This window comes from Pseudomonas sp. S44, assembly GCF_016624805.1.
GTDB classification, from domain to species: Bacteria; Pseudomonadota; Gammaproteobacteria; order Pseudomonadales; family Pseudomonadaceae; genus Aquipseudomonas; species Aquipseudomonas machongensis.
Map to the genome: position 1 here is coordinate 1 of NZ_JACVTY010000020.1, position 56,629 is coordinate 56,629.

Consider the following 56,629-nt stretch of genomic DNA (forward strand, 5'->3'; position numbering starts at 1 on the left):
CGTACTCACAAGCACCCACACGAATTGCTTGATTCGATTTGTTAAAGAGCGTTTGGTTAAGAGCTTTTCGTCTCAACCGAGGCGCGCATTCTACGCCTTCCTCACTTGCTGTCAAGCGTTTATTTTGAAGTTTTTTCAAACTGCTTTCTTTCAAAAGCCTTCAACGTCAACGACTTACCGACTGCCCCGCTGCGTTCATCGCTGCGAGGAGGCGAATAATACGTGGTTTGAAATCAGAGTCAACACTTTGATCCAAAAAAACTTTTATCCGCCTCCATGAGCTCACCGGCAACTAATTCGAGCGCAATCGATCTGTAGAGAAACATCCCAGGAGCGCGACACGATGAGCCAAGCGCAGAACGAGAAAACCCCGGGCCTGTCGGCAGATGAAGAGCAGGAAGTCAGTCATAACCAGCCACCCCGCGCAGCAGTACTGCACGAGATCATCCGCGCCCAGGGCGATCAGGAACTGGAACGCACCCTGGCAGCCCTGTGGTGGTCGGCACTGGCCGCCGGCCTGACCATGGGCCTGTCGCTGATGGCGATGGGACTGTTCTATGCACGCCTGCCAGACAACGACAGCAGCCAGGTGATTGCCAGCCTCGGCTACGCCGCCGGTTTTCTTGCCGTGATCCTCGCTCGCCAACAGTTGTTCACCGAAAACACCCTGACTGCCGTGCTGCCGGTAATGACCGCCCCTACCCTCGCCAACCTCGGCCGCCTTATACGCCTGTGGACAGTGGTGCTGATGGGCAATCTTGCCGGCACCTTGCTGGTGGCCTGGGTGATGCTCGAGCTGCCGATCTTCGACAGCAAGACCGATGTGGCCTTTCTCGAAATCGGGCGCAAGGTGATGCACAACGATCCGAGCCAGATGTTTGCCAAGGGCATCATCTCGGGCTGGATGATCGCGACCATGGTCTGGATGATCCCATCCATGGAGAACGCCAAGATCTGGATCATCCTGATGATCACCTACCTGATGGCCCTGGGCGACTTCACCCATATCGTCGTCGGCTCGGTAGAAGTGTCTTATCTGGTCTGGGCCGGAGAGCAGACCTGGCCCAGCTTCTGGCTGGAGTTCGCCCTGCCGACCCTGGCCGGCAACATCATCGGTGGCAGCTTCATCTTCGCCCTCATCAGCCACGCCCAGGTACGCAGCGACAGCGGCAAGCCGCCGTCGAAGCTGCTGGATGATGAACAAGAGTCGCCAATAAAGAAGGGCCGTGAAAGCTGATACTCAGCGCACCGCCACTGCACGCTCGGTGCTGTCGCCTCGCTGACGCAAAGGCCTGGGCTGCCACCAGTTCTGCCCTGCATGGGGCGAATCCAGACTGACGCGCTCGCCCATCTGTGGCGTGCTCAACGGTACCTGGGCCTGCGCCGCCAGCGCGACGATGCGCTCGAAAGGCTCCTGCCAGCTGTGCAGGGAGAGATCGAACGTTCCGTTGTGGATCGGCAGCATCCAGCGTCCGCGCAGATCCAGGTGCGCTTGCAGGCTCTGCTCAGGCTGCATATGCACATTGGGCCAGGCCAGGTTGTAGGCACCGGTCTCCATCAATGTCAGATCGAAGGGTCCGAAGCGCTCGCCGATTTCGCGAAAGCCTTCGAAATATCCGGTATCACCACTGAAGAACAGGCGCAGCCCTTCATCGATCACCACCCACGACGCCCACAAGGTGCTGTTACTGTCGAACAGGCCGCGCCCAGAAAAGTGCTGCGCCGGTGTGGCGACGAAACGCACGCCTGCGACTTCGGTTTCCTGCCACCAGTCCAGTTGACGCACCTTGTCGCTCGGCACACCCCACTCGACCAAACGATCGCCCACGCCCAGCGGTGCAAGAAACTGGCCGGTGCTTGGCGCCAGCTGGCGTATGGCCGACTCATCGAGATGATCGAAATGGTCGTGGGACAGAATCACCGCTGCCAGCGGCGGAAGCTGGTCGATTGCCAGCGGCGAAGCGTGGAAGCGCAGCGGGCCGGCCCATTGCACGGGCGAGGCGCGTTCGGCAAATACCGGGTCTGTAATGAAGAAGTGCCCACGCAGTTTTAGCAGTACCGTGGAATGGCCCAGACGCCAGAGGCTGTGGTCCGGGGCATCGAGTACCTGCTGGCGGGTCATCGGCTGCAGGCTCGGGGGAGTGGCAGGACGTGTCTCGGGAGGTTTGCGCAGCAGCAGATACTTGAGGCCGATACGCAATTTCTTGAGCACGCCATCCTTGGGCAGCTCGGCCTGGTTGTAAAAACGCCCATCCCTGTAAGGTGCCGGCTCGCCGGCGGGGGAAGCCATGGGGGCCATGAGCAGGAGCACTCCGAGGAGAAACAAAGGCTTCATGCTACCTCACAATGATCGGATCAACCGTGAATTGGCTTGTAAGGTCATTTTTCCGCCATGAATCATTGTTCAACAATATTCATGCAACTTATGCGATAAACGGCTTCTGCAGAAAAAGAACGATAGACATGATCGACAACAGAAGCGGCAAGGGGCTCTCCTTCGTCAGGCGCATCTATCTGCCGCGGACCATCGGCATGGGCATCGGCCTGTTCAGCGTCATGGCGGCACTTGCCCCGCTGCAACCACCCACCTGGGTGTGGCTGCTGATGCTATTCAACGGCCTGGCCTGGCCGCACCTGGCTTATCAATGGGCGATCCGCTCCCCTGCCCCCTACCGCGCCGAACAGCGCAACCTGTTGCTCGATTCGCTGAGCGGCGGTTTCTGGGCTGCAGCCATTCATTTCAATCCGTTGCCGACCGTGACCATCCTGTCGATGATGACCATGAACAACGTCGCTGCAGGCGGCAAGCGCATGGTACTGCGCGGGTTGGTCGCGCAACTGACAGGCATGCTGCTGGCCATGGCGCTGTTCGGCCCCGGGCTGCAACTGCAAGCCACGGCATTGCAGGTCTATGCCTGCCTGCCAATGCTGACGCTCTACCCGCTGGCGCTCGGTTGGGTCTGCTATCAATTGGCGATCAAGCTGGCCGACCACAAGCGTCGGCTGAGCGCCCTGAGCCGCACCGACAGCCTCACCGGACTGCTCAACCATGGCTCATGGAAAGACTTGCTGCTGCTGAGGTTCCAGATCTGCCACCAGCAGCAGGCCACGGCAGTCATCGCCCTGATCGACATCGATCATTTCAAGACCATCAACGACACCTTCGGCCACGTGGTCGGCGATTGCGTGCTGCGCCAGCTGAGCCACGAGCTCAAGCGCGTCCTGCGCGACGATGACCTGGCCGGGCGCTACGGCGGTGACGAGTTCTGTCTGATCCTGCCTGCCACCGATCAAGACCAGGCCGGCGTTGCGATGGAGCGCCTGCGTGAGCAGGTCAGCGCCTATCGCAACCCGCAACTGCCGGAATTGCGCATCAGCCTGAGCATAGGCCTCTCGGCCTATCACCCTGGGCTGAAAACGCCCGAGCAGTGGCTTGAAGACGCCGACAAGGCCCTCTACACCGCCAAGCATCAAGGCCGCAACCAGGTCAACGTCGCCCGCAGCGAGGCTGGCCCTCTCAAGCTGGCCTACCCCGACTGAACCTGCTGGCTCAGCGCAGGCTACGCTCGGCGACGATCTCCGGCAGGTCGGTGCGGCGCAGATAGATCCGCAGCGGCTCACCAATGTTCAGGCGATCGTCCACATGCTGTCGCAGCAACAGTGCCAGACGCTCACGGCAGAGCGCCATACGCCGCCCCGACTCGGGACGCCAGACGAACTCGCTGCAGGGCGTGATGCTCGCATCCGCGACATCCATACCGAATGCGTCCTCGGAAAAGCGCACGATATGCGTGCCACGCTTGCCGTGAAAACCGACGAAGCCGTTGAGCTGCTCGGCAGCTGTGCAGATATCCTGGGATGTAATGGCCATGACGTTACCTCGCAAAGAAATCGGAAGGAACGCACGCCAGGCGGGAACGGTTGCCTCTGTCGGGCAACGCGCAGATCGTTTGTTGCGCAGACTAACGCAACCTGCGCCGCCTTCGCCAAGGTTTTTCAGCGAGCGCCGGACACCGCCGGATCGAGCTGATCGGTCAACAGCGCCTCCATCCATCCCATGAACGCCTGTACCCGGCGCGGAACATGCCGCTGGCGCAGGTACAGCATCGTCACCGGCATGGCCCGGGCCTGCCAAGATTCGAGCACCCGTACCAGATCACCGCGCCGCACGTCCTCGGCAACCCCCGCCGCTGGAACCTGGATCAGCCCCAGGCCGGCCAGGCCCGCGGCCGAATACGCCACGGCATTGTTCACCGTGAGCACACCCCTCATGGGCAGAAAACGCGATTGCCCGTCGACTTCGTACTCGAACCCCGGACTCTGCGCACCGAGCCTGGAGACGTAGTGCACGAGCTGATGCGTCGCCAGATCGTCCAGCGTGTGCGGCACGCCATGCCGGGCAAGGTATTCGGGGCTGGCGCAGTTGCACATGGTCATGCGCCCCAGTGGCCGGGCGGCCACATCCGGGTCACCCAGTTCGCCCACCCGCAGTACGCAGTCAAAGCCACCTTGCAGCAGGTCGACACGCTGGTCGGTGCAACTGAGCTCCACTTCCAGGCGCGGATAGCGCAACAGAAAGCCTGAAAGGGCCGGCATCACCACCTTGCGCGCCATCATGGTCGGCATGTCGATACGCAGACGCCCGGCCAGCTCGGCCTCGTCGCTGCGAAACAGGCTCTCGATCTCGTCCATGCCTGACAGCAAATCCTTGCTGCGCTCGTAGAGCAGCAGGCCGTCCTGCGTCGCCTGCACGCGGCGCGTGGTGCGGTTGAGCAGGCGCGTGCCAAGCAAGCGCTCCAGTGCCCGGACCTGCTCCGAGACAGTCGAACGTGGCAAGCCAAGACTCTCACCCGCCAGGGTGAAACTGGACAGTTCACTGACCCTGACAAAGGTACGCAACAATTCCAGCTTGTTCATCGAGCCGCCTTGATAGTTCGAATATGGCGAACAGTATTTCCAAAACAGCAGGATTTAACAGCCTTTTGTCGACCAATAACCTGTGAGCACAGACTCCATCGACGAGGTAATCCACATGACCCGTAAAATCGCTCTGCTCACTGGCGCCAGCCGCGGCCTTGGCCGCAACACCGCCGAACATCTCGCGGCCCGCGGCATCGATGTCATCGGCACCTATCACAGCCGGGCCGACGAAGCCCAGGCCCTGGTCGAGCGCCTGGAACAGGCTGGGGTGCGTGCCGCCATGCTGCAACTGGATGTCGGCGACAGCCAAAGCTTCGCCGACTTCGCCGAACGCCTGGCGCACACCCTTGATCAACGCTTTGCCCGCCGACAGTTCGACTTTTTGGTGAACAACGCCGGTGTCGGCATACATGCACTGTTCAGCCAAACCACCGAGGCGCAGTTCGAGCAATTGCTGAACATCCACCTCAAGGGCCCGTTCTTCCTCACCCAACGCCTGCTTCCGCTACTGGCCGACGGGGGGCGCATCGTCAACATTTCAAGTGGCCTGGCACGCTTCTCGCTGCCCGGTTACTCCGCCTACGCGGCAATGAAGGGCGCCATGGAGGTGCTCACCCGCTACCAGGCCAAGGAGTTGGGTGAGCGCGGCATCCGGGTGAACATCCTGGCGCCGGGCGCCATCGAGACCGATTTCGGGGGTGGCACCGTGCGTGACAATCAGCAGGTCAACGCCTTCGTGGCCAGCAATACTGCCCTGGGCCGCGCCGGCCTGCCCGACGATATCGGCGCAGCCATCTCCCTGTTGCTTGAGGACGGTAATGGCTGGATTACCGGGCAGCGTCTGGAAGTCTCCGGCGGCATGTTCCTCTAACCCAGGCTGCTGCCGCTCAGCGCCTGCTGCAAGCTCGCCAAGGCAGGAATGTCCAGCGCCTGGGCGGCGTAGCACAACCCGACCCGACGCCTCAGCGCCGGGCCGGGCCCTGGTTGCCAGTAGACCCCTGGGTGGCGCTCGGCCAGCGACTGCGGCAACCAGGCCGCGCCCAGTCCGGCGGCGACCAGCGCCAACGCCAGTTGCAATGATCCGGCCTGTGCCACCTGCTCACCCTCGCCATATAGCCCCATCAGGCGCTGGTGCGAAGGATGCTGCGGGCAGGTGATCCAGCGACCGTCGGCCTGGCTGCCGGTGGCCATGACCAGGACAAACGACTCTTCCCACAGCGCCAGGAAGAGCTCATCCTCACAGCGCTCAGCTTCATCGGCCAACCGCGCATCGCCCTCGCAACCGTCCAGCAACGTCAATTGCAACCCAGGCACGGCCTGAGCCGCAAGACACACGCATGCTTCGACCTGGGCCGGGGCGATATCGGCCTCGATACCCAGCACGAGCGGGACACGCTCCTGCTCCTGGCGAAAGCGCAGGCGCAGCGCCTCGGCTTCAGCAACCATGCGGCACGCCTGCGGATACAGCGCCCGCGCCTGCTCGCTGACGTCCACACCGCGGGCCTGGCGCAGGAACAGGATGACGCCGAGGTCCTCCTCGAGTTGCCGGATGGTCACTGACAATGTCGGCTGAGCCACGCACAGGCGCTGCGCGGCCAAGGTGATGTTGCGCTCTTCGAACACGGCGATGAACGCCTTGAGATGACGAATATCCATAGATAAAACCGATGCCAGCCAGAGGAATAAGCCGTTTTTCATGGCCTGGATCGATGCTTACAATTCTGGCCATCGAAAACGATTATGCCTTGGAGGCGCTCATGAACAAACCTCTGATCATCATCACCGGCGCCAGCTCCGGTATCGGGGCCGCCACGGCCCAGCAATTCTCGGCCGCAGGTCACCCGCTGCTGCTGATCGCTCGTCGCCTGGAACGTCTCGAAGCATTGGCCCTGCCCAATTGCTTGTGCCGCGCCGTGGACATTCGCGACCGTGCCGCGCTGGTGGCGGCGGTGAACGAAGCCGAAGCCGTGTACGGCCCGGCCGATGCACTGGTGAACAATGCCGGCGTGATGCTGCTGGGCCAGGTGCACGAGCAGGATCCTGAGCAGTGGGACCGGATGATCGACATCAACGTCAAAGGCCTGCTCAACGGTGTGCATGTACTGGCCAGCGGCATGGTCGCACGACGCGCCGGCACCCTGATCAACGTCAGCTCCGTCGCCGGGCGCAAGACCTTCCCCAATCATGTCGCCTACGTCGGCACCAAATTCGCCGTGCATGGCCTGTCGGAAAACCTGCGCGAAGAGCTGGCGCCACACAACGTGCGTGTCGTCACCATCGCGCCGGGCGCGGTCGAGACCGAGCTGCTCGGCCACACCACCGACGAGGGCATCAAGCGCGACTACGAGTCGTGGAAAGCCAATGACATGGGCGGCGTAGTGCTCAAGGCCGAGGATGTGGCCGGGGCGATCGTCTGGGCGTACCAGCAGCCGCAACATGTGTGCATCCGCGAGATCGTACTGGCAGCCACTGCCCAGCAACCCTGATGGCAAGCGCTCCCACGGGCACGCCGGGCGTCCGTGGGAGCTGGCTCAGCGCTGCACCTCATCCTCCCGCACCTGCACACTCGCGGTCATCCCGGCGCTGAGATTCACCCCAGCGGGGATATCGTCCAGCCTGATCCTCACCGGTATCCGCTGCGCCAACCTGACCCAGTTGAAGGTCGGCTCCACCTCCGGCAACAACTGTCCGTCCGGGGTCGAGTTGCGGTCAGTGATGCCCCGGCTGATGCTCTCCACATGCCCATGCATGGCCTCCCCCGCCCCCATCAGCCAGACCTTTACCGGATCCCCGACACGAATGCGCGGCAGCTTGGTTTCCTCGAAATAGGCCTGGATATAGAAGGTCGAGTCGTCCACCAGCGCCATCATCGATTGCCCGGTATTGACGTAGTTGCCTTGGGCCAGTCGCAGGTTGGTGATGTGACCGTCGCGCGGTGCGCGCACTTCGCTACGGGCCAGGTTGATCTTGGCCACCTGCAGTTGCGCTTGCGCCTCGTGCAGTTCACCACGGGCGATGGCAGCGTTGATCTGGGCGTTCTCGCGCAGCTCGGCGCTGATCGCCTCCGGCCCAAGGGCCGTGCGCCGAGCCGCTTCGCGCTCACGCAGGCGCAACTGCTGGGTGCGGGTTTCAGCCACGGCACTGGCCTGGTCGAAAGCCGCCTGGAAGCGCTCGTGATCGATGATCATCAATACATCGCCGGCCTTCACCGGCTGGTTGTCGTGGACCCGCAGTTCGCGCACCCAGCCGGACACGTCCGGGGCGATCACCACCACATCGGCCCGCACCCGCGCATCGCGCGTCCAGGGGGTAAGCATGTAGTACTGCCAGAGGTGATATCCGGCAAACACGGCAATGGCCACCACGCACAGGGTGACCAGGGTACGTACCGCTGTACGCATGGACTGACTCCTTACAAAGGTCCCAACAGATGTACCACCAACGACAGCACACAGACGAACAACGCCGCATCGAACAGCGCTTCATGCCAGATCCAGCGACCGAGTGGCGTCGCCTGCACCACCCAGCGCAACAGCCCAGTAAGCACCAACGCCATCAACACGTAGATCAGAAACGGGCTGAGCAATACGCCGCCCAGCGCCCACTCACGCAACCCCATGGACTTCCTCCTGCCAACGGCACCACTTGCCCCAGCTCTTCTGCAATTGCAGGACCGCGCCGATAGCCAGGCGCAGCGGGTCGCTCGACGGCTGGCGGCGCAGGGCCTCGATGAACTGCTCGCTGGCGGCATCCAGACGCTGGCCGCGCCCAGGCGCAGGGCCACTGGCCAGAACCGCCTCCAGTTGCTGCAGGTACTGGCGCTCGGCACCGGCCAACGGTACCTGGGCCACCGCCAGGCACATGCGCAGGTGCACCAGTTCGTCACCGATGTCCAAGCCATGCAGGCCATCGTCCCAACGCTTGCGCTCGGCCTCGGGCAACTCGCTGGCATGACGGGCCAACTGCATCAGGCGATCGGCCATGCGTCCACCGAACCAACTGTCGGCGCCCCGCAGGTCGCGATGGGTCAGGCGAACCAGGTCGCTCTGGGTGGCGGCCCTCAGGCGCCGACCCAGCCACTTCGGATGACGCAGCACGACCAACCGAAACGCCAGTACCGCCGCCCCCACACCGATGAGCATGGCCTGGGCGCTGTTGAGCATGCTGGCCACGTCGAAGTGCATGGCGTTCAGAGGCGCCACCAGCACGATGAAATGCAGGCAGTACGAAGTCGCCGTCGGCCCCGTGCGCGGATGAGCCATGCCCAGCGCACCGAAGAACAGCGGTACGCCCATGCCAAGACACAGCAAGGCGAAACTGCTCCATTGTGGCAACAGGATCTGCCCAACGAAAAACGCCACCGGAATCGCCAGCAAGATGCCACGCAGAAAGCTCAAGCCGATCTGCGCGCCGTTCTCGCGGCTGGCGAACAGGCTGCAGACCACGCAGGTCAGCACCAGGCCTCCGGGGGCCGAGGGCCAGGCCGTGGCCAGCCAGAAACTGCTCATGACCAGAAACGCCAACGCACTGCGCGAACCGAACAGCAGCGCCAGCGGCAGGTCGCGATGCGCCGCCAGGCCCAGCGATACGTCCTTGGGCGTTCGCCCTTCCTCCACATCGAGCAGCGCCTGGGTGGCGGCCATGGCGAAGTCCAGCAGCAGGGTCAGGCGCGCCAGGCAGAAATGCTCGGCGGGGCTGATCTGTTCGTCGTGGGCTGCGTCCCAGATACGTTGGCGCAATAACAGAAGGCTGGGCTGATCGGGATTGGCCAACTGGGTCCGGACCTCCTCCAGCCAGGGCGCCAGGTGCGCCGCTTGCTGTTCGTCGAGCTGACGCCACTGACGACGCACCGAACGCGAAATGCGCAGCAGCACCATCAGCTTCTGGCTCAGGCCACGGATTGCGCGGGCCCGCTGGCGGCCACGACTGCCTTCGAACCAGGCATGTTCACGCTGAACGTCGATGGCGACGATGCGCCCAAGGATGTCCAGCAGCCCCTGGCGCGCCTCGTCTTCACCGCCGAGCATGGCGCTGGCGGTCTGCATGCCGTTCTGCCAGGCCTGCCGCGCCTGGCCGCCGAGTTGCTGCTCGACGCGCATCGGCCAGATCAGCGCGCTGGTGGCTGTGGCGCAGACGATGCCCAGGCAGATTTCGGTGCAGCGCGCCACCGCCTGGTCGAACACCTGCAAAGGGTGGTCGATCGCTGGCAATGCGATGATCGCTGCGGTATAGCCAGCCAGCACAAAGGCGTACGCCCAGGCACTGCGCAACTGGGTTGAAGCAGCGGTACAGAGCGCCAGCCACAAGGCAAGGGTCAGCAGGAACAACCACGGGGTCTGGGCGAACAGGCCGATGAACACCACCGACATGAACGTACCGACCAGGGTGCCGGCCAGTCGCGCCAGCCCCTTCTGCACCACCATGCCCGACAGCGGCTGGGCCACGATGAACGCCGTCATCAAGGCCCAGGCCGGTTGTTCCAACCCCCAGCGCAGCGCCAGCCACAGCGCCAGTCCACCGCCCAGCAGGGTCTTGATGGCGAACTTCAGAGCAGGGCTGGTGGGTGCGAACAGGGCCTGGAGGGTGATGGGCACGAAGCGGACCTTGCGGGGGGATATTGAATAGAACGATAGACAACGAACGGGAGAATAAAATGCAATCAACTAATTAGCTAGCTAATCATCTTTTAAAAAGATAAAAAAATAGGCGACCGAAGTCGCCCTAAATGCCTTGCGTGCTCGTATACCCGGAAGGATCAGCGCGATTTGCGCTTGTTCGCATCCTTCCAGATGAAAAGTCCCAGACCGGCAAAGAACGTCAACATCAACCCGACTGTCACCACACCGGCGATCACCACGTTGTCGAAGAACATGTCGGCCTCCCGATTCGTTGCCGTTGTCCGATGTGTGCAAGGTAACGAATGTGCGGGGAGGAGAAATTGACCAGGGTCAATAGGGCCCGGGACCGGGCACAAGAGGGGGCGCAGGTTTGACCTGCATCAGTTTTCAGCGCTTCTTGGGCTTGCTTTTGCCTTTCTTCTTCTTGCTTTTGCTCAACGGCATGGCCTGTTCGAAGGCCTGGCGCATTTCATCCAGGCGCTTGTCCTTGATGTCGTGGATGCGTTTGGCGCGCTCGGCGCCGAAGTCGATCAGGTTGTCTTGGCTCATGGGCGGGCTCGACTGACAGCGGATGCGCCCATGATGAAGCCTGATGGCGACGCTGAACAGCCCCGCCTCAGACTTCGATGTCCACCAGCAACCCCTGGCGTGGCCGCTCACCGAGCGGCGCAACCGGCACGGTATTGTCGGCATTGAGTTCATCGCCGGGCATTGCGCTGTAGAGCTCTTCCTGCTCGTCCTGGCGGCGTTGCTGACGGCGCTGCTGCTGGCGGCGTTGTTCCTCGCGCAGCCGATAGGCTTCATCCTGCGGGTCGCGCTGCTGCTTGAGGTCGATGGTGCCATCGCTGGAGGCAGGCTGGGCCGGAACCACCGGAGGAATATTGGGGCTCTGCTTGACGGGATCTTGTTGCGAGGTCACGGGCACGGCACTGAGCGGAATGATCGGCGGCAGCATGAGTCGGTTCTCCTGTAGCCACTGTGTCGGCCAGCCACGGTACGCCTTGAGCACATGGGCAAGGGATTGTGCGGCCGGTCACAATACCGTTTGCAAAGTATAGACCGCGATCATTCGCCTTCGTCGTCGGGATCGTCGTCAGCGGGCTGGCTGGTTTCGCTCCAGGGCCGCTTGTAGACCTGTTGCCAGACCGCGTCCATGTGTTCGCGCAACACCTGCGGCGCACTCTTGAGCGACGCACTGTCCTCGCGCTCGCCACCGATGGGCTCCTCGCCCGCCGGGCTGATCTGCGACTGACCACTGATGCTGTAGATCGCCTGGCCTTCGCGCATTTCGATGCTGATGTCGTGCGGGTCGATGCCGCCGCCACAGAAGGCGTGGCTGGCCACGGTGACTTCGGCGACACCATCCTTGTTCAGGTCGGTAACGTCGCTGACATCGGTATAGAAGTCGACATCCAGGTCCAGCCCCGGGCACGTTGTCTCCTGATCGATCTGCCAGCGTGGCTTGAACGCCTCGCTTTCGCTCGCACGCCCATAGAGCGTGGCCTTGAGCACGACCTTGTCGACTTCCTGTTCGCTGTCGGCATCGGTCGCCTGGCCGTCCACACGGCTGAGCACCAGCAGGCCTTCGCCTTCGCGGTCGTGGAAATGCACGCTCTTGAGCGGCGTCTGAACGCCCAGCACTTCCAGTTGCTCGACCGGAATCGGCGCGAGGATCTCGAACTTCTTCTGGTCACAGGCTGCGAGCAGCGCCAGGCTGCCCACGGCCAGGGAGAGGTTCAACCAGCGGTGCGTGACAGGCATGTTGGCGCGAGGCCCTCGTTGACTAAAGGGTATTCGTCGATGAAGTGGCTGAACGCTTTGGTCCGCCGGGCCTATCCGTTAAGATAGTGCGCTTTTTCATCGCGGGAGTTCAGGCAGTATGGCGCAGCAGTATCAACCGGGGCAACGCTGGATCAGCGACAGCGAAGCCGAGCTCGGCCTGGGAACCATCCTGGCGCAGGATGGCCGCCTGCTGACCGTGCTCTATCCGGCCACTGGCGATACCCGCCAGTACTCGCTACGCAACGCGCCGCTGACCCGCGTGCGCTTCTCGCCGGGTGACCAGATCACTCACTTCGATGGCTGGAAGCTGACCGTGCGCGAGGTCGAGGATGTCGATGGCCTGCTGGTCTACCATGGCCTGGACGGGCAGAACCAGGCGCGTACCCTGCCTGAGACGCAACTGTCGAACTTCATCCAGTTCCGCCTGGCCAGCGACCGTCTGTTCGCCGGGCAGATCGACCCGCTGTCGTGGTTCTCGCTGCGCTACAACACCCTGCAGCACAGCAGCAAGCAGATGCTCTCCTCGCTCTGGGGCCTGGGTGGCTGCCGCGCCCAGCCGATCGCCCACCAGTTGCACATTGCCCGTGAAGTCGCTGACCGTATCGCCCCGCGGGTATTGCTGGCCGACGAAGTAGGCTTGGGCAAGACCATCGAGGCGGGCCTGGTCATCCACCGCCAATTGCTGACGGGCCGTGCCAGCCGCGTGCTGATCCTGGTTCCGGAAAACCTTCAGCACCAGTGGCTGGTCGAAATGCGCCGGCGCTTCAACCTGCAGGTGGCACTGTTCGACGCCGAGCGTTTCATCGAGAGCGATGCCAGCAACCCGTTCGAAGATGCCCAACTGGCGCTGGTGGCGCTGGAGTGGCTGGTCGACGATGAAAAGGCCCAGGACGCCCTGTTCGCCGCCGGCTGGGACCTGATGGTGGTCGACGAAGCCCACCACCTGGTATGGCACGAGGAGCAGGCCAGTGCCGAATACGCGCTGGTCGAGCAGTTGGCCCAGGTCATTGCTGGCGTGCTGCTGCTCACTGCCACCCCCGAACAGCTTGGCCAGGACAGCCATTTCGCCCGCCTGCGCCTGCTCGACCCCAACCGTTTCCACGACCTGGCCGCCTTCCGCGCCGAGAGCGAGCACTATCGCCCAGTAGCCGAAGCCGTCCAGGAGTTGCTCGACGAAGGCCGCCTGTCGCCCAAGGCCCACGCCACCATTCACAATTTCCTTGGCGCCGAAGGCGAGGCCCTGCTGGCCGCAGTCAGCGATGGCGACAGCCAGGCCAGCGCACGCCTGATTCGCGAATTGCTAGACCGCCATGGCACCGGCCGCGTGCTGTTCCGCAACACCCGCGCCGCGATCCAGGGCTTCCCCGAGCGTCAACTGCACCCCTACCCGCTCGCCAACCCCGAACCGTACAGCGCGCTGCCCGCCGGTGAGCGTGCCGAGCTGTACCCGGAAGTGGCCTTCCAGGCCCAGGGCGAAGGCAGCGACGACGAACGCTGGTGGCGCTTCGACCCACGGGTCGATTGGCTGATCGACACCCTGAAGATGCTCAAGCGCACCAAGGTTCTGGTGATCTGCGCCCATGCCGAGACCGCCATGGACCTGGAAGACGCCCTGCGTGTGCGCTCCGGCATCCCCGCGACGGTATTCCATGAAGGCATGAGCATCCTTGAGCGTGACCGCGCCGCCGCGTACTTTGCCGACGAAGAATTTGGCGCGCAGGTGCTGATCTGCTCGGAAATCGGCAGTGAAGGCCGCAACTTCCAGTTCGCCCACCACCTGGTGATGTTCGACCTGCCGGCGCACCCGGACCTGCTCGAGCAACGCATCGGTCGCCTCGACCGGATCGGTCAGAAACACACCATCCAGCTGCACATCCCGTACCTGCAGGACAGCCCGCAAGAGCGCCTGTTCCAGTGGTACCACGAAGGCCTGAATGCCTTCCTCAACACCTGCCCGACCGGCAGCGCCCTGCAGCACCAGTTCGGCACGCGCCTGCTGGCGCAACTGGTCGGCGGCGACAATGCCGCCTGGAGCGCCTTGGTCGCTGAAGCCCGCGGCGAGCGCGAGCGCCTGGAGGCCGAGCTGCACAGCGGCCGCGACCGCCTGCTGGAGCTCAACTCCGGCGGCGCTGGCGAAGGCGAGGCACTGGTCGAGGCGATTCTCGAGCAAGATGACCAGTTCGCCCTGCCTATCTATATGGAAACCCTGTTCGACGCCTTCGGCATCGACAGCGAAGACCATTCGGAAAATGCGCTGGTGCTCAAACCCAGCGAGAAGATGCTCGACGCGAGCTTCCCGCTGGGCGACGACGAAGGCGTGACCATCACCTACGACCGTGGCCAGGCCCTGTCGCGCGAGGACATGCAGTTCCTGACCTGGGAACACCCGATGGTGCAGGGCGGCATGGACCTGGTGCTGTCCGGCTCGATGGGCAACACCGCCGTGGCGCTGATCAAGAACAAGGCGCTCAAGCCTGGCACCGTGCTGCTCGAACTGCTCTATGTCAGCGAGGTGGTGGCACCCCGTAGCCTGCAACTGGGTCGCTACCTGCCCTCGGCCGCCTTGCGCTGCCTGCTCGATACCAATGGCAACGACCTGGCGCCGCGGGTTGCCTTCGAAACCCTCAACGACCAGCTCGAAAGCGTACCCAAGGCCAGCGCCAACAAGTTCATCCAGGCCCAGCGCGATGTCTTGGCCAAGCGCATCGCCGCTGGCGAGGCGAAGGTACTGCCGGTGCATGACGAGCGTGTCGCCGAGGCGCAGCGTCGCCTGGCCGCTGAAGCCGACGAGGAGCTGGCTCGCCTGACGGCGCTCAAGGCAGTCAACCCGAGCGTGCGTGACAGCGAGATCGATGCCCTGCGCAAGCAGCGCGAACAGGGCCTGGCGATGCTCGAAAAGGCCGCGCTGCGCCTGGAAGCGATTCGCGTGCTGGTGGCCGGCTGACAAAACGGCGAGCCCGCTCCCGCAGCGTTGTACATGCAGGAGCGGGCTTGCCCGCGAAGCACGCGCCGCCTCATCTGTTTTTATAACCTTCCGCTATTGACCTCATGTCCAAATGGTAGAGATCAAACTGCCATTAATCAGGAAGGCCTAGCTCCCCTTTCCTATACTCCGGTTTCAACGGTCTCCACCACGCTGTTTGGGGACGAGTGCAAACTCGACGAAGAGACAGGCAATGGAGTGGCTGGGACTTCAATTGTTCGCCGAGCTTCCGGCGAACGGACAAATCATCCTCGACTGCCGTCATAACCCTTTCCTGGTCATGCTCGCCTACCTGGTGGCCTGCGCTGCATGCTTCGCCACCCTGGACATGGCCGAGCGGCAAAGTCACAGCGAGGGGCTCAACGCCCGCCGCCAATGGCGGATTCTGGGTGCCTGCTGCCTGGCCAGCGGTATCTGGGCCATGCACTTCATCAGCCTGCTGGCGTTCCAGGCGCCGCTTGAAGTGCATTACGACATGCCGCTGACCGCCCTCTCGCTGATCATCGCCCTGCTCGCCGCGTGGCTGGCAATGAACAGCCTCGATCGCACTGTGATGCAGTGGCGTCATTACCTGCAGGCTGCGCTGGCGATCGGCCTCGGCATCACCGTGATGCATTACGTCGGCATGGCCGCCCTGCAGACCAGCGCCCTGCAGTACTACCAGACCCCACTGCTGGTCGCCTCGCTGGGCATCGCTGTAGTCACCAGCCTGGTGGCGCTGCTGATGGCCCGACACTTTCGCAGTGGCAGCGGCACCCTGCATCTGGTGATGAAGTACGGCGCCAGCCTGATGATGGCGGCAGGCATCGTCCTCACCCACTTCACGGGCATGGCGGCACTGTCGCTGGTCATTCCAGACAACCTGCCCCTGCAACTGCCCTCGGCCAACAACAGCCTGCAGTTGGGGCTGACCATCGCGTTCATCACCCTGCTGATCAGTGGCAGCAGCATCAGCGCTGCACTGGCCGACAAGAAGCTGCAAAGCAAGGAACATGACCTGCGGCGGGTCAATGTGCTGCTCAGCCAGCTCGACCAGGCCCGTGCCTCGCTGCAACAGGCCGCCCACTACGATGCCTTGACCAACCTGATCAATCGCCGCGGCTTCAACCAGGTCTTTGCCGAACGCCTGGCCGAGCAGACCGCAAGCGAAGGCATGCTGGCCGTGATGTTCCTCGACATCGACCACTTCAAGCGCATCAACGACAGCCTCGGGCACGCCGCTGGCGACGAACTGCTCAAGGTGATCGCCGGACACATCAAGGCGGCGACCCGCTCCCAGGACGTGGTGGCGCGTTTTGGCGGCGATGAGTTCTGCATCGTCACCAGCCTGCACAACCGCGACGAAGCCCGTCACCTGGCGCAACGCATCATGCAGCGCATGAAGGAGCCCATCGATCTCGGTGGGCGACGCATGGTCATGACCACCAGTATCGGTATCAGCATCTTTCCCGACGATGGACGCAGCGCCGAGGAGCTGCTGAAGAATGCCGACCTGGCGCTGTACCAGTCCAAGGGTGGCGGGCGCAACAACCTGAACTTCTTCAACAGCAGCCTGAAGACCCGCGCCACGCTCGAGTTGCAACTGGAAGAGGAACTGCGCGTGGCGCTGCTCGATGAGCGCGGATTGTGCGTGCATTACCAGCCGATCTTCGACCTGCACAGCGCACGGGTCGCCAAGCTGGAAGCCCTGGTACGCTGGCAGCACCCGCAGCATGGCCTGCTCGGCCCCGACCGCTTCATCGGTATTGCCGAAGCCAATGGCCTGATCGCCGAACTCGATCTCTGGGTACTGCGCCGCGCCTGCGAAGACGTGGCAGAACTCAACCGCCTGGGCTACGGACACCTCAAGGTCACGGTCAATTGCTCCGCCGTGACACTGGGGCGCGAGGAACTGGCCAGCGAAGTGGAGATGGCCTTGTTCCAGGCCGGTGTGGCTGCTCGCCAACTGGAACTGGAAGTCACCGAAAACGCCCTGATGGGCGATATCCACCGCACCATCAACCTGCTCAAACGCATCCGCGCCCAGGGCGTGGCCCTGTCGATCGACGACTTCGGCACCGGCTATTCATCGCTGGCCTACCTCAAGCGCCTTCCCCTGGACGTGCTGAAGATCGACCGCTCGTTCATCCAGGATGTGCCAGGCAGCCAGCAAGACCGAGAGATCGTCCAGGCCATCATCATCATGGCCCACACCCTGCACCTGCAGGTCGTCACCGAGGGCGTGGAAACCGACGAGCAACGCGCATTTCTCGCCGCCCAGGGCTGCGATTTCCTTCAAGGCTACCTGCTCAGCCGTCCGGTACCGTTGACCGACCTGCCGCCGGTGCTGGAGCGGCTCGACAATCTGGACAGCGACTTCATTCCCGAGCGCGGAACAGCTCTACCAGGGTCGCCGGATCGTTTTGCAGATGCCCCTGGCTGCCGTGCAGGCGCATCAGTTGCGCGGCGAGGCCACTGATGGGTGTTGCCGAACCTTGCTCGCGGGAAAACTTCACTGCAGTGTCGAGGTCCTTGAGCAAGGTGCGCACATGCCATTTGACCGGGGTGTAGCGACTTTGCGCCATCTGTGGCGCGAGGATCTGCAGCGGCCGGGAGTCGGCGAATCCGCCGCAAAGCGCTTCGGCGATCAGGCTGGCATCCACCCCTGAACGTTCGGCCAGGGCCACCATCTCGGCAATCACCAAGGCATTGCAGGCAACGATCATCTGGTTGCAAGCCTTGGTCACCTGGCCGGCACCAACCGCCCCCATGTGCGTCACGCGCTGGCCGAGGGTCAGCAACACCGGGCGCACGCGCGCCAGGTCCGCAGCGTCACCGCCCACCATGATCGCCAGGGTACCCGCCTCGGCGCCTGGCGTACCGCCGGACACTGGCGCATCCAGCCAGGCCATGCCGCACAGGGCCGCAAGCTCCGCGGCCATGTCGCGGGTGGCGGTTGGCTCGAGGCTGGAGAAATCCACCAGCAACTGGCCGCTGCGCCCGCCCTGGGCGATGCCTTGCTCGCCGAACACCACCTCGCGGACCACGCCCGTGTCGGCCAGGCACAGCAGCACGATGTCAGTGTCACGGCACAACGCCGCCGGGCTCTCGGCCAGGCGTGCGCCAGCGGCGACCAGCTCGGCGCACTTCTGCGGGCTGCGGTTCCACACGGTCAGCGGGTAGCCGGCAGCCAGCAGACGACGGCACATCGGCAGGCCCATCAGGCCGATCCCGGCGAATCCCAGGGAAGGCAATGCAGTACTCATGAACGACTCCAGGCAAGGATTAAAGAAGCGCGACCTTCGGACGATGCAGTGCAGATGCCAGCGCGAACCCCTAACGACCATAGGGTAAACCCCTATCGCATAGGCAAAAGGCGCACTGCTACAGTCGCCGGATTTACGTAATGGCCAGATGACATATCTTCCGACCGTCCACCACTCCAGGCAAATGGCGCACTATGACCTCCAATAATACTTCTGCCAATGCAGTGCCCGAGCCCTCCACCAACAGCACCTCGTTGACCCTCGGTGGCGGCCAGGCCACCCGCAACGTCCCCGCGCAATACCTGTACTTCACCGAGAGCGATATCCAGCGCATCCTCGACAACCTCGACGGCCTGCGTGACCTGGTATTCCCGCAGGGCCTGCACGCGGAAGACGAAAGCCAATTGCGTCTGGACCAGCAGTTCCCCTCGGTATGCCTGATCGGCCTGGGGCGCTGTGGTTCGAACATTGCCCTGGACGTGGCGGAACTGGTGTACAACGCGCGCACCTTCTTCCTCAACGAGTTCAACAACGAAGACCGCAACAGGAACGAAGGCGGCTACAGCCCTGCACGCTGGATCCGACAGAACCTGCGCCTGGTACAGAACAAGGGCGCCAAACCGGTATTTCTGGTCGAGCCACTGGTGATGCTCGGCGATCTGGACAAGGACATCGCCGGGCGCATCCGCTTCTCGCGCAAGGGTGAGCGCGGCGGGTTCCTGCGCGACTACAGCAAGATGAAGATCATGGACCTGTCCGAGGTGCACGCCGGCGGCGCCGGCAATGCGCCGATCCTCGGCCAGTACCTGGCCAAGATCATCCTCAACAAGGATACCCAGCGCTTCTCGAGCGCCGACTGGAAACTGATCCACTCCTACCTGATCGATTCCTGCGGCATCAAGGCCAACCAATCGCGCCTGTATTTCTACATCTTCAGCGCCGGCGGCGGCACCGGCTCAGGGATGGCCTCGGAGTTCGGCCTGGCCCAGCAGTACTCGTACATGAACAAGACTTTCGACACCAAGCCGGCTGACGAGAACGACGGCAAGGGCGGGCATTCTTTCGTTTTCGAGCCGATCTTCACCAGCGGCATCTGTGTGCTGCCCAATGCCTCCGACCACCGCAGTGAAATGTCCGAGGCCTTGCACATCAATGCCGGACGCCTGTTGTGCAAATACTTGTCCGAAGAATGGGATTTCTCGTACAACTTCGACAACGAAGACAGCAGCGAAGCCAGCGTCATGGGGCGCATCCGCCCGTGGAACGCCATGATGCTGATTTCCAACGACATCATGCGCTACGCCGAAGAGAGCGATGACGGAACGATCCAGAACATCGACGTCAATGCCATGGAGAAGCACGCCAACCAGTACATCTCCCAGCAGATCTTCAACATCCTCACCGCGCAGGCCGTGACCACCGACTACGACCAGAACTACTTCCGCCGCGCCGGCATCGACATTGGCGAAACCATCCGCCTGGACGCCAACGACCTCTTCATGAGCCTCGCGGGCCCGGTAGCCATCGCCTATGCCGAATCGGTAGTGCCGGAGGCGCCCGCGCAGGCCTCGGACAAGTTCAAGGTGTTCGAACGCGAATCGCCGCGCCTGGACATCGACGACCTGTTCTTGCGCTCCATCGACCTGCCCCACTTCAACAAACAGACCCAGGCCATCGAGGGCATCAGCCTGCTGCCCATCGAGTCGCGCCGCTATCGCGCGGCACTGGAACAGTACCAGGCCTCGGGCTTCGACGCGGCGGCCCTGCACGACCTGCATTTCTTCAAGAACTGCTCGTCAGTGGTATCGATCGTGTCGCTGCCCAAGGACTACAAGCTGTCGTACATGGACCTGAACCGGCTCAAGACCCACCTCAACAGCCTGTTCCCCAACACCACGCTCAAGCGCTACGCGTTGGTGATCGGCGCCTCGGCCAACCTGTCGCTGACCACCCTGATCGCCAAGAGCCCATGCCTGTCGGACGACTTCCTGACGCTGATCGTGGCCTTCATCAAGCGCTGCTTCGCGCGCACACCCTACCGTTTCGACGACACGCTGGACAACGCCATCCTGGAATTCATCACCAGCGAACATTTCGATGAAGACCGTATCGATGACCTGCTAAACGAGTTCGAGAATCCGGCGAAAATACTCGATACCAACTGGTATGCGATCAAACCGATGTACGAGAAGAAGTACCGCGAGCTGATCAACGACAAGAGCCGCTTCGTCTCGATCAACGACATCCGCCTGTCGCGCGAATGCGTGAAGAAAGCGGTGAAGTACCTGCGCGAGATCTTCAGGCATCGGATCGGCAAGACCCGGGTGATTTCGCTCAACAGCCATACCGGGCGGGTGGATTACTGAGGGCTGGCATCTGACTCCTGTAGGAGTGGCGGTTCGCCGCTGCGACTTGCCCGCGAATGCGATAGTGACGGTACGGACGCATTCGCGGGCAAGCCCGCTCCTACAGAGATATTACGCATCCCGTAAACTGTTACCGCACTGGCGAACGCCCCGGCGACTTGTTACTTACTTCCACCTTACGTCAGCGTCAACGCGCACCAACAAGGTGCGATCAACTCCTTTTTCGCACTAAAAAAGCCCGCGATTATTCCGCTTTCTTCATCTGGATCACGATGAACGGCGAAACCACCACCGCCCAGATCTCAGGATCACGGGTTTGCAGGTCTAGCGCCTGCTCTGCAGTGAGCGGTCCGACAACGCCATCATTACGCCACTTGGCGAAGATTTCGCTGCGATTCTCGGCCATCGCCTCGGCAACAGCGATCAGGTCAAGGCTGGGGTCGACCCAAATCAGGTCACCCTTGGCCCAGAAACGCTCCAAGGCTTTCCACTCGATAATCGCGGTCTCGCCGAGCAATTTGGCATAGAGGGTGCTTGTGTGATCAGTCATGGGGGTTCCTGCCGACAGAATGGCCGTTTGTAAAAGGCCGGCATTTTTGCAGAAAAACCCGGTTTCAAATACGTAATTTGATCGACGGGCCCCGGTTGTATGGGGTTGGGCCCAGGATAGAGGCAAAGTGATGGCGCTTTTCTGTATCTTTATGTCGATCATGCGACACCCCGGGAAACAGGCGCTTTTTGCCCGCTTTTCAAGCGCTCGAACAGCGCTCTACACTGTACCGGTACAGTTCCGGGACATGTTCCGGGGGAAGGTGGGCTTGCGACATGGCACGAGCGTGCCGCAAATCCCGCCCGGTCTGTAGCCCTGGCCGCCAGGACTATAAGAATTACAACAGAATGAGTGGAGCACTATGATCAAGATTTCCAAGCTGTTCGCCGCAATGGTCCTGGCCGGGGTAGCCAGCCATTCGTTTGCCGCCGACACCATCAAGATCGGCATCGCCGGTCCCAAGACCGGTCCGGTAACCCAGTACGGCGACATGCAGTTCATCGGCGCCAAACAGGCCATCAAAGACATCAACGCCAAGGGTGGCGTCGACGGCAAGATGCTCGAGGCCAAGGAATATGACGACGCGTGCGACCCGAAACAGGCCGTTGCAGTCGCCAACAAAGTGGTCAACGACGGCGTCAAGTTTGTCATCGGCCACCTGTGCTCCAGCTCCACCCAGCCTGCGTCCGACATCTACGAAGACGAAGGCGTGATCATGATCACCCCCGCCGCCACCTCCCCGGAAATCACCGCCCGTGGCTACAAGCTGATCTTCCGCACCATCGGTCTGGACAGCGCCCAGGGCCCGGCAGCCGGCAACTACATTGCCGACCACGTCAAGCCCAAGGTCGTTGCCGTCCTGCACGACAAGCAGCAGTACGGTGAAGGCATCGCCACCGCGGTCAAGCAGACCCTCGAGAAGAAAGGCACCAAGGTCGCCGTCTTCGAAGGCCTGAACGCCGGTGACAAGGACTTCTCCTCGATCATCCAGAAGCTCAAGCAGAACAACGTCGACTTCGTCTACTACGGTGGCTACCACCCAGAGCTGGGCCTGATCCTGCGCCAGGCGCAAGAGAAGGGCCTGAAAGCCAAGTTCATGGGTCCGGAAGGTGTCGGCAACGACTCCATCTCGCAGATCGCCCAGGGCGCTTCGGAAGGCCTGCTGGTCACCCTGCCGAAGTCGTTCGACGCTGATCCTGAGAACAAGGCCATCGTCGACGCCATCAAGGCTGACGGCAAGGATCCTAGCGGTCCGTTCGTGTTCCCGGCCTACTCCGCTGTCGAGCTGATCGCCAAGGGTATCGAAGCCGCCAAGTCCGAAGACACCGACAAGGTGGCAGCCGCCATCCACGCCGGCAAGTTCAAGACCCCGACCGGCGAGCTGTCCTACGACGAGAAAGGTGACCTGAAAGACTTCAAGTTCGTGGTCTACGAATGGCACTTCGGCAAGCCGAAGACCGAAGTCTCCCCTCAGTAACTGCGTGACTAATAGCTGACCGAGAAGCCCACTGTGCGAGCAGTGGGCTTTGTTTTACGAGGTTCATGGACCTGATTCCCGCGATCCGGGAGCCGGTTCACCTGAAAATCTTAAAACCGTCACCCGCGGTTTCCTGGCTGTGCCCACTGACTTGGCGAAGACCACGAAACGGGCCGGGCCCATCGCCCGCCAGCGAAATGCAAATCAGGTTTTTAGGAGCGCTGTAATGCCTGAGATCTACCATTTCTTCCAACAACTGGTTAATGGATTGACCATCGGCAGCACCTATGCCTTGATCGCCATCGGTTACACGATGGTGTACGGCATCATCGGGATGATCAACTTCGCCCACGGCGAGGTGTACATGATCGGATCCTATGTGGCCTTCATCGCCCTCGCGGGCCTGGCCATGATGGGTATCCACTCGCTGCCGATCCTCATGACCGTGGCCTTCGTCGCAACCATCTGCGTGACCAGTGCCTACGGCTACAGCATCGAACGGGTCGCCTACCGGCCGCTGCGTAACAGCAACCGCCTGATCCCGCTGATTTCCGCCATCGGCATGTCGATCTTCCTGCAGAACACCGTGCTCCTGTCGCAGGACTCCAAGGACAAATCCATCCCCAACCTGATTCCGGGCGCCTTCTCGTTCGGCCCGGGCGGTGCGGAGGAAGTGCTGGTGTCCTACATGCAGGTGCTGGTATTCGTCGTCACGCTGGTGGCCATGACCTGCCTGACCCTGTTCATCTCCCGTTCCCGTCTGGGCCGCGCCTGCCGCGCCTGCGCCGAGGACATCAAGATGGCCAACCTGCTGGGCATCAACACCAACAACATCATTGCCCTGACCTTCGTCATCGGCGCCGCCCTGGCAGCCGTGGCGGCCGTGCTGCTGAGCATGCAGTACGGGGTGATCAACCCCAACGCCGGCTTCCTGGTAGGCCTTAAAGCCTTCACCGCAGCGGTTCTGGGCGGCATCGGCAGCATCCCGGGCGCCATGCTCGGCGGGCTGGTGCTGGGTGTGGCCGAAGCCTTCGGCGCCGACATCTTCGGCGACCAGTACAAGGATGTGGTGGCGTTTGGCTTGTTGGTTCTCGTCTTGCTGTTCCGGCCGACCGGCATCCTGGGCCGTCCGGAGGTTGAAAAAGTATGAACAGAAATCTCAAACAGGCGTTCTTCAGCGCCTTGCTGGTCTGGGCCGTCGCCTTCCCGGTGCTGGGCCTGAAGCTGAGCATCGATGGCATTAGTCTGATCGTGCACAGCCAGGGCAGCTTCACCATCAGCATCATTGCCGTGTGTTCGATACTGATGTTCCTGCGTGTGCTGTTCGACAAGCAGTGGAGCTCAGTGATGGGCGGGCGTTCCGATCGCAAACTGATCCCGCCTTCGGTAAGCAACTTCCTGACCCTGCCCAAGACCCAGCGCTGGATCATCCTGGGCCTGATCGTGGCCGCCCTGATCTGGCCGTTCTTCGGCTCGCGCGGCGCGGTCGACATCGCCACCCTGATCCTGATCTACGTGTTGCTGGGCCTGGGCCTGAACATCGTGGTCGGCCTGGCCGGCCTGCTCGACCTGGGTTACGTCGGTTTCTACGCCGTCGGCGCCTACAGCTACGCCATGCTCTCGCACTACCTGGGCTGGAGCTTCTGGGTCTGCCTGCCGATCGCGGGCCTCATGGCCGCAACCTTCGGTTTCCTGCTCGGCTTCCCGGTACTGCGCCTGCGCGGCGACTACCTGGCGATCGTCACGCTCGGCTTCGGCGAAATCATTCGCCTGTTCCTGCGTAACCTCACCGACTGGACCGGCGGCCCCAACGGCATCAGCAACATCCCCAAACCCGAGTTCTTCGGGCTCACCTTCGAACGCCGTGCGGCAGAGGGCATGCAGACCTTCCATGAGTTCTTCGGGCTGGAATACAACTCGATCAACAAGGTCATCTTCCTCTACCTGGTCGCCCTGCTGCTGGCATTGCTCGCGCTGTTCGTGATCAACCGCCTGCTGCGCATGCCGATCGGGCGTGCCTGGGAAGCGCTGCGCGAAGACGAGATCGCCTGCCGCGCGCTGGGCTTGAACCCTACCGTGATCAAGCTCTCGGCCTTCACCCTGGGCGCCTGCTTCGCAGGTTTCGCCGGCAGCTTCTTCGCTGCGCGCCAGGGCCTGGTGACGCCGGAGTCGTTCACCTTCATCGAGTCGGCGATCATCCTCGCCATCGTCGTGCTTGGCGGCATGGGCTCTCAGTTGGGCGTGATTCTCGCGGCCATCGTGATGATCCTGCTGCCTGAGCTGATGCGTGAGTTCAGCGAATACCGGATGCTGATGTTCGGTGCGCTGATGGTGTTGATGATGATCTGGCGTCCGCAAGGCCTGCTGCCTATGCAACGTCCACACATGGAGCTGCGTCGATGAGCCGCGAAATTCTGCAAGTCAGCGGCCTGAGCATGCGCTTCGGCGGCTTGTTGGCGGTCAATGGCGTGGGCCTGACCGTCAAGGAAAAACAGGTGGTCGCCCTGATCGGCCCGAACGGTGCCGGCAAGACCACGGTGTTCAACTGCCTGACCGGCTTCTACAAGCCAAGTGGCGGCACCATCCTGCTCGACGGCCAGCCGATCCAGGGCCTGGCCGGCCACCAGATCGCCCGCAAGGGCGTGGTGCGGACCTTCCAGAACGTACGCCTGTTCAAGGAAATGACCGCGCTGGAAAATCTGCTGATTGCCCAGCACCGCCACCTGAACACCAACTTCTTCGCAGGCCTGTTCAAGACCCCGGCGTTCCGCCGCAGCGAGAAGGAAGCCATGGAACGGGCCCAGTACTGGCTTGAGAAGGTCAACCTGACCGAGTTCGCCAACCGTACCGCCGGCACCCTCGCCTACGGCCAGCAACGCCGGCTGGAAATCGCCCGCTGCATGATGACCCAGCCACGGATCATCATGCTCGACGAACCGGCAGCAGGCCTGAACCCCAAGGAAACCGAAGACCTCAAGGCCCTCATCGGCTACCTGCGCGAATCCCACAACGTGACCGTGCTGCTGATCGAGCACGACATGAAACTGGTGATGAGCATTTCCGACCACATCGTGGTGATCAACCAGGGCACACCCCTGGCCGATGGCACGCCGGAGGAAATCCGCGGCAACCCTGATGTGATCAAGGCCTACCTGGGGGAAGCGTAAATGCTGAAGTTCGAGAACGTTTCCACTTTCTACGGCAAGATCCAGGCGCTGCACAGCGTCAACGTGGAAATCAACCAGGGCGAGATCGTCACGCTGATCGGCGCCAACGGCGCCGGCAAGTCGACCCTGCTGATGACCCTGTGCGGCTCGCCACAGGCACACAGCGGCAGCATCAAGTACCTGGGCGAAGAGCTGGTCGGCCAGCCCTCCTCGCACATCATGCGCAAGAGCATCGCGGTGGTGCCGGAAGGCCGCCGCGTGTTCGCCCGCCTGACTGTCGAGGAAAACCTGGCCATGGGCGGTTTCTTCACCGACAAGGGCGATTACCAGGAGCAGAAGGACAAGGTCCTGCAACTGTTCCCGCGCCTGAAGGAGCGCTTCACCCAGCGCGGCGGTACCATGTCCGGTGGCGAGCAGCAGATGCTGGCCATCGGCCGCGCGCTGATGAGCAAACCCAAGCTGCTGCTGCTCGACGAGCCGTCGCTGGGCCTGGCGCCGATCATCATCCAGCAGATCTTCGACATCATCGAACAACTGCGCCGTGATGGCGTGACGGTGTTCCTGGTAGAGCAGAACGCCAACCAGGCACTGAAGATCGCCGACCGCGCCTACGTGCTGGAGAACGGCAAGGTGGTGATGCAAGGGACTGGTGAGGCATTGCTGACCGATCCGAAGGTGCGTGACGCGTACCTGGGTGGTTGAATGATCAAAGGGCCTGCGGGCCCTTTTTTCATGATCCCGCGAAATACGACACTGGGTGATGACCCTTGTGAAGCCAACGCTCGCTGGGTAACGTGACTCCCCTCGATACCCGCGACCCCGGAGTCTGCACGATGCGTCTCACCCCTTCCCTGCTGCTCGCCGCCCTGCTGCCCCTGTTCGCCGGCTGCCAGATGCTCGCCGAACAACCGAGCGACCCGAACGTCGGCACTACCCGCATGCAAGGCGAACTCAGTGCAGCCAATGGTCAGTTGCTGTTCAAGCCCTGCAGCGAGGCACGTCGCTTCGTGGTCAAGGATGCCGCTGGAACCGGCATCCTGCAGGAAGCCGCCAACCTCGCCAGTGGCCCCAAGACAATGCTGTTCGCCGATATCCGTGGGCGCCTGGCCGGCAGTCGCGAGGCCAACAGTGACGGCCAGCTGGACGTTACCCGGCTGTACCGAGTCGAAGCCTCGGCCAGTGCCTGCGAAGACCCCAACTTCAAGCAACTGACCCTGCGTGCTGGCGGGCACGCACCCGACTGGGACATCAAGGCCAGCGGCAAGGGCATGGTGATCAACCGTGAAGGCAAGGATCCGCTGCCGCTGCCGTTCCTCGAAGAGCAGATGCCCGGCGGCGGCCTGAGCCTGTCCAGCGAAGCCAACGGCCAGCGCGTCGAGCTGTGGGTCGCGCCGCAGCGCTGCGTGGAGCCTGGCACTGGCGCCGTACGTCACCTGCGCGCCGAACTGCGCATCGATGGCCAGGCCCTGCAAGGCTGTGCTTACTACGGCGGTGCGCGCGACAACTGATCATCGGGTACTTTTATCCTGCCAGTCGGGGCGGCGAACAGCTTATACTTGGCGGTTTGAGTAAAGCCGCCGGCCGCCCCATGGCCGGGATACTGGACCCTGCCATGCTACGAATCACCGAACTGAAGCTGCCCCTGGACCATCCCGACGAAGCCTTGCGCGAGGCTATCGTCCAGCGCCTGGGGATCCGCGACGAGCAACTGCTCGGCTTCAACCTGTTCAAGCGCAGCTACGACGCACGCAAGAAGAACAGCGAACTGCTGTTCATCTACACCATCGACCTTGAAGCCAGCAACGAAGCCGAGCTTCTGCACAGGTTCGCCGATGATCGCAATATCAGCGTGGCGCCGGACGTCAGCTACAAGTTCGTCGGGCATGCCCCGGCCGATCTTCAGCAACGTCCGATCGTGGTCGGCTTCGGCCCGTGCGGCATCTTTGCAGGCCTGCTGCTGGCGCAGATGGGCTTCAAGCCGATCGTGCTCGAGCGCGGCAAGGAAGTACGCCAGCGCACCAAGGATACCTGGGGCCTGTGGCGCAAGAGCGTGCTCAACCCTGAATCCAACGTGCAGTTCGGCGAAGGCGGCGCCGGCACCTTCTCCGACGGCAAGCTGTACAGCCAGATCAAGGACCCGCAGCACCATGGCCGCAAGGTGCTCGAAGAATTCGTCAAGGCAGGCGCACCGGAGGAGATCCTCTACATCAACAAGCCGCACATCGGCACCTTCCGCCTGACCAGCATGGTCGAGAAGATGCGCGAGGAGATCATTGCCCTGGGCGGTGAAATCCGCTTCCAGGAGAAGGTCACCGACCTGCTGGTCGATGGCGAACAGCTCACCGGCGTCGTTCTGGAAAGCGGCGAACAGCTGCACTCGCGCCATGTGGTGCTGGCCCTGGGGCACAGTGCCCGCGACACCTTCCGTATGCTCCACGCCAGGGGCGTGTTCATGGAGGCCAAGCCCTTCTCGGTGGGCTTCCGTATCGAGCACCCGCAATCGCTGATCGACAAGGCGCGCCTGGGCAAGTATGCCGGGCACCCGAAACTCGGCGCCGCCGACTACAAGCTGGTCTACCACGCCAAGAATGGCCGCTCGGTCTACAGCTTCTGCATGTGCCCGGGCGGTACCGTGGTCGCCGCCACCAGCGAGCCGGGGCGCGTAGTCACCAACGGCATGAGCCAGTATTCGCGCAATGAGCGCAATGCCAACTCTGGCATCGTCGTGGGCATCGACCCTGAGCGTGACTATCCGGGCGGCCCGCTGGCCGGCATCGAGTTGCAGGAGCGCCTGGAAGCCCACGCCTATGTCATGGGCGGCAGCAACTACCAGGCGCCGGCGCAACTGGTCGGCGATTTCGTCGCAGGTCGTGCGTCCACGGCGCTGGGCAGCGTCGAACCTTCCTACAAACCAGGCGTCACTCTCGGTGACCTGGCTCCCAGCCTGCCAGACTTCGCCATCGAGGCGATTCGCGAAGCGCTACCGGCCTTCGATCGCCAGATCAAGGGCTACAACCTGCACGATGCAGTGCTGACCGGCATCGAGACACGTACCTCGTCGCCACTGCGCATTACCCGTGGCGAGGACTACCAGAGCCTGAACCTCAAAGGGCTGTTCCCGGCCGGTGAAGGGGCAGGCTATGCCGGCGGCATCCTGTCGGCGGGCGTCGATGGCATTCGGATCGCCGAAGCGGTCGCGCGCGACATACTGGGAATCAAGGCCTGACGCCCCGAGCCAGGCCAGTTGCACGGGCTATTGCCGAGTACTGCGGTTCTTGCGGTACTCGGCCACATAGCCCAGCTTGCGGCTCGCAGTCTTGTCCAGTTCCTTGCGGTCAACGCTGTGATAACCGCCCAGTTGGCGCGCAGTGAAGCCGCTGTCGCCAACAACCTCGTCCGGGGCCAGCGTCACCATCAACCTGGCGGCTGCGGCAACCGCCTGCCGATAACCGCTGCGCTCATCAAGATCGAAAGCTGCCAGCGGCAACGTTCCCCGCAGCCAGTTGCCCCAGTAAAATTCGAGAAACTCAGGCGCCACGTCACCGGAGCGCGGCTTGTCGTAGCCAACCTTGCGGGCGAAGTACACCAGGGACCGATACGGGTCATCGGCCATATCACTCAAGCCAACATGGGCGGGTAGCTGGGCAGGTTTGATCGGTTTGCCGTCAGCATCGCGCAGCCAGGTCTTGCGGGCCTGCTGCATGCGCTGCCAGAACTGCGCAAGGTCGGTGCTGTCGCTGAAATCGTCGGTAACTCTCACCCAGACCTTCAAGCCACGACCGGCCCACTCGGCGAGGCTGGTGAAACCATGGTGACCATCTGTGAGATAAAGGCGCCCGCCCGGGCCGACGACGACCGTCTTCATGTCGGCCTTGCGAGTACCTATGGCGGCCTCACAGACAAAGCTGTCAAGATTGCTCAACTCGGCGCCTTTGCCCACCGCACGAGCCTCGCCCTGCCCGTTGACTTCACAATAGTCATCGAAGGCTCTTTTCGGCTCGGCGGCATAACGACCCAGCTTGTAATAGATCTGGTCGAATCCGATGACAGCCTGGGTTGGGTGCACCTGCTCGATGCTGACCTCCAGCAGCTGTCCGATGCGGACAGGCTCGCCATCGGCTCGGGCTTGGGCACAGAGCAGAAACAGCGCCAAAACGGTAGTGCAGAAGCGGATCATGGTATTCCTCGCGGTCAGGCAAGCCCCGGAGCACCGGGGCTGCTACATGTCTGGTCCAGGCCTCAGAAAACATACTGCAGGCGCATCGCCACGGCGTCGCCAGAGTCATCACCGGCCTGGTTGCTGATGCCATCGACGTTTGTTTTCACATAATTGGCCGAAACCTTGACCTGATCATTTACATACCAGTTGACGCCCAAGGTGTGCAGCTTCGCCCGGTTACCCAGGTAACCGCGCTCTTCGACTCGCGCGGCATCGAAGCGGTAGAAGACCTCCCATGCCCCCAGTTGCTTGTCGGACGGCTTGACCTTGTCGAACTTGCCACCGTTGAGTTTGTAACCCCGAGGCTCGCCAGTGAGGGTGTAGGCCAACTGGCCGTAGTACCCCTCAGCTTTTCGATCATTGCGCCTGGTATCCGATACTGCATCAAGATCCCGGCGCAGGTACTCGGCCTGCACCGAAAAAGCCCCCCGCGCCCAGGCGGCTTCCAGCCCCCAGACCGCATCACCGTCGTAGGCTCCGGCAACACCGGGAGCAAGGTCCACGCGGTTGCCGTTGACAGCGTCCTCGGAGGTTGCGCGCGCGCCCAGGCGTGAACGGATACGGCCGTTGCTGGCAACCTTGTCCATATCACTCATGGCGTAATCGACACCAAAATGCAGCACATTGCCAGGCTCGGCCCAGGGCGCGACGACGGCGCGGAGGTTATAGATATTGGTGTTCTTGCCGTTCTTGTCTTCCTGCCCCTTGGGGCGATTGACACTGGCGACGCCATAGAACAGATCGGTGCTGGCGCTCAATTGCACGCCCATGCCGTCTGCATGGTCGGCTACCCACGGGGCCAGATCGCCGAGCAGGCTACGCTCCATGGCGGTTGTCCATTTGGAACTGGTAGCTTGCTCCAGCCCGAAGTCGGGATCAAAACGCCCCAACTTGATCGTCACCGGCTCCAGCGCCAGGTAGCTGACAGAGGCTTCCTTCCAGGACGTCGCACCGTCGTCGGCGAAATCGATGGAGAACTCATAGGACCAATCACCATAGGCCTTGCCATTGAGCTCCAATCTGGCACGACGCAGGAAAGCCTCGTTCGCGCGCTTGCCATTCTTGCTATAGATACCGTCGAACTCACTGTAGTCAGCCTGCAACAGGCCACCTATCTGGAAAGCGAATTGTTTGTCGGTCGTGGCAACTTCAAGCCCCCCCTTGGTCTTGATGACGATATCAGCCCCATCGGTTGTAACGGTACCGGCTGATGCCTGGGTGCTGACCATCAATCCCAGAGCGCCCGCAGCAAAGCCGAAACGACAGCTTGCCAGGCGGTGAATAGCGTTCATGCAACTTCTCCCAAAGTAATGGTTTTCTACCGCCGGACCACAGCCGATCGGTGGCAGCAGAGCCTGTTGGGAGCGCATTACAGTTAGGTTTCCTTGAAATAATTAGCCAATAAAATCAGAGAATTAGTGAGTTTTTTTGAAATTTCACCAGCCATGTTCTTGGAAGGCAGACACCCAATTCTGTAGAGAGCGGGGGAACGATCCGAGCAGGATGTAGGCCAATGCGCAGTCCCCAACTCCCCCTCCGTGACGCCTGTTTCGAAGAAAAGCGTTGCAGCACAGATTTCAACGGTAAAACGGCTCGGCAGTTGGCTGAATATTCCTGGAATCCAGAGGGATACCTCCGCCCAGGAGTCAGATAGCCAAAGCGCAATCATTTATAACAAAAAAGAATATAGTTTTTGTTTTAAAGAATATCGCCGCACGTTAGGGTGTACGCCCGTTCCGTTCAAATACGTACTGGAGACGCTCGCCCGTGCGCAGCCTTATCAATCGTTTCCTGCAGCTGGAGTCTGCCAGCGGCCTGCTGCTCATCATCGCGGCGGTCATTGCCCTGATCGTCAACAACTCACCCCTGTCGCACCTGTACATGGGCTTTCTCGACGTTCCTGTCGCGGTGCAGATCGGCGCCCTGCAGATCGCCAAGCCGCTGCTGTTGTGGATCAACGATGGCCTGATGGCACTGTTCTTCCTGCTGATCGGCCTGGAGGTCAAGCGCGAGGTACTCGAAGGCCAGTTGTCCAAGCCCTCGCAGATCATTCTTCCTGCCACTGCGGCGGTCGGCGGCATGCTGGTACCGGCGCTGATCTACTGGTTCATCAACCGTGACAACCCCGCCACACTGGCTGGCTGGGCCATCCCTACCGCCACCGACATCGCGTTCGCCCTTGGCGTGCTGGCGCTGCTCGGCAAGCGTGTACCGGTATCGCTCAAATTGTTCCTGATGACCCTGGCGATCATCGACGACCTCGGCGCGATCATCATCATCGCCCTGTTCTATTCCGGCGAGCTTTCGAACATGGCATTGATGCTTGCCGGAGCTTGTCTGCTGGCGCTGCTGGGCATGAACCGCCTCGGGGTGAAGAAGCTTGCGCCGTACCTGATCGTCGGGCTGGTCCTTTGGGTCTGCGTGCTGAAGAGCGGCGTCCATGCCACCCTCGCCGGCGTGGCGCTGGCAATGTTCATTCCCCTGGGCACCGGCGACAAGAAAAATGCCTCTCCACTGCTCACCCTGGAGCACGCGCTACACCCCTGGGTGGCCTACGCGATCCTGCCGCTGTTCGCGTTCGCCAATGCTGGAGTATCGCTGACCAATGCCAGCGCGGAGAGCTTCACGCATTCGGTGCCCATGGGCATCGCCATCGGATTGCTGCTGGGTAAGACGGTTGGTGTGTTCGGCCTGACCTGGATGGCCATCAAGCTGCGCCTGGCCGCCCTGCCCGCGGGCGCCAACTGGGGCCAGGTGTTTGGCGTCGCGATTCTGTGCGGTATCGGTTTCACCATGAGCCTGTTCGTTGGCTCCCTGGCCTTCCCATCCGGTGTCAGCGAGTATGCCGGGGAGGACCGCATGGGCATCCTCACCGGCTCGCTCTTCGCGGCGTTGATCGGCTATGCCGTGACTGCGGCGGCCAGCCGCAAGCGACAAGTATCGGTTGCAACCAGCTGATAGCATCAGGCACAAAAAAACCCCGACCGGCCTCGCCGGATCGGGGTTTTCTTTGCGCTGCGAAATCAGTGAGTGACGCGGCTGGTGCCATCGACGGTCATGATGCGCACACGTTCACCAACGCGGAAGATCTCGTTCTGCTGCACTTGCTGCACATAGGCGCGCATGCTGCCGTCGTCTTCACGAACGGTAATTTCAACGCCTTGGGTGCGGGTCAGGCCTTCTTCAGCGGCCGAGCCTGCCAGGCCACCGGCCACGGCACCGATCACCGCAGCAACGATACTGCCGCGACCACCCCCTACGGCGCTGCCCGCGACGCCACCGACAATGGCACCGGCGCCACCGCCGATCGGAGTCTTGGTACCCTCGATCTTGACCGGGCGCAGGGATTCGATCGTGCCCATGCGCACAGTCTGCACGCGACGGGCTTCATCTCGAGAGTAACTGTCACCGGTCAGGCTGGACTGGCAGCCACCGAGCAACAGCGCCATGGTGGTGAAGCTTGCCACCATCAAAACGGATTTACGCATGGGGAATCTCCATAAGTCAGGTGTCTATTAGACTCCCCGTGTGGATGGGTGTCACGACACAAACGTTATTAAATTGTTTTCATTCAGCTCGAGTACAGGCGCCAAGCAGCTTGCCGCCCACTTCACCAATGAGACCAAGAATAGTCGTGGATTACTTCATCGTCGCAATGACAGGGGGCGCTGGACTGTGTTTTCGCCGCTGAAGACGGGATGAAGATCAAGCCGTACCGGGTAATGGCGAGGGCCGCAAGCGGCCCCCTGGCAATCACGGAGCCAACCGCTCTCGCTGCCACTGACCATCGACCAGCCGGTAATTGAGGCGATCGTGCAAGCGGCTGGAGCGCCCCTGCCAGAACTCGATCCGCTCAGGTAGCAAGCGGTAACCACCCCAATGGTCCGGGCAATGCGGCTGAGTGTCGGAGAACCGCGCCTCGGTAGCCTTGACCAAACCTTCGAGCGCTGCGCGATCGGCGATCACTCGGCTCTGTGGCGAGGCCCAGGCCCCCAGCCGACTGCCCAGAGGACGTACCTGGTAGTAGTCGTCCGACTCTTTTGCGCTGACTTTTTCCACTCGCCCTTCGATGCGCACCTGGCGCTCGAGCGCCGGCCAGAAGAACGTCATCGCAGCGAACGGATTGACCAGCAATTGCTGGCCTTTGGCGCTTTCATAGTTGGTGAAGAACGTGAATCCGCGCTCATCGAGCCCCTTGAGCAACAGCACCCGACAATGCGGACGCCCTTCACCGTCAACCGTGGCAAGGGTCATGGCATTGGCCTCGACAGGCGGCTGTTCGGTCTTCACCGCGTCGCCGAACCAATGGTGAAACAGCGCGAACGGCTCACCCGGTGCCTGGGCCTCGGCCAGGCCATCACGGGTGTAGTCGCGCCGCATGTCGGCCAGGGATTGAGTCATGGCTGCGTTTCCTTAGACGATCAATTGGTCTTCGCAGGGCTGTTGGCGGCGACTTTCTTGTCGGCAGCAGGCGCCGCTTTCTTGGCTGCGGGCTTGGTTGCTGGCTTTTTCGCGGCCGGCTTGGCTGCAGCCTTGGCGACAGGCTTTTTCGCAGCGGGCTTGGCTGCAGCCTTGGCAACAGTCTTCTTCGCGGCGGGCTTGGCATCAGCGGCCTTGGCGGGTGCCTTGGCATCCTGGGTGGCAACCATCGCCGCAGGTACCGGTGCCGGGGCTGCCTGCTGGTACTTGGCCAGCAAGGCGACCATGGTGTTCTGCGGGGTCAGCAGCATTTCCACACGGCGGTTCAGGGCTCGCCCCTCGACGCTGTCATTGGCCGCGCGTGGCATCACGGCGCCCATGCCCTTGAGGGTCAGGCGGTCACGCTGCAAGCCGCTCAAGCGGAAGATCGCCGAGACCGACGCGGCACGCTCGAGGCTGAGCTTCTGGTTGGCGACGGCGACACCGCTGGTATCGGCATGGCCAAGTACGAGCACGGCAGTCTTCGGGTCGCCTTCGACGATCTTGGCCACACGGGTGATCGGGCCCAGAGAAGACGGCAGCAGCATGTTCGGGCGGTCCGGGTTGTAGGAGCCGTCGACCGGCAGGGTCACCGCAAGCACGTTGTCACGACGCTCGATTTCAAGCTTGCTGTCTTTGGCGGCCTCGCGCAGCTTCGGTTCGTACTCGTCCAGCCAGGCCTGGGTAGCCTTCTGGTCGATCTTGGGCACTGCCGGCGCCTCGGCCTGCTTGTCGCTCGAGCCGAACGGCCACCACCAGCGGCTGCTGCTTTCAGACTTCGCATCGGCTTGGACGACCTTTTCGGTCACCGCGTCCTTCACGTCCTGTTCGGCAACCTTGTCCGAACCGAAGGGCCACCAGCTGAGGCCGCCGTCCTTCGAAGCGTCCTGGGAGTGGCTGGCGCAGCCGGTCATGGCCAGGCACAGGGCAAGTGCTAAGGTTTTTTGTGAAGACATCAGCGATACACCATGAATTAGAAAGAAATTTTGCCCACACACACGAGGCGTTGGCATTGAGGATAGTCAAAGGAATCGGGCATTACCCGCATTACCCGATCAAAGGCAACTACCCAGTACCCGCACCAGTTTCTGCGCACGGGGGTCCATCAATACGTAGGGGCCAAGGGTATTGGTGACGAAACCGAAGGCCACGTCGTGCTCGGGGTCGGCGAAACCGACCGATCCACCCGCCCCCGGATGACCGAAAGCCCGAGCACCCAGGCCGAAGGTGGCGTTGGCGACATCCGGCTGGTCGAGCATGCAGCCCAGGCCAAAACGGGTCTGGGTCAACAGGGTGCGATCCTGCCCAAGGCTATGCTCGCGGGTCAGTTCATCGAGCAGTTCGGATTCCAGCAGGCTGCCATCGAGCAGGCCGGCATAGAAGCCCGCCAGGCTGCGGGCATTGCCGTGGCCATTGGCAGCCGGTTGCTGCATGCGGCGCCACTCGGGTTTGTTGGTGCTGGTGAGGATCGCTGGCGGATTGGTGAAAGCACGGGTCGACAACGCCTCAGGCTCGCGCATGGTCACCTGCAGCAAACGCTGGGCTGCGGCATCACCAGGATTACCCTTGCCACGGGCGATATGCGCCACGCGGTGGAACTCCTCATCGGCCAGCCCCACATGAAAATCCAGCCCCAACGGGCGCGCAGTGCGGGCGACGATCGAGTCACCAGGGCCACGGCCATCGGCGCGGCGGATCAGTTCGCCGATCAGCCAGCCATAGGTGATGGCGGCATAGCCATGCTCGCTGCCAGGGGTCCACCACGGCGTTTCGGCCGCCAGGGCGTCGACCATGACCTGCCAGTCGTAGAGGGCCTCGGCCGGCAACAACTCACGGATTGCCGGCAGGCCGGCGCGGTGGCTCAGCAACTGGCGCAGGGTAATGCCGTCCTTGCCCGCCTGGCCAAACTCCGGCCAGTAACGGGTCACCGGCACGTCCAGGGCCAGCTTGCCCTCACCCACCAATTGCAGCGCAGTCACAGCAGTGAAGGTCTTGGTGCAGGAAAACAGGTTGGCGATGGTATCGCTGTGCCACGCCTGCTGGCCGTCCTTGTCGGCGCTGCCGGCCCACAGATCGATGACGGTTTCGCCACCAACCTGGATGCACAGCGCCGCGCCACGCTCCTGGGGATCATCGAACAATGCGGCAAACGCGTCGCGCACCGCTTCGAACTTCAGCTCATAGTGGCCCTGGATCTGCACCCGCCTACTCTCCGTACGACCTGTCTCACAAAGTCGTGCATTGTTTCAGTAGTTGGCGGGTTTGCCTACTGAATGTGGCTGGAAGGTTGTAAGCAAAACCCCAGAGGTTAGGCGGCCAGTACTGGCCGGAACCCAACTGCTGTGCTCAGGGCGCCATGACCTCAAGCCCCCTGCGCAATTGCTCCAACGCCTGCTGGTTGCTCCGCCTTACCGCCTCGACAAACCCCGGATAGGCCACGTCGGTAATACCGACCAGGCCCAGATGCCCATTTTCCCCGTCGAGCAGACGCCCGCTGGCTGGCTGGTCGAGGTATTGGAACCAGTGAGCACCCACGATCATCGGTTGAGCGAGCGCTGCCTTGAGGAAATTGCCGTAGGCAGGCCCACGGTCCTCTTCACGCGCGACCTCGAGCGGCCCTGGCCAGAACGGGCCACGGTCACGGGAGCCGAACTGGAACTCCGAGACCAGCACCGGCTTGTCCAGCTCGGCCAACCGGGCGAAGTCGTAGCCGTCCTCGGGCTTGAGGGTATAGAAGTTGAAACTGAGCACATCGCAGAACTCGGCACAGGCCTTCACTGCCTCAGGTGTACTGACCGCGTAGCGTCCACCCAGCAACAAATGGTTGGGCGCATGCCATTTCAGCGCATCGGAGATGGTCTTGAAGTAAGTCTGTGCAAACACCTGTTGGAAGTACTGATAGTCACGCTCGATTTCCGGGTGCTCAGGGTTGGGCAGTGGCGCCTCGAAACCGGGGTCCTCCATGAGCTCCCAGGCTTTCAGTTCGATACCCCACGCCTTCGACAGCCCCTCCTGGTTTCGGTACTTGTCACGCAACTGCTTGAGGAAGGCGCGTTTGGCCGGCACATCGGTGGTCAGGCGCAAGGTGCCGTAAGCCAGGCCATACCGTGCCTTGGGATCATCGCCCGGCGCCGCCCAGGCCAGCTCGTTGTCCGCGAAATAACCGATCAGCCACGGGTCGTCGCGATGATCCCGCGCGGCAATGGCCACCGCACGTTCTGTAGCCATGGCAAATCGCGGGTCGAACGGGTCGGGCATGCGCCCCCACCAGTCCATGCCGGTGCTGATACTGGCATAGTCACCGACGATCGACAGCGGCAGGGTGTACGGCATGCGCCTGGCCTGGCTCAGGGCCGGATCGCTCCAGTTCCCCAGGGTGTTGAACCCCCAGGCCTGCAAACGATCGAGGCTGTGCACCTGCCAGCGTTCGGCATCGACACCGGCGGCCGGGCAGTCCACCGGAGGCTGCCCCTCGGGCGCCGGGGCGCAGGGCTTGGCATAGGTGCGCTGCAGATTGGCAGCATAGAAGTCATACCAACGCCCTTGCTTGAAGCCACGCCCTTGGGAAGACGCATTACCGTCGTCATTGTTGCCTTGGCCATAGAACGCCGCGAGCGGATCGCCCTCCCCAGGCAACCCTTTGAACATCGATTCTCGGCCCTCGACGTAGGTGCGCCCGCCATCGGCGGCCACCGCGTTGACGCCCAGTGAGTAGAACGGGTGCCCCTGCGGGGTCACCAGGAACCAGCGGCCGTCGCGCTTTTCAGTGCGGAAGAAGCCGGTGGCTTCGAAGGTCGGTCCGGCCACCAGGCCGCCGTACGTGTCCAGTTTCTGCTTCTCGCGCTCGGCCAGCCAGGCCTTGAGTTGCTGGCGCTCACGGGCATCGGCGGCCTTGAGTTGCTCATCGTTGACGATTTTTTCCGGCCAGCGACCTCGGGTGGACTGGCCATAGGCATCGATCAAATCGCCGTAGGCCGCCCGGTATGCCTGGTCATCATCCTGTATCCCGACCTTTTCGATCAGCAGGTTCTGCGCGACCTTGGGTCGGGGAATGCTCAGGCTGATCGAAACCACCTGTTTGAGATCTACTTCGCCCGTACTGCTGGTCAACAGCACGCGTTGCCCTTCGTACGTCCAAGGCATCGGCGGACCGGCACGCATGCCCTGACTCAACGGAGAACTGGCCTTTAGCGGCACCATCACCGTTTGCGCCGGGCCCGCTGGCAGGTCGATGCGGCTGGTGAGCGTACGCCCATCGCTGCCCAGCAGCGTGACATCCACGGTCAAGGCCCAGTCCATCGCACTTTGCAGGCGTAGCGTCAGAAACTGCCCTGTCGACCAGTCCCAGGTCCCTGACTGCGGGCTGAGGCGCAAGGTCGGGCGCTCCACCGGGTTGAATACCACGCGCCGCAGCACTTCGCCTTCGGCTGTTTGCTCCGCGTTGTACTGCGGCATCCCCGTGTCTTCGGTGGTCACGGTGACGACCGAAGTCGGGCGCACGAAGCTGAACAACGTCTGCTGGGCTGCCAGCAACGGGGTACTGAACAACAAGGTGAAAACGACGGGCAAGGTACGGCGGATCATGTGGACGTGGCTCTCCTTCAAGGCCCTCATGGACCTGGTCGAGTCATGGACAACGGGCCGAGCATCATGCTCCGGCCGTTACTGGATCTCCCGCCGGAAGGGCGGCAGCGCATTGAGAATAGCCTTGCCGTAGCGCTGGGTGACCAGGCGTCGATCGAGCAAGGTGATGACACCACGGTCCTGCTCGGTACGCAGCAGACGACCGCAGGCCTGGATCAGGCGCAGGGAGGCGTCGGGCACGGCGATTTCCATGAACGGGTTACCGCCACGCGCCTCGATCCACTCCGCCAGGGCCGCCTCGACAGGGTCGTCCGGCACGGCGAACGGAATCTTGGCGATGACCACGTGCTCGCAATAAGCACCTGGCAGGTCGACGCCTTCGGCAAAACTGGCCAAGCCAAACAACACGCTGTGCTGACCGTCATCGACCCGGGCCTTGTGCTTGTTCAGCGTCTCCTGCTTGGACAGGTTGCCCTGGATCAGCACCAGCTTGCGCCAGTCGCGGTCCAGGCCATCGAACACGTCCTGCATCTGCTTGCGCGAAGAGAACAGCACCAGCGCGCCACGGGCGTCTTCGACGATGTTCGGCAATTCGCGGATGATCGCCGCAGTATGGCCCGCCGCATCGCGCGGGTCGGCGCCCAGGTCGGGCACCCGCAGCAAGCCGGCATCGCCATGGACGAATGGGCTGGGCACGACGCAGGTCACCGCATCACGCGGCAGCCCGGAGCGCATGCGGAAGCGGTCGAACTTGCCCAGAGCCGTCAAGGTCGCCGAAGTGACCAGTGCACCATGGGCAACGCTCCACAGGCTGCGGCGCAGCATTTCGGCGGCGAGAATCGGGCTGGCGTTGACCTCGATGTCGAACAGCGCCCCACTCTCGGCCAGGGTCAGCCAACGCGCCATGGGCGGGCTGTCTTCCGGGTCTTCGGCGGTGAAGGCGGTCCACAGCTCCCAGTTGCCCTGGGCACGGGTGACCAGGCTGCCGAACAGCGGGTACCACTCTTCGGCCTGGTGGCTGGCGATGCCGATGTTGACCTCACCGTCCATGCCTTCCTTTAACAGGTCGGCAAGCCGGGTGAACAGATCGTTGAGGCGGGAGAAGCCCTTTTTCAGCTCGATGCCGACCTCGCGGATCTGCTCCGGCACCACGCCCCCCTCGAAGCGGTAGCGCGGGCGATCGCGCCCCTCCATGTCTTCACCGGGCCGGAAATCGGCAACCTGTTCGCACAGGGTGAACATGAACTGCTGCTGGGTGCGGATTTCCCGCGCCAGCTCCGGCACCTGCTCGATCAGCTTGCCCAGGTCGCCTGGCAACGGGTGCTGGGCCAACAGCTTGGTGAGGTTCTTGGCCGTCTGCTCCAGCCAGTCGGCTGTGGAGCGCAGCCGCGAATAATGGGCGAAATGGCCGATGGCCTTGTCTGGCAGGTGATGGCCTTCGTCGAACACGTACATCGTGTCGCGCGGGTCGGGCAGTACCGCGCCACCGCCCAGGGCCAGGTCGGCCAGGACCATGTCGTGGTTGGTGACGATCACATCGACCTTGCCCATGCCTTCGCGCGCCTTGTAGAACACGCACTGCTGGAAGTTCGGGCAATGTCGGCCGGTGCACTGGCTGTGGTCGGTGGTCAGGCGCGCCCAGTCCTGGTCCTCGAGGGTTTCCGACCAACTGTCCCGGTCGCCGTCCCAGCGGTTGCCGGCAAGTTTCTCGATCATGCTGTTGAACAGCTTCTGGCTGCGCTCGTCGACTTCGATGTGGAAGCCTTCTTCTTCGAACAGCTGGGCGGTCGCCGACTGGGCGTGGCCCTCCTGCAGCAGCACGTCGAGTTTGGACAGGCACAAGTAGCGCCCACGCCCCTTGGCCAGGGCGAAGCTGAAGTTCAGGCCGCTGTTGCGCATCAGGTCGGGCAGGTCCTTGAAGACGATCTGCTCCTGCAGGGCGACGGTGGCGGTGGCGATCACCAGGCGCTTGCCGGCGGCCTTGGCGGCGGGAATCGCGGCGAGGCTGTAGGCGACCGTCTTGCCGGTACCGGTGCCGGCCTCGACCGCGACCACGGCAGGTTCGCCGGCCCGGCGACCTTCATCATCGCAGGCGATGTCGCCGAGTACCTTGGCCACTTCGGCGATCATCAGGCGCTGGCCGTAACGCGGCTTGAGGCTCTTGGCTTCGAGAAAACGCGAATAGGCGCCCTGGATGGTGGCTTTGAGTTCGTTGCTGATCATGGTCTGCGGGCGCCCGAAGGGCTGGATATATTTTCAGTGTTTCGCATGGGGCGGCTATCATACCCCGCTATTGCCCTTTGTGCCGCATGGAGATCCGGATGCTTGCCTTTGCCCTGCCCTACACACTGCATGTCCTGGCCGCCCTTGTCTGGGTTGGCGGGATGTTCTTCGCCTGGCTGGTACTGCGCCCGGCAACGGTCGCAGCGCTGGAAGGGCCCGCGCGGCTGCGGCTGTGGGTGGAAGTATTCCGACGCTTCTTCGGATGGGTCTGGCTGGCGATAGCGGTGCTGGCGATAAGTGGTATCGGCATGTTGCACCTGCGATTTTCCGGCTTCGAGACCGCGCCCCGCTATGTACAACTGATGATGGGCGGCGGGATCGTGATGTTTGCCTTGTTCCTGCGCGTGCAGGCGCTGCTGCTGCCGGAACTGCGCGCTGCGGTGCAGGCCGAGGACTGGCCGGCGGGTGCCGGGGTGCTGGGCAGGATCCGACGGATGGTGGGGATCAACCTGCTGCTGGGCATTGCCGTGGTGGCAGTGGCCAGCGCTCGCGTCATGCTCTGAAGTCATCGACTCGGGGCCGCAACGCGGCCCTTGGGAACGCAAACGCTTGAGAGCGCAACACGCTCCCCGTCAAATCCGCTGCAGAATCAACTCCCCCGCGGTACCGGCAAGCCCCGGTTGCCCTGGCAGGCCCGGACGACCGTTGGCACCGGCCTCGGTGCGATACACCAGGCACCCCTTGCTCGCACCACCCTGCCCGGCCTTGCCGGCAGCGCCCGGCTTGCCCGGCGCACCACCATCGAGGCGTACCTGGATACGCTCCTGCGGGAAGTCTGCCGGCAGGGCCAGGCGAATCCGGCCTCCGGCCGCGCCGTCATGCCCATTTCCTCCGTTGTCACCGTTCGCGCCACGGCTGGCGGTGCCCCAGGTACACCCTCCGGCCGTGCCATTGCCGCCATCGAGGCCGGCATAGCCCGGTGCCCCGGCGCCGCCACGGGCGTCGATCGACAGCTGCTCGGCCTCCAGCGTTTGCAGGCGCAAGTCGAGGTCACGACCGGGACGCGCCGCACGCTCGTAGCTGCCCGGTGCCCCCGGCGCGCTGATTTCACTACCGACACCCAGCACGGCACTGCTCGCTTCGATGCTCAAGGCGCTTTGCGCCGGAGCGATGGCGATGCGCGCGTCACGGCCCAGTTCGAGGTGGTCGATCTTCAATGCGGTGAGCGTGGCGGGCAACAGCAAGGTCGCCGAATCAGCCACCTGCACGCGCTCCAGGTGCACGCTGGACGCCTTGTTCGGCAGGCGCAGCATCGAATGGGCAGCGACTTCGAGACTCTCGGCCTGGGCCAGCGGGGTGGCCAGCGCGGCCAGCAACATCAACTTACGCATGGCGCGAAGCCTCCTGCGGACGGGGAATGGACATGACATGGAAGATGCCGGTCAGCAGGATCTGCAAGCGATCGAACCAGCGATGGCTGCGCCCGCGCAGGCTGGCGTTGAAGAACAACACCTCCAGCACATGCAAGCCCAGCAGCGTGATGCCTGCCGCATTGATCAGCAGATTGAACGGCAGGGGTTGCGGCATCAACAGATTGACCAGCACCACCCACCAGAAAACCACCGTCAGGGCCTTGCCCAGGCCCAGGATGAACTTCATACCCCGCCCCCCGACTGTCTTGTACTGTCTTTGTTATGTGCGCGCGGCCCGTTCGAGCGGGCCGTGCGCACAACAGTACCGCCGCGCCAGGGCGCGCGCCAGAGGCGATTCAGTTCAGATGCAGTTCCACCCGTCGGTTCTGCGCTCGCCCTTCGTCGGTGTCGTTGTCGGCCACCGGCTCGCTTTCACCGCGACCTTGACTGGTCACCTTGGCCGGCGACAGTCCTTGCCCGATCAGGTACTGCGCAACACTGGCGGCGCGGCGTTCGGACAGGCCCTGGTTATAGTGGTCGGCGCCTACGCTATCGGTATGTCCGATCACCCTGATGGCCGTCACGCTGGGGTCGCCAAGTTTCGGCAACAGCGCTTGCAGGCGCTGTTGGGCTGGGGCCGACAGCTGTGCGGAGTCGAACGCAAACAGTACCTGGCCCTGATCGTCGAGGGTGATCACCTCAGGCGCAGGTGCTGGGGCCTCAGGTTTGGGCGTCGAAGGCGGATACTGCGGGAGCGGGCAGCCCATGTGGTCGACTGCCGTACCTTTGGGGGTGTCCGGGCAGCGATCACGACGGTCGAACACACCATCGCCATCTTCGTCACCATCCTGGGCGTAACAGATCAGGCCACCGGCGATGGCTCCGGCAACACCGGCACCGGTCGCCCAGCTGGAGCTTTCGATCGCGCCCAGACCGCCACCGACCAGCCCGCCGAGCAGGCTGCAGACCGGCCAGGTCCGTTGATTCAGGGGGGCGCTGCCATCACTGTGGGTGGCGCACCCGTTCAGCAGGCTGGAGGCCAGCAGCAGCGACACAGCCGTCTTCGACAAGGTATTCATGGGTCAGGTCCCCGGTGAATGCGCCCACGCCACGGCTAAAGACGTGGGCGCGGGCGGTCAGCGCTGGATCTTGATCTCGGTGCGGCGGTTCATGGCGCGGCCATCGGCCGTGGCGTTGTCGGCCACAGGCTGGGTCTCGCCAGCTCCCACTACCGAAACGAAGCTGCTGCGCGGTACGCCGCTGGTCACCAGATAGTCGGTCACCGAATGGGCACGACGCTCGGAGAGCTTCTGGTTGTAGCTGTCGGAGCCGACGCTGTCGGTATGGCCGGTCACGCTCAGGCGAGCGCTGGGTGCCTCCTGCTTAAGGCGCGTGGCGATGGTGTTCAGGCGCTCCTTGTCGGTTGCGGTCAGGCGCGCGGAATCGAACTCGAAGTGCACGTCACGGATGACGATGACTTCCTCCTTCTCGACCACGACGACTTCCTCGACCACAGCGACCGGCTCGGGTGGGCAGCCGTTGGCATCGACCTGCACGCCACGCGGGGTGCCTGGGCACTTGTCGCGGCTGTCGGGCACGCCATCGCCATCTTCGTCGCCATCGCCATGGGCCCAGCAGTAGCCCGCCGCCAGGCCACCGCCGAGCAACGCGCCCCAGCCGGCCCAGCTGGAGCTTTCGATGGCGCCCAGGGCTGCGCCACCCACGCCCCCGACGGCAGCACACTTCGGCCAGTCGGTTTTTTGCAAACCTGCACAACCAGTCAACACACTGGTGAGCAGAACCAGGGGTATCGCTGTGCGTACTATGCTCATTTTCGTTGCTTCTCCTAGGGGGATCGGTGCAGAACCGATGCTCTGGGAGTAAAGACCGCCTATTCCCTCTCTGCCAGCAATTAGCCACGACGCGATGCTGCGCCTCTTTGCCGTCGGAGCTGGGACCGCTAGTCTTGAGCGACCTGAACGAGGATTGGCAATGACCGACGGTTTTTCCCATCGTACCCCCCAACAGGCCCTGGCGGCCCTTCTCGAGCGCTTCGCACCCGCGCGCCTGCTGTTGGTCGGCACACGTTTCCCGGCCCTGGAGGCCTTCGCCGCAGCTCACCCGACGGTGCAACTGTCGGTGGCGGCGCCCGGTCCGTTGCCTGCCGACCTGGCGGCGCAACGCTTCGACCTCGCGGTGCTGGTCGATTGCCTCGAGCACTTGCCCAAGCGCAGCGGGCTGGAACTGCTCGGCGGCATTCGCAATCTGAATGCCAGCAAGGTCGCGGTGCTGGCCGACCTGGCCGCCTGTGGCTGGCAGGACACCGATTTCTTCGCCCTGGCGCTGTCAGCCAGCGAGAAATTCCGTCGCGACGAGCAGGTACTGAGCCTGTTCACCTATGATCTACATGACTACAAGCAGGTCCCGGACTGGCTCAATGCCAAGTTCTGGGCGAATCCGCAAAACTTTGGCAAGTACTGGTGGTGATTTCATGAGTGTCTCGGTCTGCCCCTGTGGCAGCGGCAATCTTCTCGACGCATGCTGCGGGCACTACCATGCCGGCACCCCGGCACCGGATGCCCAGACGCTGATGCGCTCGCGCTACAGCGCCTATGTGCTGGGGCTGGTGGATTACCTGGTAGCCACCACGCTTCCCGCCCAGCAGGCCGGGCTGGACCGCGCCGGCATTGCCGCCTGGAGTGCACAGAGCACCTGGTTGGGGTTGGAGGTGGAAAGTGCGCAGGTCCTGGGGGGGCAACCGGAACATGCGTTCGTCACCTTCACGGCACGCTGGCACGACCAGCAGGGTGACCACCAGCACCGCGAGCGCTCGGCTTTCGTGCAGAACGCCGGGCGCTGGTACTTCATCGACCCGACCGTCGAGCTCAAGGCGGGGCGCAACGACCCCTGCCCCTGCGCCAGCGGGCAGAAGTTCAAGAAATGCTGCGCCAGCTACCTCGGTAACCGATGATGAATGCCCTGGCCCGCCTGCTCCTGCTTGGTCTCACCCTGGCCCTGCTGGGGGGCTGTGCGGGATGGGGCGGCCACGACTGGCGCGAGCCGGAGGTGCACCTGGTCAGGGTGGAAACCGTCAAGGCGCGTCTGCACCAGCAGGAGTTCATCCTGCACCTGCGTATCGACAACCCCAACGACAGCCGCCTGTTCATCCGCAGCCTGTCGTACGCAATCCGGCTCAATGACCTGCTGCTGGTGCAGGACGAGACCAGTGTCTGGCGCAGTGTCGGCGGACATGCCCGGCGTACCTTCAAGATCACCGCGCGCACCAACCTGTGGCAGCACCTCAAGCCCCTCGCCAAACTGCTGAAAAGCGGCAATCCGCTGCACTACACCCTGCAAGGCGAACTCAATACCGGCCTGATCAGTCGACGGGACCTGCACTTGTCGCGCAGTGGTGAGATAATCCCCGGCGATCTTCAACCGGAGTAACCCGCAATGACCCAGCAACCCCATGTCCATGGCCCCGACTGCAACCACGGTCACGATCATCACCATGATCATGACCACGGCCATGTGCACGGCCCCCACTGCAACCACGGCCACCAGGAACCGGTGCGCAACGCCCTGAAGGACGTCGGACGCAACGATCCATGCCCGTGCGGCAGCGAGAAGAAATTCAAGAAGTGCCACGGCGCGTAACACGGCTCCGGGTGGCGCTGCGTTTGCCGCTTGCAGCCCGACGCGCGCCGCCCTACCTTTAGCGCCTTTCCGACCCCGCCACGCCCCCCAGGAGCCTTCGTCATGGCCGCCCCCGTGTTTCCTCCCTTCCGCCCTCGGTTCGGCACCAGCGCAGTGCTGCTCGGCATGCTCGGGCTCGCCGGCTGCCAGATGGGCGGCTACCAGGACAGCGTGCCACCGACCACCGGCGTCCAGCCACTCAAAGGCCTGGCGCAGAACGTCTCGGTCCGACGCAACGCCATGGGCGCACCGTTGATCGAGAGCAGCAGTTTCCACGATGCGCTGTTCAGCCTCGGCTACGTCCATGCTGGCGACCGCATCGAACAGATGGTCGCCATGCGCCTGCTCGCCCAGGGGCGACTGGCCGAGATCGCTGGCTCCGAAGCCCTGGACATCGACCGCCTGATGCGCGCCGCCAACCTCAAGCAGAGCGCCGGCCAGCTGTACGCCGACGCCTCGCCGCGCCTGAAGCGCTTCTTCGAGGTCTATGCCCGCGGGGTCAACGCCTATCTGTTCCGCTACCGCGACAAGCTGCCGGCCGAACTCGCCCGCAGCGGCTATCGCCCCGAATACTGGAAGCCCGAAGACTCGGCGCTGATCTTCAGCCTCTACGCCTTCAGCCAATCGGTGAACCTGCAGGAGGAACTCTCGGCCCTGACCCTGGCGCAGAAGGTCGGCAGCGACAAGCTCGCCTGGCTGCTGCCAGGTGCACCCGACGAGCCTCTGGCCGAGGCCGAGACCGACAAGCTCAAGGGCATCAACCTGGCCAGCCAGATCCCCGGCCTGAACGACGTCGCCGCCGCCAGCCAGAAGCTCGCCGACCTCGACTTGCTGGGCAGCCCCGGTTCCTCGAACCTGGCCCTGGGCCCCCTGCGCAGCCGCAGCGGCAAGAGCCTGCTGGCCAGCGACAGCCGCGCCGCCTGGGCGCTGAGTCCGGTACAGATCCACACCGGCAAGTACCAGGTCGCCGGCCTGTCGCTACCCGGCCTGCCGATCGTGCTGGCCGGCTACAACGGCAAGCTGGCCTGGAGCAGCAGCGCCGTGATGGCCGACAACCAGGACCTGTTCCTTGAGCAACTGCGCCGCCAGGGCAGTCAACTCACCTACCTGGCCGACGGCAAGTGGCAGCCGGCCCGCGCGCGTAACGAAACCTTCTTCGTGCGCGGCCAGCGCCCGGTGCGCGAAGTGCTGTACGACACCCGCCATGGCACCCTGCTCGGCCAGCCCGGCAACGGCTATGGCCTGGCCCTGCACCTGCCGCAGCTCAAGGACGACAAGAGCCTCGATGCGCTGTTCGACCTGACCCGCGCCAGCAACCTCGAACGCGCCTTCGACAGCACCCGCGAAATCGGCGCCGCTGCGCTGAACTTCGTCTTCGCCGAGCCCGAGCACATTGGCTGGCAGGTCAGTGGCCGTTACCCCAATCGCCGCGAAGGCCAGGGCCTGCTGCCTTCGCCGGGCTGGGACGGACGCTTCGACTGGGATGGTTTCGCCGATGCGATGCTCCACCCCTACGACCAGGACCCGCCCAGCGGCTGGATCGGCCATGCCAACCAGCGCAGCCTGCCCAAGGGCTACGGCATGCAGCTGTCCAGCACCTGGTACTACCCCGAACGCGCGGAGCGCCTGGGCCAGTTGGCCGGTAACGGGCGTCATGACAGCCGTAGCCTGATGGCCTTGCAGAACGACCAGGTCACCCTGCTGGCCGACAAGCTCAAGCGCATGTTCGACGCCCCGGGCATGGCCCAGCCGCTCAAACAGGCCATCGATGCCCTGCCCGCCGAGCAGCGCGACAAGGCCCGTGAAGCCCTGACCCGGCTCAAGGCTTTCGATGGCCGCCTGAGCCCAGTCTCGGCCGATGCGGCGCTGTACGAACTGTTCCTCCAGGCCGTCACCCGCCAGACCTTCCTCGACGAGCTTGGCCCCGAGTCCAGCCCGGCCTGGCAAGCGTTTGTCAGCAACGCCCGGCTGTCGTACTCGGCCCAGGCCGACCACCTGCTTGGTCGCGAAGACAGTCCGTTCTGGGATGACCGCAACACGCCGCAGAAAGAAGACAAACCGACCATCCTCGCCCGCAGCCTGGCCGGCGCGGTGGATGCCGGTGTCGCGCAGATGGGCGCCGACCGGCGTGCCTGGCAATGGGGCAAGCTGCACCAGTACCGCTGGCCAGCAGCGAATTACCACGGGCTCGGCGATACCGTCAGCCGCGCGCCGATGGCCACCGGCGGTGACTTCAGCACCCTGGTCCTGACCCCTTACGCCTGGGGCAACGGTTTCGAAACCAGCCTGCCAGCCTCCGCACGCATGGTCGTCGACTTCGGCCAGGCCGAACCGCTGCAGATCCTGACCAGCAGCGGCCAGTCCGGCAACCCGGCCAGCCCTCACTACAGTGACGGCCTGGACGCCTGGTTCAAAGGGCGCTTCATGAGCCTGCCCGTGCAACCGCAGAACTTTGCCCGCGCCTATGGCAGCCAGCGCCTGACGCTGGTGCCGGGCAAGTAGGCGGCAACCCCGAGCGGCTCGTCCGGGCCGCTCGTCAGCACCACGTCATCCGAACTTCCTGGCCAGCGCTGCGCTCCTAACTTGTAACCTCAGCCAGCGCGAACGCCATGGACCTCGTCATTGCCCGCCCCGAAGGGCTGTACTGCCCGCCCGGGGACTTCTACATCGACCCCTGGCGCCCGGTGGACCGTGCGGTGATCACCCATGGCCACGGCGATCATGCGCGCACCGGCAACGGCCACTACCTGTGTGCCGAACCCGGCGCCGGTATCCTGCGCAGCCGTCTTGGCCAGGACATCGACTTGCAAACCCTCCCTTATGGAGAACGCCTCCAGCATCACGGCATCACCTTGAGCTTCCACCCTGCCGGCCACGTGCTCGGCTCGGCCCAGGTGCGCCTTGAACACCAGGGCCAGGTGTGGGTCGCCTCGGGCGACTACAAGGTTGAGCCAGACGGAACCTGCGCGCCGTTCGAGCCGGTGCGCTGCCACACCTTCATCACCGAATCCACCTTCGGCCTGCCGATCTATCGCTGGCCCTCGCAGGCCGAGGTGTTCGAAGGCATCAATGCCTGGTGGCGTGCCAATCGTGACCTGGGCAAGGCCAGCGTGCTGTTCTGCTACGCCTTCGGCAAAGCCCAGCGCATTCTCCACGGGCTGGACGCAGATATAGGGCCGATCGTGGTGCACGGCGCGGTCGAGCCGCTCAACCGCGTGTATCGCGAAGCCGGGATCGCCCTGCCGGAGACCCTGTACGCTGGAGATCTGCCACGCAACGATCCACGCCTGCGCCAAGCCCTGGTGCTGGCACCACCCTCTGCAGGTGGCAGTAGCTGGATGCGCCGTTTCGGCGACTACAGCGATGCCTTCGCCAGTGGCTGGATGCTGCTGCGTGGCACCCGGCGCCGGCGTGGCGTCGATCGCGGCTTCGTACTTTCCGACCATGCCGACTGGCCTGGGCTGCTGTGGGCGATCGGCGAAACCGGTGCGGAACGGGTCATGGTCACCCATGGCTCGGTCAACGTGCTGGTGCGCTACCTGTGCGAACAGGGCCTGGACGCCCGAGCCTTCGCCACCGAGTACGGCGAGGAAGACGACACGCCCGCGCCGGAGAGCGCCACATGAAGGCCTTCGCCGAACTCTACCTGCGCCTGGACGCCACCACTTCGAGCAACGCCAAGCTGCAGGCCCTGCGCGACTATTTCGCCGAGGCTCCCGCCGCCGATGCGGCCTGGGCGGTGTACTTCCTGGCCGGAGGCCGCCCGCGCCAACTGGTGCCGACCCGTCTGCTACGTGAGCTGGCCACGCAGTTGGCAGACCTGCCCGACTGGCTGTTCGAAGAGAGCTACCAGGCTGTCGGCGACCTGGCCGAGACCATTTCCCTGCTGTTGCCCCAGCACCGACACGATACCGACGAGGGCCTGGCCGTGTGGGTCGAGCAGCACCTGCTGCCCTTGCGCGGGCAACCGGCGGATGAGGTGCGCCAGCGCTTGCCGACACTCTGGGAGAGGCTGGACCGCCCCAGCCTGATGCTATGCCTGAAGTTGATCACCGGCAGCTTCCGTGTCGGCGTCTCCAAGCTGCTGGTCACCCGTGCGTTGGCGCAGTTGTCGGGGCTGGATGCCAAGCGTGTGGCCCAGCGCCTGGTCGGCTACACCGACCTGGCTCATCGCCCCGTTGCTGAAAGCTACCTGAAGCTGATTGCCCCCGAGTCCGACGACGAACACGCCCAGCGCGGCGGCCAGCCCTATCCGTTCTTTCTCGCCCACGCCCTGCAGGCGCCACTGGAACAGTTCGAGACACTGCTCGGCCCGGTCGATGACTGGCAGGCAGAATGGAAGTGGGATGGCATCCGCGCCCAGGTGGTCAAGCGCGAGGGCCAGCTGTGGATCTGGTCACGGGGCGAGGAACTGGTCACCGAGCGTTTTCCCGAGTTGCACAGCCTGACAGAGACATTGCCTGATGGCACCGTGCTCGATGGCGAGATTCTGGTATGGAAGCCCGGCGCCTGCGACGACAGTCTGGCAGTGCAGCCCTTTGCCCTGCTCCAGCAGCGGCTGGGCCGCAAGACCCTGGGCCGCAAACTGCTGGCCGATGCACCGGTGGTGCTGCAAGCCTACGATCTGCTGGAATGGCACGGCGAGGACTGGCGCAACCGCCCACAGCACGAGCGCCGGGGGCAACTGGAACGCGTGCTGGTCGAGTACCCCTTGGCCCCCGTGCTGCTTTCACCCCTGGTGCAGGCACCGAACTGGATAGCCCTGGCCGAGCAACGTGAGCAGTCGCGCAACCTGGGGGTGGAAGGGCTCATGCTGAAGCGGCGCGATGCCCTGTACGGCGTCGGCCGCACCAAGGACCTGGGCCTGTGGTGGAAATGGAAGGTCGACCCGTTCAGCGTCGACGCCGTGCTGATCTACGCCCAGCGCGGCCATGGCCGACGCGCCAGCCTCTATAGCGACTACACCTTCGCCGTCTGGGATGCGCCTCCAGGAACAGCGCAACGCAACCTGGTGCCCTTCGCCAAAGCCTATTCAGGCTTGAGCGACGAAGAGATGCGCAAGGTCGATGCGATCATCCGCAAGACCACTGTGGAAACCTTCGGCCCGGTACGCAGCGTCACCCCGACGCTGGTCTTCGAGTTGGGTTTCGAAGGCATCGCCCTGTCCAAGCGTCACAAGAGCGGCATCGCCGTACGCTTCCCGCGCATGCTGCGCTGGAGGCTGGACAAGCCGGTCGAGGAGGCCGACGACCTGGCAACCCTGCAGAGCTTGCTGGGCCCTGTATAGCTGCATCTACGCACACCAGCATGCACAAAGCCCTGGTTTGTGCTTCTATTTCCAGTCGCCCATGTTCAACGCCCAGCGCAGACCAGGACCCCCATGCACCACTCGACCCACGAACTGCTGTCCCCCGTACCCGGCATCTGCCGCCAGTTGCACAGCTTTCACTTCGGCCCACGCGGTGGCGGCAAGGTGTACATCCAGGCCTCGCTGCACGCCGACGAATTGCCCGGCATGCTGGTGGCCTGGCACCTCAAGCGGCGCCTGAACGAACTGCACCAGCAAGGTCTGCTGCGCCGCGAAGTGGTGCTGGTGCCGGTGGCCAACCCGGTGGGTCTGGAACAGGTGCTGCTGGACGCACCGCTGGGGCGCTTCGAACTGCAGAGCGGGGAAAACTTCAATCGCAACTTCGTCGACCTGTCCGACAGCATCGGCGACCAGATCGAAAGCCACCTCACGCAAGACCCGGCACACAACCTCGCGCTGATCCGGGAATACCTGCGCCGCGGGCTCGACAGCCACCCCGCCGTCACCCCCCTGCAATCCCAGCGCCTGGCTTTGCAGCGCCTGGCCTGCGACGCCGACATGGTGCTGGACCTGCACTGCGACTTCGAAGCCGTCGAACACCTCTACACCACGCCCGAAGCCTGGCCCCAAGTCGAGCCGCTGGCGCGCTATCTCGGCGCCCAGGCCAGCCTGCTGGCCACCGACTCCGGCGGGCAGTCGTTCGACGAGTGCTTCAGCCTGGTGTGGTGGCAACTGCAGCAGCGTTTTGCCAAGCGTTTCCCGATCCCCATGGGCAGCTTCTCGGTGACCGTCGAGCTGCGTGGCCAGGCCGATGTCAATCACGAGCTGGCAAGCCAGGACTGCCAGGCAATCCTCGACTTCCTCACCCACTGCGGGGTGATCGAAGGCCAGCCCGCAGCATTGCCGCCGCTGCGCCACCCCGCCACCCCGCTGGCTGCCGTGGAGCCATTGATCGCACCGCTGGGTGGCCTGCTGGTGTTCCACGCAAAACCGGGGCAGTACCTGGAGCCTGGGCAACTGATCGCCGAGGTCATCGATCCGCTCAGCGACCGGGTGACGCCGATCCGCAACGTCCAGGGCGGGCTGCTCTACGCCCGCAGCGTCCGGCGCATGGCCACCACCGGTATGGTGATCGCCCATGTAGCAGGGGAAAAGGTCTGCCGCAGCGGCTATCTGCTGGCCAACTGATCCCGATCAAACCAAAGCACCTTGCGGCCGGTCTGTAGAAGCACAGCCTTCGACGAGACCGGCCGCCGATGCCATCCCCTTCCGACCTCGCCAGCACCTGGTTCGCCTCCCGCAACTGGAAGCCGTTCGCCTTCCAGCGCAGCGTCTGGGCGGCGATCCAGCGCGGCGAGTCGGGCCTGCTGCACGCCAGCACCGGCAGCGGCAAGACCTACGCCGTCTGGCTCGGCGCCCTGCGCGCTTTCGCACAGTTGCACGACGCACGCCGACCGGCGCCACTCCAGGTGATGTGGATCACACCGATGCGCGCCCTGGCCAGCGATACCGCGCGCGCGCTGCAAGCACCGCTGGATGAATTGGGGCTGAACTGGACCATCGGCGTACGCAGCGGTGACACCACCAGTGCCGAACGTGCACGCCAGGCCCGGCGCCTGCCCAGCACGCTGGTCACCACTCCCGAAAGCCTCACCCTGCTGCTGACCCGCGAACAGGCTGCCGCCGACTTCGCCAGCCTGCGCCTGGTGGTGGTCGATGAATGGCACGAACTGCTCGGCAACAAGCGCGGCGTGCAGTTGCAACTGGCCCTGGCCCGGCTGCGGCGCTGGCAGCCGCAACTGGTGGTGTGGGGGCTTTCGGCCACCCTGGGCAACCTGCCGCACGCCCTTGAAGTCTTGCTGCCTGCCGGCGGGCGACTGGTTCAGGGCCGTCAGGACAAGCGCATCCTGGTCGACACCCTGGTGCCGAGCGCGATCGAACGCTTCCCCTGGGCCGGGCACATGGGGCTGAAGATGCTCCCTCAGGTCAGCGCCGAGATCGAGGCCAGCGCCAGCAGCCTGGTGTTCACCAACACCCGCGCCCAGGCCGAGCTCTGGTACCAGGCCCTGCTCGAGGCGCATCCCGAGTGGGCGGGATTGATCGCTCTGCACCATGCCTCGCTTGCCCGGCACGCCCGTGACTGGGTCGAGCGCAGCCTCAAGCAGGGCACGCTGAAGGCAGTGATCTGCACCTCAAGCCTCGACCTGGGTGTGGATTTCCTGCCCGTCGAACGCGTCCTGCAGATCGGCTCGGCCAAAGGCATCGCCCGCTTGCTGCAACGTGCAGGCCGCTCTGGGCACGCACCTGGGCGTACCTCACGGGTGACCCTGGTACCGACCCACAGCCTTGAACTGGTGGAAGCGGCGGCGGCACGCCAGGCGCTGGCTTCCGGGCATATCGAGGCACGCTATTCGCCGCGCCTGAGCATGGACGTGCTGGTCCAGCACCTGGTCAGCATGGCGCTGGGCAGTGGTTTCCGACCGGCCGAACTGTTCGAGGAGGTTCGCAGCACCTGGGCCTTTCGCGATCTCGAAGAGAGCCAGTGGCAATGGGCATTGTCATTTGTGCGCAATGGCGGCAGCTCGCTCACCGCCTACCCGGACTACCAGCGCGTCGCAGCGCACCCCGACGGCATCTGGCGCGTGGCCAGCGAGCGCCTCGCCCGGCGTCATCGTCTGGGTATCGGCACCATCGTCAGCGACGCCAGCCTGCAGTTGAAGTACTGGAGCAAAGGGGGCGGTGGCAAGTCGCTGGGCAGCGTGGAGGAATCTTTCATTGCCCGTCTCAAGCCCGGTGACGCGCTGTTGTTCGGCGGACGTATCCTGGAGTTGGTAAGGGTCGAGAACATGACCGCCTACGTGCGCCGCAGCACCGCGCGCAAGGCGGCGGTAGCACGCTGGAATGGCGGACGCATGCCGCTGTCGAGCGAGCTGGCGCAAGCGCTGGTCGAGCGTCTGGATGCAGCAGCCCACGGCCGCTACGAAGGCGCAGAAATGCACGCCGTTCGCCCTCTGCTGACACTCCAGGCGAGCTGGTCGGCCCTGCCCACACAGCGCACATTGCTGGCCGAAACCCTGCACTCGCGCCAGGGCTGGCACCTGTTTCTCTATCCCTTCGCCGGGCGCATGGCCAATCTGGGCCTTGCCAACCTGATCGCCTGGCGGGTCAGCCGCGTGCAGCCGCTGTCGGTATCGATCGCGGTCAATGACTACGGCTTCGAACTGCTCGCAGCGAGCCCTGTGGACTGGGCCGCGCACTTGCCCGCTGCACTGGCTGCGGACAATTTGCTGGAAGATGTGCTGGCCAGCCTGAATGCTGGCGAGATGGCGCTGCGGCGCTTTCGTGAAATTGCCCAGATCGCCGGGCTGGTATTCGGCGGCTATCCCGCCGCGCAGAAAAGCACTCGCCAGCTCCAGGCCTCCAGTGGTCTGTTCTACGAGGTGTTTCGCAAGCATGACGCTGGCAATCTGCTGCTCGGCCAGGCGCGCGACGAGGTGCTGCGTGAGGAGCTGGAGATCGAGCGCCTGCATCAGCAGTTGCAGAAAATGTCAGGATTGCGCCTCGATCTGCACGCATTGCGCCGGCCCGGGCCGCTGGCCTTCGCCCTATTGGTCGAGGGCATGCGCGAAACCCTGAGCACGGAAAAACTGGCAGACCGCATCGCCCGGATGGTGGCGGATCTCGAAAAGGCGGCGAGCCGAACCATGAGCGACCTTGCGGGAACTGAACGGAGGAAATCCTGAACGTGCACCACCTGGTGATCGAACATTGCGGCGAAACGCTGTGGCTGTTACCTGAAAAAGCGCTCTACTGGCCAGCCCGGCGCGCGCTTCTGGTTGCCGACCTGCACATTGGCAAGGCCGCCAGCTACCGCGCCCTGCACCAACCGGTGCCACGCGGCACTACCCAGGCGACCCTGGATCGCCTGGACACGCTCTTGCAGCATTACGCTTGCCAGCAGTTGATCGTGCTCGGCGACTTTCTCCACGCACGTACTGCGCGAGCACCTGCCACCCTGGCCCGTGTAGCTGCATGGCGCGAACGGCACCCAGGGTTACGGGTGGTCCTGGTGCGAGGCAATCACGACCGTCATGCTGGCGATCCGCCGCAGGAGCTCGCCATTGAAGTTGTCGACGAGCCTTTGCTACTGCCGCCATTCGCGCTACAGCACGAGACCGGCGCTCACCCTGAGCATCCGGTGATCGCAGGCCATGTCCATCCGGCGTGCGTCCTGCGCGGTCGTGGCCGCCAACGCCTGCGCCTGGCGTGCTTCATGTTCCACGCAAAGGTCAGCCTGCTGCCGGCGTTCGGCGAATTCACCGGCGGTTGGACGGTACAACCAGAGCCCGGCGCCCGCCTGTTCGTCGTGGGCGATCAACGGGTCTGGGCAGTGCCGGCCTGATCAGGCGACTGGCGCTGGAGGCGGCTCGTCGGGCAAGGTCGGCTCGCCCGGCTCCATCGGCGGGTGCTCGCCAGGCTCGGGGGGTTGCGGGGTATCGGGATCAGGCTGGTGCGGGACGCCACCGGCGTGCAGATCCGTCGGCGGATGCGGGTGCGCGAGCAGAGTCCAGGCCATCATGCCGATCTGGTTCGGCTGCAGGACGGCCAGCTTCGCGCTGAT

Annotated in this window: 52 protein-coding genes (1 of these 52 cut by a window edge); 26 read left to right on the forward strand and 26 right to left on the reverse strand. The window is 63.5% G+C overall.

From position 1 onward, the window contains the following. Positions 1–343 precede the first annotated feature (343 nt). On the forward strand, positions 344–1,237 hold the full coding sequence (locus IAE40_RS15795; RefSeq protein ID WP_153774043.1) for a formate/nitrite transporter family protein: 894 nt from the start codon (positions 344–346) through the stop codon (positions 1,235–1,237). Between the two features lie 3 nt (positions 1,238–1,240). Here the strand turns inward: IAE40_RS15795 and IAE40_RS15800 are convergent, their stop codons facing one another. After that, the gene (locus IAE40_RS15800) at positions 1,241–2,335 is read right to left on the reverse strand and encodes an MBL fold metallo-hydrolase (RefSeq protein ID WP_200603513.1); all 1,095 of its coding nucleotides are present in this window, start codon (positions 2,333–2,335) and stop codon (positions 1,241–1,243) included. A 128-nt stretch (positions 2,336–2,463) separates the two neighbouring features. On the opposite strand from IAE40_RS15800, the gene IAE40_RS15805 reads away from it, so the two are divergent. Beyond that, positions 2,464–3,540: a diguanylate cyclase gene (locus tag IAE40_RS15805; protein WP_200603514.1), complete on the forward strand. Its 1,077-nt coding sequence runs from the start codon at positions 2,464–2,466 to the stop codon at positions 3,538–3,540. A 10-nt stretch (positions 3,541–3,550) separates the two neighbouring features. On the opposite strand, the gene IAE40_RS15810 is transcribed toward IAE40_RS15805, so the two are convergent. Then, positions 3,551–3,871: a DUF2025 family protein gene (locus tag IAE40_RS15810; protein WP_054891734.1), complete on the reverse strand. Its 321-nt coding sequence runs from the start codon at positions 3,869–3,871 to the stop codon at positions 3,551–3,553. 125 nt (positions 3,872–3,996) lie between these two features. Next, positions 3,997–4,917: a LysR family transcriptional regulator gene (locus IAE40_RS15815; RefSeq protein WP_197892746.1), complete on the reverse strand. Its 921-nt coding sequence runs from the start codon at positions 4,915–4,917 to the stop codon at positions 3,997–3,999. 115 nt (positions 4,918–5,032) lie between these two features. Between IAE40_RS15815 and IAE40_RS15820 the strand changes: the two genes are divergently transcribed. After that, positions 5,033–5,791 carry an SDR family NAD(P)-dependent oxidoreductase gene (locus tag IAE40_RS15820; RefSeq protein ID WP_200603515.1) on the forward strand — a complete coding sequence of 253 codons (759 nt, stop codon included), beginning with the start codon at positions 5,033–5,035 and terminating at the stop codon, positions 5,789–5,791. Here the strand turns inward: IAE40_RS15820 and IAE40_RS15825 are convergent. Further along, entirely contained in the window at positions 5,788–6,576 is a 789-nt protein-coding gene (locus tag IAE40_RS15825; RefSeq protein WP_200603516.1) for a LysR family transcriptional regulator, read from the reverse strand. The two genes, IAE40_RS15820 and IAE40_RS15825, sit on opposite strands and share 4 nt — an antisense overlap. 101 nt (positions 6,577–6,677) lie before the next feature. On the opposite strand from IAE40_RS15825, the gene IAE40_RS15830 reads away from it, so the two are divergent. Then, positions 6,678–7,406 (forward strand): SDR family oxidoreductase, encoded by a 729-nt coding sequence (locus tag IAE40_RS15830; RefSeq protein WP_200603517.1) that lies wholly within the window; start codon positions 6,678–6,680, stop codon positions 7,404–7,406. Positions 7,407–7,451: 45 nt separating this feature from the next. Here the strand turns inward: IAE40_RS15830 and IAE40_RS15835 are convergent, their stop codons facing one another. The 7 genes from IAE40_RS15835 to IAE40_RS15860 form a co-directional block, all read right to left on the reverse strand. Continuing rightward, positions 7,452–8,321: an efflux RND transporter periplasmic adaptor subunit gene (locus IAE40_RS15835; RefSeq protein WP_200603518.1), complete on the reverse strand. Its 870-nt coding sequence runs from the start codon at positions 8,319–8,321 to the stop codon at positions 7,452–7,454. 11 nt (positions 8,322–8,332) lie between these two features. Then, positions 8,333–8,539 carry a DUF1656 domain-containing protein gene (locus IAE40_RS15840; RefSeq protein WP_054891739.1) on the reverse strand — a complete coding sequence of 69 codons (207 nt, stop codon included), beginning with the start codon at positions 8,537–8,539 and terminating at the stop codon, positions 8,333–8,335. Next, entirely contained in the window at positions 8,526–10,514 is a 1,989-nt protein-coding gene (locus IAE40_RS15845; RefSeq protein ID WP_200603519.1) for an FUSC family protein, read from the reverse strand. The genes IAE40_RS15840 and IAE40_RS15845 overlap by 14 nt, the downstream gene beginning before the upstream one ends. Before the next feature lie 161 nt (positions 10,515–10,675). Then, positions 10,676–10,792 carry a cytochrome c oxidase subunit CcoM gene (gene ccoM, locus IAE40_RS25885; protein WP_054891741.1) on the reverse strand — a complete coding sequence of 39 codons (117 nt, stop codon included), beginning with the start codon at positions 10,790–10,792 and terminating at the stop codon, positions 10,676–10,678. Between the two features lie 133 nt (positions 10,793–10,925). After that, positions 10,926–11,087 (reverse strand): hypothetical protein, encoded by a 162-nt coding sequence (locus IAE40_RS15850; protein ID WP_172964788.1) that lies wholly within the window; start codon positions 11,085–11,087, stop codon positions 10,926–10,928. 67 nt (positions 11,088–11,154) lie between these two features. After that, positions 11,155–11,493, reverse strand: coding sequence for a hypothetical protein (locus IAE40_RS15855; RefSeq protein ID WP_054891742.1), 339 nt, complete (start codon positions 11,491–11,493; stop codon positions 11,155–11,157). Between the two features lie 110 nt (positions 11,494–11,603). Then, entirely contained in the window at positions 11,604–12,299 is a 696-nt protein-coding gene (locus IAE40_RS15860) for a M949_RS01915 family surface polysaccharide biosynthesis protein (RefSeq protein WP_200603520.1), read from the reverse strand. A 118-nt stretch (positions 12,300–12,417) separates the two neighbouring features. Between IAE40_RS15860 and rapA the strand changes: the two genes are divergently transcribed. Further along, positions 12,418–15,264, forward strand: a complete 2,847-nt coding sequence (rapA, locus tag IAE40_RS15865; RefSeq protein WP_197892731.1) for an RNA polymerase-associated protein RapA — start codon at positions 12,418–12,420, stop codon at positions 15,262–15,264. Between the two features lie 232 nt (positions 15,265–15,496). Further along, a complete protein-coding gene (locus tag IAE40_RS15870; protein WP_200603521.1) occupies positions 15,497–17,761 on the forward strand; it encodes a putative bifunctional diguanylate cyclase/phosphodiesterase in 2,265 nt (754 codons plus the stop codon). On the opposite strand, the gene IAE40_RS15875 is transcribed toward IAE40_RS15870, so the two are convergent. After that, the gene (locus IAE40_RS15875) at positions 17,661–18,548 is read right to left on the reverse strand and encodes an NAD(P)-dependent oxidoreductase (protein WP_200603522.1); all 888 of its coding nucleotides are present in this window, start codon (positions 18,546–18,548) and stop codon (positions 17,661–17,663) included. The genes IAE40_RS15870 and IAE40_RS15875 overlap by 101 nt on opposite strands. Before the next feature lie 194 nt (positions 18,549–18,742). On the opposite strand from IAE40_RS15875, the gene IAE40_RS15880 reads away from it, so the two are divergent. Continuing rightward, entirely contained in the window at positions 18,743–20,914 is a 2,172-nt protein-coding gene (locus IAE40_RS15880) for a hypothetical protein (RefSeq protein WP_153774033.1), read from the forward strand. 244 nt (positions 20,915–21,158) lie between these two features. Here the strand turns inward: IAE40_RS15880 and IAE40_RS15885 are convergent, their stop codons facing one another. Further along, the gene (locus IAE40_RS15885; RefSeq protein WP_153774032.1) at positions 21,159–21,464 is read right to left on the reverse strand and encodes a DUF2288 domain-containing protein; all 306 of its coding nucleotides are present in this window, start codon (positions 21,462–21,464) and stop codon (positions 21,159–21,161) included. 361 nt (positions 21,465–21,825) lie between these two features. Between IAE40_RS15885 and IAE40_RS15890 the strand changes: the two genes are divergently transcribed. The 7 genes from IAE40_RS15890 (at position 21,826) to IAE40_RS15920 (ending at position 29,334) form a co-directional block, all read left to right on the forward strand. Further along, positions 21,826–22,941 (forward strand): branched-chain amino acid ABC transporter substrate-binding protein, encoded by a 1,116-nt coding sequence (locus IAE40_RS15890; RefSeq protein ID WP_054891749.1) that lies wholly within the window; start codon positions 21,826–21,828, stop codon positions 22,939–22,941. 226 nt (positions 22,942–23,167) lie between these two features. After that, positions 23,168–24,091 carry a high-affinity branched-chain amino acid ABC transporter permease LivH gene (gene livH, locus IAE40_RS15895; RefSeq protein WP_054891750.1) on the forward strand — a complete coding sequence of 308 codons (924 nt, stop codon included), beginning with the start codon at positions 23,168–23,170 and terminating at the stop codon, positions 24,089–24,091. Further along, positions 24,088–25,344 (forward strand): high-affinity branched-chain amino acid ABC transporter permease LivM, encoded by a 1,257-nt coding sequence (locus IAE40_RS15900; protein WP_054891751.1) that lies wholly within the window; start codon positions 24,088–24,090, stop codon positions 25,342–25,344. Before livH ends, IAE40_RS15900 begins: the two co-directional genes overlap by 4 nt. Then, on the forward strand, positions 25,341–26,108 hold the full coding sequence (gene livG / locus IAE40_RS15905; protein ID WP_054891752.1) for a high-affinity branched-chain amino acid ABC transporter ATP-binding protein LivG: 768 nt from the start codon (positions 25,341–25,343) through the stop codon (positions 26,106–26,108). Before IAE40_RS15900 ends, livG begins: the two co-directional genes overlap by 4 nt. After that, positions 26,109–26,810 (forward strand): ABC transporter ATP-binding protein, encoded by a 702-nt coding sequence (locus IAE40_RS15910; RefSeq protein WP_153774031.1) that lies wholly within the window; start codon positions 26,109–26,111, stop codon positions 26,808–26,810. 131 nt (positions 26,811–26,941) lie between these two features. Next, positions 26,942–27,616, forward strand: a complete 675-nt coding sequence (locus IAE40_RS15915; protein WP_200603523.1) for a COG3650 family protein — start codon at positions 26,942–26,944, stop codon at positions 27,614–27,616. A 104-nt stretch (positions 27,617–27,720) separates the two neighbouring features. Continuing rightward, positions 27,721–29,334, forward strand: coding sequence for an NAD(P)/FAD-dependent oxidoreductase (locus tag IAE40_RS15920; protein ID WP_153774029.1), 1,614 nt, complete (start codon positions 27,721–27,723; stop codon positions 29,332–29,334). Positions 29,335–29,361: 27 nt separating this feature from the next. On the opposite strand, the gene IAE40_RS15925 is transcribed toward IAE40_RS15920, so the two are convergent. Both IAE40_RS15925 and IAE40_RS15930 read right to left on the reverse strand, forming a co-directional pair. Beyond that, positions 29,362–30,285, reverse strand: coding sequence for a ParB/Srx family N-terminal domain-containing protein (locus IAE40_RS15925; protein WP_153774028.1), 924 nt, complete (start codon positions 30,283–30,285; stop codon positions 29,362–29,364). 62 nt (positions 30,286–30,347) lie between these two features. Further along, positions 30,348–31,619 (reverse strand): OprO/OprP family phosphate-selective porin, encoded by a 1,272-nt coding sequence (locus IAE40_RS15930; RefSeq protein WP_153774027.1) that lies wholly within the window; start codon positions 31,617–31,619, stop codon positions 30,348–30,350. A 475-nt stretch (positions 31,620–32,094) separates the two neighbouring features. Here IAE40_RS15930 and nhaA point away from each other — a divergent pair, with 475 nt between their 5' ends. Beyond that, positions 32,095–33,285: a Na+/H+ antiporter NhaA gene (gene nhaA / locus IAE40_RS15935; RefSeq protein WP_063543485.1), complete on the forward strand. Its 1,191-nt coding sequence runs from the start codon at positions 32,095–32,097 to the stop codon at positions 33,283–33,285. 65 nt (positions 33,286–33,350) lie between these two features. Here nhaA and IAE40_RS15940 read toward each other — a convergent pair whose 3' ends face one another. The 6 genes from IAE40_RS15940 to dinG form a co-directional block, all read right to left on the reverse strand. Next, a complete protein-coding gene (locus tag IAE40_RS15940) occupies positions 33,351–33,815 on the reverse strand; it encodes a glycine zipper 2TM domain-containing protein (RefSeq protein WP_054891758.1) in 465 nt (154 codons plus the stop codon). 265 nt (positions 33,816–34,080) lie between these two features. Further along, on the reverse strand, positions 34,081–34,728 hold the full coding sequence (gene pdxH, locus IAE40_RS15945) for a pyridoxamine 5'-phosphate oxidase (protein WP_153774026.1): 648 nt from the start codon (positions 34,726–34,728) through the stop codon (positions 34,081–34,083). Between the two features lie 20 nt (positions 34,729–34,748). After that, positions 34,749–35,741, reverse strand: coding sequence for an OmpA family protein (locus IAE40_RS15950; RefSeq protein ID WP_153774025.1), 993 nt, complete (start codon positions 35,739–35,741; stop codon positions 34,749–34,751). Between the two features lie 99 nt (positions 35,742–35,840). Next, a complete protein-coding gene (locus IAE40_RS15955) occupies positions 35,841–36,986 on the reverse strand; it encodes a serine hydrolase domain-containing protein (protein WP_054891761.1) in 1,146 nt (381 codons plus the stop codon). A 145-nt stretch (positions 36,987–37,131) separates the two neighbouring features. Next, positions 37,132–39,369 (reverse strand): beta-galactosidase, encoded by a 2,238-nt coding sequence (locus IAE40_RS15960; RefSeq protein ID WP_200603524.1) that lies wholly within the window; start codon positions 39,367–39,369, stop codon positions 37,132–37,134. 78 nt (positions 39,370–39,447) lie between these two features. Continuing rightward, positions 39,448–41,592, reverse strand: a complete 2,145-nt coding sequence (dinG, locus tag IAE40_RS15965; RefSeq protein WP_200603525.1) for an ATP-dependent DNA helicase DinG — start codon at positions 41,590–41,592, stop codon at positions 39,448–39,450. A 98-nt stretch (positions 41,593–41,690) separates the two neighbouring features. On the opposite strand from dinG, the gene IAE40_RS15970 reads away from it, so the two are divergent. After that, positions 41,691–42,155 carry a CopD family protein gene (locus tag IAE40_RS15970; RefSeq protein WP_153774023.1) on the forward strand — a complete coding sequence of 155 codons (465 nt, stop codon included), beginning with the start codon at positions 41,691–41,693 and terminating at the stop codon, positions 42,153–42,155. A 69-nt stretch (positions 42,156–42,224) separates the two neighbouring features. Here IAE40_RS15970 and IAE40_RS15975 read toward each other — a convergent pair whose 3' ends face one another. The 4 genes from IAE40_RS15975 to IAE40_RS15990 form a co-directional block, all read right to left on the reverse strand. After that, on the reverse strand, positions 42,225–42,983 hold the full coding sequence (locus IAE40_RS15975) for a collagen-like protein (RefSeq protein WP_200603526.1): 759 nt from the start codon (positions 42,981–42,983) through the stop codon (positions 42,225–42,227). Next, on the reverse strand, positions 42,976–43,251 hold the full coding sequence (locus IAE40_RS15980) for a DUF1145 domain-containing protein (protein ID WP_065863069.1): 276 nt from the start codon (positions 43,249–43,251) through the stop codon (positions 42,976–42,978). The genes IAE40_RS15975 and IAE40_RS15980 overlap by 8 nt, the downstream gene beginning before the upstream one ends. 109 nt (positions 43,252–43,360) lie before the next feature. After that, positions 43,361–44,083 carry an OmpA family protein gene (locus IAE40_RS15985; protein ID WP_054891767.1) on the reverse strand — a complete coding sequence of 241 codons (723 nt, stop codon included), beginning with the start codon at positions 44,081–44,083 and terminating at the stop codon, positions 43,361–43,363. A gap of 57 nt (positions 44,084–44,140) precedes the next feature. Further along, complete coding sequence (locus tag IAE40_RS15990; protein WP_054891768.1) at positions 44,141–44,836, reverse strand: OmpA family protein; 696 nt, start codon at positions 44,834–44,836, stop codon at positions 44,141–44,143. A gap of 160 nt (positions 44,837–44,996) precedes the next feature. On the opposite strand from IAE40_RS15990, the gene IAE40_RS15995 reads away from it, so the two are divergent. The 10 genes from IAE40_RS15995 to pdeM all read left to right on the forward strand — a co-directional run bounded on the left by IAE40_RS15995 (position 44,997) and on the right by pdeM (position 56,410). Beyond that, positions 44,997–45,491: a DUF6231 family protein gene (locus IAE40_RS15995; protein ID WP_200603527.1), complete on the forward strand. Its 495-nt coding sequence runs from the start codon at positions 44,997–44,999 to the stop codon at positions 45,489–45,491. A 4-nt stretch (positions 45,492–45,495) separates the two neighbouring features. Beyond that, complete coding sequence (locus IAE40_RS16000) at positions 45,496–45,975, forward strand: YchJ family protein (protein WP_063543470.1); 480 nt, start codon at positions 45,496–45,498, stop codon at positions 45,973–45,975. Further along, entirely contained in the window at positions 45,975–46,451 is a 477-nt protein-coding gene (locus IAE40_RS16005) for an LEA type 2 family protein (RefSeq protein ID WP_153774046.1), read from the forward strand. Before IAE40_RS16000 ends, IAE40_RS16005 begins: the two co-directional genes overlap by 1 nt. Positions 46,452–46,457: 6 nt before the next feature. After that, positions 46,458–46,661, forward strand: a complete 204-nt coding sequence (locus IAE40_RS16010; protein ID WP_012313055.1) for an SEC-C metal-binding domain-containing protein — start codon at positions 46,458–46,460, stop codon at positions 46,659–46,661. 102 nt (positions 46,662–46,763) lie between these two features. Then, complete coding sequence (locus tag IAE40_RS16015; RefSeq protein WP_197892713.1) at positions 46,764–49,202, forward strand: penicillin acylase family protein; 2,439 nt, start codon at positions 46,764–46,766, stop codon at positions 49,200–49,202. Between the two features lie 107 nt (positions 49,203–49,309). Then, positions 49,310–50,326: a ligase-associated DNA damage response exonuclease gene (locus IAE40_RS16020; RefSeq protein ID WP_153774020.1), complete on the forward strand. Its 1,017-nt coding sequence runs from the start codon at positions 49,310–49,312 to the stop codon at positions 50,324–50,326. After that, a complete protein-coding gene (locus tag IAE40_RS16025) occupies positions 50,323–51,987 on the forward strand; it encodes an ATP-dependent DNA ligase (protein WP_153774019.1) in 1,665 nt (554 codons plus the stop codon). Before IAE40_RS16020 ends, IAE40_RS16025 begins: the two co-directional genes overlap by 4 nt. Positions 51,988–52,080: 93 nt before the next feature. Beyond that, positions 52,081–53,196, forward strand: a complete 1,116-nt coding sequence (locus tag IAE40_RS16030; protein WP_197892711.1) for a succinylglutamate desuccinylase/aspartoacylase family protein — start codon at positions 52,081–52,083, stop codon at positions 53,194–53,196. Positions 53,197–53,264: 68 nt separating this feature from the next. Further along, positions 53,265–55,751: a ligase-associated DNA damage response DEXH box helicase gene (locus IAE40_RS16035; RefSeq protein WP_200603528.1), complete on the forward strand. Its 2,487-nt coding sequence runs from the start codon at positions 53,265–53,267 to the stop codon at positions 55,749–55,751. A 2-nt stretch (positions 55,752–55,753) separates the two neighbouring features. Then, the gene (pdeM, locus tag IAE40_RS16040; RefSeq protein ID WP_197892707.1) at positions 55,754–56,410 is read left to right on the forward strand and encodes a ligase-associated DNA damage response endonuclease PdeM; all 657 of its coding nucleotides are present in this window, start codon (positions 55,754–55,756) and stop codon (positions 56,408–56,410) included. Here pdeM and IAE40_RS16045 read toward each other — a convergent pair whose 3' ends face one another. Further along, a protein-coding gene (locus tag IAE40_RS16045) for a hypothetical protein (protein ID WP_054891778.1) crosses the window boundary here: on the reverse strand, positions 56,411–56,629 show its 3' portion. It continues 18 nt past the right edge of the window; only the last 219 of its 237 coding nucleotides appear in the window; its start codon lies beyond the right edge, outside the window; the stop codon is at positions 56,411–56,413. It lies immediately after the preceding gene.

Coding starts and splice junctions, on each gene's coding strand:
- IAE40_RS15795 (WP_153774043.1), top strand. CDS start 344: ATGAGCCAAGCGCAGAACGAGAAAACCCCGGGCCTGTCGGCAGATGAA.
- IAE40_RS15800 (WP_200603513.1), bottom strand. CDS start 2,335: ATGAAGCCTTTGTTTCTCCTCGGAGTGCTCCTGCTCATGGCCCCCATG.
- IAE40_RS15805 (WP_200603514.1), top strand. CDS start 2,464: ATGATCGACAACAGAAGCGGCAAGGGGCTCTCCTTCGTCAGGCGCATC.
- IAE40_RS15810 (WP_054891734.1), bottom strand. CDS start 3,871: ATGGCCATTACATCCCAGGATATCTGCACAGCTGCCGAGCAGCTCAAC.
- IAE40_RS15815 (WP_197892746.1), bottom strand. CDS start 4,917: ATGAACAAGCTGGAATTGTTGCGTACCTTTGTCAGGGTCAGTGAACTG.
- IAE40_RS15820 (WP_200603515.1), top strand. CDS start 5,033: ATGACCCGTAAAATCGCTCTGCTCACTGGCGCCAGCCGCGGCCTTGGC.
- IAE40_RS15825 (WP_200603516.1), bottom strand. CDS start 6,576: ATGGATATTCGTCATCTCAAGGCGTTCATCGCCGTGTTCGAAGAGCGC.
- IAE40_RS15830 (WP_200603517.1), top strand. CDS start 6,678: ATGAACAAACCTCTGATCATCATCACCGGCGCCAGCTCCGGTATCGGG.
- IAE40_RS15835 (WP_200603518.1), bottom strand. CDS start 8,321: ATGCGTACAGCGGTACGTACCCTGGTCACCCTGTGCGTGGTGGCCATT.
- IAE40_RS15840 (WP_054891739.1), bottom strand. CDS start 8,539: ATGGGGTTGCGTGAGTGGGCGCTGGGCGGCGTATTGCTCAGCCCGTTT.
- ccoM (WP_054891741.1), bottom strand. CDS start 10,792: ATGTTCTTCGACAACGTGGTGATCGCCGGTGTGGTGACAGTCGGGTTG.
- IAE40_RS15850 (WP_172964788.1), bottom strand. CDS start 11,087: ATGAGCCAAGACAACCTGATCGACTTCGGCGCCGAGCGCGCCAAACGC.
- IAE40_RS15855 (WP_054891742.1), bottom strand. CDS start 11,493: ATGCTGCCGCCGATCATTCCGCTCAGTGCCGTGCCCGTGACCTCGCAA.
- IAE40_RS15860 (WP_200603520.1), bottom strand. CDS start 12,299: ATGCCTGTCACGCACCGCTGGTTGAACCTCTCCCTGGCCGTGGGCAGC.
- rapA (WP_197892731.1), top strand. CDS start 12,418: ATGGCGCAGCAGTATCAACCGGGGCAACGCTGGATCAGCGACAGCGAA.
- IAE40_RS15870 (WP_200603521.1), top strand. CDS start 15,497: ATGGAGTGGCTGGGACTTCAATTGTTCGCCGAGCTTCCGGCGAACGGA.
- IAE40_RS15875 (WP_200603522.1), bottom strand. CDS start 18,548: ATGAGTACTGCATTGCCTTCCCTGGGATTCGCCGGGATCGGCCTGATG.
- IAE40_RS15880 (WP_153774033.1), top strand. CDS start 18,743: ATGACCTCCAATAATACTTCTGCCAATGCAGTGCCCGAGCCCTCCACC.
- IAE40_RS15885 (WP_153774032.1), bottom strand. CDS start 21,464: ATGACTGATCACACAAGCACCCTCTATGCCAAATTGCTCGGCGAGACC.
- IAE40_RS15890 (WP_054891749.1), top strand. CDS start 21,826: ATGATCAAGATTTCCAAGCTGTTCGCCGCAATGGTCCTGGCCGGGGTA.
- livH (WP_054891750.1), top strand. CDS start 23,168: ATGCCTGAGATCTACCATTTCTTCCAACAACTGGTTAATGGATTGACC.
- IAE40_RS15900 (WP_054891751.1), top strand. CDS start 24,088: ATGAACAGAAATCTCAAACAGGCGTTCTTCAGCGCCTTGCTGGTCTGG.
- livG (WP_054891752.1), top strand. CDS start 25,341: ATGAGCCGCGAAATTCTGCAAGTCAGCGGCCTGAGCATGCGCTTCGGC.
- IAE40_RS15910 (WP_153774031.1), top strand. CDS start 26,109: ATGCTGAAGTTCGAGAACGTTTCCACTTTCTACGGCAAGATCCAGGCG.
- IAE40_RS15915 (WP_200603523.1), top strand. CDS start 26,942: ATGCGTCTCACCCCTTCCCTGCTGCTCGCCGCCCTGCTGCCCCTGTTC.
- IAE40_RS15920 (WP_153774029.1), top strand. CDS start 27,721: ATGCTACGAATCACCGAACTGAAGCTGCCCCTGGACCATCCCGACGAA.
- IAE40_RS15925 (WP_153774028.1), bottom strand. CDS start 30,285: ATGATCCGCTTCTGCACTACCGTTTTGGCGCTGTTTCTGCTCTGTGCC.
- IAE40_RS15930 (WP_153774027.1), bottom strand. CDS start 31,619: ATGAACGCTATTCACCGCCTGGCAAGCTGTCGTTTCGGCTTTGCTGCG.
- IAE40_RS15940 (WP_054891758.1), bottom strand. CDS start 33,815: ATGCGTAAATCCGTTTTGATGGTGGCAAGCTTCACCACCATGGCGCTG.
- pdxH (WP_153774026.1), bottom strand. CDS start 34,728: ATGACTCAATCCCTGGCCGACATGCGGCGCGACTACACCCGTGATGGC.
- IAE40_RS15950 (WP_153774025.1), bottom strand. CDS start 35,741: ATGTCTTCACAAAAAACCTTAGCACTTGCCCTGTGCCTGGCCATGACC.
- IAE40_RS15960 (WP_200603524.1), bottom strand. CDS start 39,369: ATGATCCGCCGTACCTTGCCCGTCGTTTTCACCTTGTTGTTCAGTACC.
- dinG (WP_200603525.1), bottom strand. CDS start 41,592: ATGATCAGCAACGAACTCAAAGCCACCATCCAGGGCGCCTATTCGCGT.
- IAE40_RS15970 (WP_153774023.1), top strand. CDS start 41,691: ATGCTTGCCTTTGCCCTGCCCTACACACTGCATGTCCTGGCCGCCCTT.
- IAE40_RS15975 (WP_200603526.1), bottom strand. CDS start 42,983: ATGCGTAAGTTGATGTTGCTGGCCGCGCTGGCCACCCCGCTGGCCCAG.
- IAE40_RS15980 (WP_065863069.1), bottom strand. CDS start 43,251: ATGAAGTTCATCCTGGGCCTGGGCAAGGCCCTGACGGTGGTTTTCTGG.
- IAE40_RS15985 (WP_054891767.1), bottom strand. CDS start 44,083: ATGAATACCTTGTCGAAGACGGCTGTGTCGCTGCTGCTGGCCTCCAGC.
- IAE40_RS15990 (WP_054891768.1), bottom strand. CDS start 44,836: ATGAGCATAGTACGCACAGCGATACCCCTGGTTCTGCTCACCAGTGTG.
- IAE40_RS15995 (WP_200603527.1), top strand. CDS start 44,997: ATGACCGACGGTTTTTCCCATCGTACCCCCCAACAGGCCCTGGCGGCC.
- IAE40_RS16000 (WP_063543470.1), top strand. CDS start 45,496: ATGAGTGTCTCGGTCTGCCCCTGTGGCAGCGGCAATCTTCTCGACGCA.
- IAE40_RS16005 (WP_153774046.1), top strand. CDS start 45,975: ATGAATGCCCTGGCCCGCCTGCTCCTGCTTGGTCTCACCCTGGCCCTG.
- IAE40_RS16010 (WP_012313055.1), top strand. CDS start 46,458: ATGACCCAGCAACCCCATGTCCATGGCCCCGACTGCAACCACGGTCAC.
- IAE40_RS16015 (WP_197892713.1), top strand. CDS start 46,764: ATGGCCGCCCCCGTGTTTCCTCCCTTCCGCCCTCGGTTCGGCACCAGC.
- IAE40_RS16020 (WP_153774020.1), top strand. CDS start 49,310: ATGGACCTCGTCATTGCCCGCCCCGAAGGGCTGTACTGCCCGCCCGGG.
- IAE40_RS16025 (WP_153774019.1), top strand. CDS start 50,323: ATGAAGGCCTTCGCCGAACTCTACCTGCGCCTGGACGCCACCACTTCG.
- IAE40_RS16030 (WP_197892711.1), top strand. CDS start 52,081: ATGCACCACTCGACCCACGAACTGCTGTCCCCCGTACCCGGCATCTGC.
- IAE40_RS16035 (WP_200603528.1), top strand. CDS start 53,265: ATGCCATCCCCTTCCGACCTCGCCAGCACCTGGTTCGCCTCCCGCAAC.